The sequence below is a fragment of the Pirellulales bacterium genome (genome assembly GCA_033762255.1).
Taxonomy (GTDB): Bacteria; Planctomycetota; Planctomycetia; order Pirellulales; family JALHPA01; genus JANRLT01.
In genome coordinates, this window is the sequence record JANRLT010000039.1 from 1 (window position 1) to 57,671 (window position 57,671).

Sequence of the window (57,671 nt, forward strand, 5' to 3'; positions counted from 1 at the left end):
CAGATGCCGCCGCACGATCTCGGCTTTTTGTTGCGGATTAAAATGCCGCCGGGTCTTGCTTTCGCTCATGGATCATTCCTCCAGTTAGGGTTATATTAACCCAACCAGCGGCGTTGTCCAATTTCGGCTGAGGCAGAACAGGGGAGCTAGGTTAGAGTGGAATCGGCAAGCGTTGGCGTTGAAAGCGATTCGCGATTCACAGTTGGACCTCTGTACAAACAAGCAAGACCGTATCAAGGCTTGGAAAGAGTATATTCAAGCCATGGAAAGCACATTGGAAAGAATATTTGCATTACGAGAAGAGCAATCCAAAGGTGGAGAAGAGTATTACTACCAGAATTTCCGATACTTAGTTTTGGATGCAAAATGTCAACTACATCTGTTGGAAAATTCGTCAGATTGAGTTTCCTACAAAAACATAATTCTCTTAGTTCTGTGATGTATGGATGAATTGAGACTGGTATTGTTTCTGTGCAGTTTCATGATGGTGCATTTCGGGGTCGGGAGTCTGACGCGGTGAAAACGCATTTAGCAAAGCGACGTGTTCGCGGAAGACTCCCGACCCCCTGTGCCTCAATATTTTCCAAGGATTGGCATGGATGAAACGTGGTTCGGGCTTAAGCCCGTAACCCCAATAGTTTTACTTTAATTAGATTTCCTAGGGCGACGCTGCGCTTGCCCTAGGCTGGGATAGGTTGGGCTTTCAGCCCACAGAAGAAATAGCGATGGATACATTCCAACACGCACAATATAAATTCTTCCCCCTCCGTTTCCTCCTGTTCTATTCACGACCGTGCCTCTCTCTCTTGCGCAGGTGCCACGGGCGGGGGAGGCGGCGGCGCGACCTTGACTGCCTCCAAATCATTCCCGCCCACGGCGATCTTCACCCGGAATTGCCCTTTCGGCCAGTGGGGCATGTTCAAATAACCAAAGTGTGGATGCCAGACACGGAACGTCCATTCGCCCGGCGGGAGGCCGGTTAATTCAAAATCGCCACTAGCATCGGTGATCGCGGCCAAGGGGTGATTCCCCACATACAGATAGCTTTTCGCCCAGGGATAGACGCTGCTATTGACCAGGATGGGCAAATCCCGTTTCTCGGGTTTGAGCGGGACGACCAGCGACTTCCCGGGCAATAGCATGACATTGATATCGTTCTCTTGCCCCTGCAACCGAAAATTGGTCGCGTAACGGTCGTTATTGCGAAGGAGCAGCGTCCGGCCCACATCCGTGGCCAATAACCGAGGAGCAAAGTTGCCATTCTCATAGATGATCTCCGCCGGTGGATGGGGGAGGGTCTTATCCGTGGGGGGCGGGGTGGGAAAGTTGGCATCGTGAACCGTGATCAACACGTCCCTCAGACCACCCGTTGGGCTAACAACCACCGACTCATCCCGCAGGTTCAAGCTAGCGTAATACCGCAAGTCGGCCCGGTCGGATTGGGCCAGGTTGGCGGCGATGAGCGGCTGGGGGGGTGGCGGCGTGCCATCAAAAATCAGCCTCCCCCGTAATGTTCCCGTTTTGACAGGCTGGTCCGCGGATTCCGCTGGCGACGTGACGACGGCTGCTAGCAACGGGGGTTGCGTGGCGGGTTTGGGGGCTATGAATGGTGCACGGGGTTGCGGAGCTGGCGGGGATTGGTTTTCCGGGAGTTCGCCTCCCGGCCCAACTGTGGGGAAGGAACTCTGAAAGCAAAACATCAAAAGAACGACCAATCCTCGACAATTCATCAATCTATTTTTCATGGCAAGCATCCGAAAACAGGTCCGCGGACCGGGATCAGACGTGAATTTGTACAGAAGGAACGCTTTTGAATTTAGCCGACAAACTCAGAAATTTATTGTCACGAGTTTGTCAGTACCTATCAAAATTCCTATTAGATGAAAAAGTCAACTTTGGCCATGTTTCGGCCCAGATTCCAGTAATCCCAAAGCAATCTGTTGCCTTGGGGGCTTTAGGCAAGATGTTACACCCGTGTCGAATAAACCGTGCCAGAGCTTTTTTCTCGACCGATAATCTGTGACAGATAGGCTATGGTGTGCTGTTACAACGATGCTAGCGACGGGGAGCGCGTATTCACCTAGCATCCAACTGGGAATAACTTGTTTGCCAATTCGGCAGGTAACCGACACAGCAAACTTTGATCGCACAGAGGCAGGAACGTATGAAACGGTTATGGCGGATAGCAATTCTTTGGTCGATTGGCATCGGTGGATGTAACTTGGCAGTTGCGTTGGCTAACGAGCCAACACAGTCCGCGCATCCCCGCGAACTTCAACCCGCGCAGCAAGCCGCGCATCCCTTGGCACTTACCGCCGAGATGCCCCGTGGTCTCGATCCTGTCTTGCAGGCCACGTATTTGTTGGGCAAGCCCCAATGGAAAGCTCCGGCAGTGCGGGGACCGGTGGCCCCCCCCGCGGGATTAGCCCCCGCCAGGGATCCAGCCCCCCCGCAATCATCATCAGTATCACCAAATACCGGCCCGACAGCCAACAGCCGTGGCGAGTCTGGCGTGACTGCCCCGCTGGTTAGTGTCTTGCAAAATTCGTCCAAAGGTAATTCGTCCGCTTCCATCCCGGTTGAATTGACCGAGGCATCGCGGGATAACGGGAATTCCGGGCCTCTGTCAAACTCCCCTGACCCCCGCTTGTCTAAAATTACCATTACAGAATCAGCGTTAGCGGGCGAAGAATATACAGAACCTGCCCCGCAAGCCATCCCCTCCGATCCGCCCGCGTTGCACCCTGAAGAAACCACCACGGAATCTTATTCGACCTCCATCGCCAATGCCGAATCCACCCGCCAGACTCCCCAGCCCAGAATAGCCCTACGGGAGCAGCAATCTCCCCGGCCAGTCACTGCGCCCATGGAGAGCGACGCCACGGTGGAGGAGCCAGAACCGGAAGTTCCCGACAACACCCCAGCTCCAGAAGAAGTCATCACCGATGGGGTAATTTCCGACGCGGGAATTTCCAGTACCGAGGGGGAAGACTATCTCGCGGAGCAGGGGCCAGTCGGCACGGAAAATGGCGAATCTTTCCCGACCGAGACGATTCGGGAACGCTATCCCAATGCCATGATCAAGGTCGAACGGAATGTCACCCAGGACGCCGAGGGAAATTTTATCAATCATGGGCCGTTTGTGCAGTTTGACGAACGGGGGCGCATGACGGGTGGCGGGGAATACAATTTTGGTAAAAAGCAGGGCAAATGGACCCGTTCCTTTGCCATGAACGAAGGCCCCATGTTCAGCGGGCCGATGTTTAAGGAATTTACCGCGCCGTTTGTCAGTGAAGCCACCTTTGAAAACGATCAATTGCAGGGGACCTGGAAAATTAGCGACGCCAAAAATCGCAAAGTTTTGGAGTGGCAATTTGAAAATGGCAAATGCGCGGGAGTTAACACTTGGTACTTTCCCACGGGATTGGTCCGACGGGAAATTCCCTATAAGCATGGCGAGATTGACGGTGACGTCCTGGAATATGGTCGCGACGGGCAACTGGTCAAACGGGAAAGCTTTTTTCAAGGGCATAAACTCGCCCTGCAAACCGATTGGTACGAGCCGCATGTCAAACGGGCCGAAGGCTCCACCCTGATGTCCAAGGAAATCATTAAGCCAAATTTTGACTTTTGGAATGGCGTGGCCACCTTTACCGTGATTGGCAAAAGCGGTCAAAACCAACGGCATGGCCAATGGACCTGGTGGCACAAAAACGGCCAAAAGCAGATGGAGGGACGCTTTGAAAATGATCTCCCCTCGGGCCGTTTTACCTGGTGGTATGCCAATGGCCAAAAGCAAATCGAAGGGGACTACCTGGCGGGTAAACAACAGGGCAAATTCCAGTGGTGGCACGCCTCCGGCGGTAAAATGCTCGAGGGTGAATACCAAGCCGGCTTGCAAGTCAATCAATGGACCCGTTGGAACGAAGCGGGCAAAGTTTTGGAACTGGCCAAATACGACGAAACCGGTGAGCAAATTGACTTCAAACAATTTCCCGGAGAAGGGGGTACGGGGGCGGCGGCCAATAGCGCCCTGGCCAGCCAAGAACCCGCCAAAGTGCCCACGACAATCATTCCCCCCGGGACCGGTGTCGAACCGCAACCGCTGCCCCAGTCTGCCAACACTGCCCAGGTCAAGCCGCTAGCACCCTCCCGCGCTACCGCTAACGCCCGTGCCACGGCGCCCCCCGTCCAAAGGCGCGTGCGCCGCTAACCCCCCCGGACCACAATTGTGGACTGAGGGGAACAGGTCGCTAACAGCAAATTCTCTGGCTTTTAAAACAATTCCCCTTGTCGGAAGCGGGTTTCTGCGTCATCCTGCCATTCATGGAGCCAAATACCAGACGCACACTGGTCAATACACTATGGTTCGCCGTCTGCTGCGCGGTGGGATTAGCGGCGGATCTGGGGAGTAAAAGCTGGATTTTTGAGCGTTTGGGACACCCACCCCGCGACCGGATCGTCATTATTCCCAATTGGTTCAGCCTGACCACCGCCCTGAATGAAGGGGCTCTTTTTAGCATCGGCCAGGGATTTGCCTTGGGATTTGCTGCCCTCTCTTTTGTGGCGATGGCGGGGATTGGTTATTGGCTGTGGATTCGCGGGGGAATCGCCGATCGTCGCATGGCGATTATCCTGGGCTTTATCCTGGCGGGAATTACCGGCAATTTATATGATCGACTGGGATTGCCAGGACTTAAATGGAGTTTTCCCCCAGAACGCGCTGGCCAGCACGTTTTTGCCGTGCGCGACTGGCTGCTCTTTCGAATCGAGCACGAAGTCATCGTTTTTGAGCCAATTTTGCAGCGCGAAATACCAAAACAAGAAATTTTATTTGACTGGCCGGTTTTCAACTTGGCCGATGTGATGCTCGTCGTGGGTGCGGCCTCCCTATTTTTACTATCATTCTGGCCAGAGCCTAAAAAACCCGAGTAAATTGGACACCGAGGAATTATTTGGGGAATTTTCATCAGATCCTAACAATCTTTTTGACAAAACCGCTGATTGTGTATAGCATGGCTATTAATTGCGGTTTCACGCAGTACGTGAGTTCTTCACGTCATTGGCTTGCGTGCACACGATCGCCAACCTAGGGGGGAAAATAACTAGGTGAGGTGCGAGTGTGCGATTCAGCGCATGTAGAACATAGGACAGGGATCTGTGCTTTGTACAAGAATTTACCTTGGAACATGGCAAAAGATTTCAATGCGACTGAGATTATCAACTGGTGAACAGAAGTGGCAATCGGGGATAGTTCTACCAGTTCAGGGGATTCGTTAAAGCTTATTCGTCTTTGTCTCACCCACTCGATTTAATTCGAGAGGGGGGCTAAAGATGTATTGAGCCGGGGAAGGCGAATCGGCAACCTGCGAAATGTAAATATTTCGCATTGTGGGGGGATGCTATCGATGAAGCTTTCGCGCACGGTCAGTTATGCATTGCAGGCAACAATGCAGTTGGCAACCAGCAATAGCCAGCAACCGGTTCCTTGCAGCAAATTAGCCGCCGCGGGCAAAATGCCCGAGCGGTTTTTGCTGCAAATTTTGCGTAGTTTGGTGACTCACGGAGTGCTGCATTCAACTCGGGGCGTGGAGGGGGGCTACTCCCTCGAACGCAAACCCGAGGACATTTCGCTGCTGGATATTATTGAGGCTATTGACGGTCCGTTTCAGGCCAAAATGACCTGGGATGAGACCCTGCCCGATGAATCCCAGGTTCGCTTGCGGCGGGCGTTGTTTTCGGTGACAGAAGCCGCTCGTCGGCAACTGGAACAAGTCAAACTATCCCAGCTCATCGCCGCCGGCGGGGAGTTGGATTACTTGGCGACGCCAGTCGAAAAAGAAGAATTGATGCTGACGGCCATCTCCTAGGCTTGCGGGGTAGGGGGGCAATTTCGCAGCGCGGAGGGGGACCGGCTGTCTGGATTGCAGCATCAGTCTGTGGAATTTACTCAAATTGCGCAAGCAATCCCGCTCAACCGGAGAATCGCTTCTCCGGTTTTTTTTGCGCTAACAAATGCGCGGGTTTCGCCGTGGCTAACGTTAGTATTGTCCCTGCCAAACATCCATCTCCCGTCTCCCGCCTCCCGTCTCCCGTCTCCCGTCTCCCGCCTCCCACCTCCCACCTCCCGCCTCCCACCTCCCGCACTGGCATTTTCCATACATTTTGGCTAAGTTGGCGGACATGGACACCAACCAGCCTACTGACCCCGCGGATATTGCCTCTCGCCTCGAGTTTGCCCGCGACATCGCGCGCGAGGCCGGCGCGTTAACACTCCGCTATTTTCAAAACCCCGGCCTGGCGGTCGAGCGCAAAGCCGACGCCTCTCCCGTGACCGTCGCCGACCGCGAGGCCGAACTGCTCTTGCGCTCGCGGATCGAAGCGCAATTTCCCCGGGATGGCATCCTCGGCGAGGAATTCCCGGAACGCCCCGGCACATCCGGCTTTCGCTGGGTGCTCGATCCCATCGACGGGACCAAGTCCTTTATTCACGGCGTGCCGCTGTATGGAACCATGGTTGCCGTCGAGACCGGGGGAGCGGCCCTGCTGGGCGTGGTGTTTATCCCGGGGCTAGATGAACTGATTTACGCGGGACGGGGGCTGGGTTGCTGGCACATACGGCAGGGCCAACCCGCCACCCGCTGCCAGGTCTCGCGCGTGGCACGGCTGGCGGAGGGGTGCTTTGTCACCAGTGAAGTCAAAAGCTACAAGAAAATCAACCGCCCCGAGGTCTACGAACATTTGCAATCCGCCGCGCGGCTGGACCGAACCTGGGGGGACTGCTACGGCTATTTGTTGGTGGCGACGGGCCGGGTGGAAATGGCGATCGACCCCTTGATGAATATCTGGGACGCGGCGGCGGTGCAGCCAATCATCGAGGAAGCGGGGGGACGATTTACCGACTGGGCCGGAACGCGCAGCATATCCAGCGGCAACGCCCTCGCGACCAATGGCCTGGTGCATGACGAAGCGCTGGGGTTGATGCGGGGCTAGCTGTCATTCCCGCAGACGATTTCGCCAAAAATCCGGGTGGCGGCTATGGTGGCTGATAGCCAGAATTCGGACGTGATCCAAGCTTATACGATAATAAATTGCATACGGAAACCGGGACATGGTAAAACAACGAATATTAGCCTGGATTATTTCCCCCCGTTCCGGCCTTTCAGCAATGAGTTTCACCGTATCGTCCACGGCATTCAAAAAATCGCTTCCCAGCTTATTAACCCGTGATTCATAGAATCGGGCGGATTCAATAAGCTCGGCCTGCGCATCAGGGTGATAGACAACAATCATCACAAGGAATTTCTTGCGGCTAACATCGCTTCTGCGTGGGTCACTGGCCGCACAAGCCCAGTTTCCAATTCATGATCCCGCTGTTTTGCCAATTCTAACACAGAAGTTACATCCCCATTAGCCTCGCATTCCGGTTGAATGCTCCGCCACAATTCTTGGGCCAAGGTGATTCGATCGGAAATCGGCAACGCCAAGGCTAATGTTAAGACTTCACGGGTTTGCATGGTACGCTTGATATAGGGAGAGAAATTTCAGAAAAATCGCATAATTGAATAACCTAACAGCACTGGATAGACAATTCCATCAACTTCCTGTGCATCCACAATTGTACAACACAAAATTGTTGTGTGCTATTCCAGTTCCGTATGCTTCTCTTTATAAATCTCCGATAGGTGGCAATAAATATTTTTAAATGATACCCGGTTGTTGGAGTCAAAAAAGTTTTCCGCAGGCGCAGCCGTGCGGGACGAGCAGTATCTGTGGTCGTTGCGGTACATCGACGCGCCGATTTTTCGGCAGACCACGACGTATCCCGGCGGCGTGCCGACCACGGGCGACCGGCTCTATTACCTGACCGACCCCAAGATGAACGTCACCTGCCTGGTGAACGATGCGGGGACGGCGGTCGAGCGGTACTTATACGACCCCTACGGCCAACCGCTGTTCTTCGACGGGAGCTACGGCACGCGGACCAGTTCCGCTTACGACAACGAGGTGTTATACTCGGGGTATCGCCGCGATCCGGTCACGGGGTTGTATCATGTGCGGTTCCGGGATCTGCATCCACGATTGGGGCGGTTGATGTAACCGCTCGAAGAAAAGCTGCGGCGGATTAAACCCAAATGCCATTTCACGCTGGTGATCCGCAACTCTGGCCGGACATGCCGTGGGTTTACCGGTATTTAAACGCGGTTATCAAGAAATGGCTTCCATCCGCTTCGCGGCCCAGGAACAAGTTCCTGTGGTAGCCGTTTTGATCATGAGTGCTAATCGGGGGTACCCGGTTCGTACAACCAAGGCCTGCTGATCGTTCAAGACGTCGGAAATTTCTCTGGTGGCATTCGCGATTTTTCCAGAACTTGGTGGCAGGGCACAATGAGACTGGGTACTCCTTTTAATGACATTCGTCGGAGGAATATTGGCAGGAACGGCATGATATTCGATCCAGTGCAACACCCTATTCAAGAGTTGCTTTTGCCGGTGGAGTTGGATTTTTTGGAACTGTTGTAGGCACAGCTGCGCGGGCCTTGAGGGGATTATGAAGTTAATCGGTTTTATTGCAGCATTTCTGGGCATGGCTCTGATATTGAGCCATTATGCAATCATTTTTATCATTGAAGTTTATTTTCCACAGATTGGAAAATATTATAATAAAGAAATGGAACTTTGTGTGCATCTTCTGGCGATTTTGCTGATGGCTGCTGGCACCGCGCTGTTGGTACTCACAACTCACAACCCTTGAGCGGGTAGCCCAGGTGATTCGCAAGGGTACCCTAGAAACTTGTTCCTTGACCGCGCTGCGGCAAGAAGCAGAATTAGAATAGTTCGGCTACAACCAATTTGCTTCTAGTGCCGCGCATACTGGAACAAGTTCCAGTCCCACCCGCGAAGATTGATTCTCAACAATTCTGCAACTTTGTATTATATTCTTTCCCTGGGGGAAAACCAAGGCATTTTATAATGATGATCATTATTACTACGGCGGCATGCAGCGCTCATATCATTCCACATCCGCATACGTCTCTTCATAGATTTCCTGTAACGACCGCCCTTGGAACGTCCAGTATGGCGTGGGTTGTACGTTATAGTCTAATTGCAGCACTTGCCGCGTCGCGGCGGTTAACGACATTTCCGTCTCGCCGAGGAGGACTTTTTTTGGTCCGACGACCGTGACCGTCGCGCCATTCTCCGGGCAGACCAGAATGGAACCCTCCGGGATACCCATTTCATAGTAGTTTAAGCTGGGGCGGCGGGTGCGCAGGACTTCCGCCGCGGCCAGGGATTGCGGATCGATCCCCGTGGGTTGGGCGGCCACTTCGGCGGTGGCGTCCTCGGTATGGAGCAGCCGCAGAATGGCGATCGCTTGTTCGGGATCGATGCGAAAAAACTCCCGCCGGGGATTGATGCGCTGGGGGCCAAAGGCGGTGTGCAGGGCCAGTTCCACTTCATCGGGATTTTGCACCCGGCAGGCAAACTTTAGCTCAAAGGGAACGGGCACGCCGGTGGTGTAAAGCTGTGCCAGGCGAATGGCTGTGTCGTGCGCGGCCGTGCGGCCAATCTTGACCAGCCCCGGCATGGCGGGATTGACCAGGACATAGACGATGGCGTAATTCGCGGTCGGGTTCTCGGACATGCATTACCTAAGATAAAATAAGCATCGCCGCATCTGGATCTGAGATAAAAGTCTGTATATCGAAAATTCGCGAGGTCAAGAGTTGAACAATTTTACGCGTTGGTCCATTGCCCACTTGCAACCAGATAAATTTTGGTGGCGCCCCATTAGCCAAAGATAGACTTTGGAAATCGGAATCTTTGGAAACTATCGTCAAGTTGTGCCGCAAAGCGTATTCCCAAACAATCCGGTCCTCAGCGGTATCCAGTCCGATTAATTGAACTTGTCTTGATCCGGGAAATTCGTTTGCCAGAAGTAGTGGCAATCGACGAGAAAGATTTTGATCAAACAGCAAACTCATGCCGCTGGCCTCGCCAAGTGACTGGCGGCATAGGCAAAACAAGCTCGTACATCATCTATCGTTAATTCTGGAAAATCAGCAAGAAGTTCCTCAACACTCATCCCACCCGCGAGATATTCCAGCACATCGCGCACGGTAATTCGCATACCACGGATGCATGGCTGGCCATTACGCTTCCCGGATTCAATTGTGATAAGTTGCGTAAAGTCAATATTCATAAAAATTCCTTTGTCCATTGACTTGTATACAATGCGACTCCGCGGTGAAATTTCCGTAGCTCCCCTACGCCACAGCCCCCGTACTCGTGCGGGGCTTGTATTCGTCCTTATTCACATTTGGGCTGACGCCCTCCGGTGTGGCGTCATTGTGAATGTCGAACCATTCCTCCTTAAATTCGATGCGCGGTTTTTCGGGATTGCGGATCGCCATGTTGGTAGTGAGGGCGATGATCGCGTCGGCCATGGCCACCTTGGGATGGCAGCGGGGGCGGAGCAGTTTGGGATCGATGCTGTCGTCGTTTTGATTGCGAATGCACCAGGCCCAATGCTCCAGTTCCTCGGTATAGCCGCGACTGATGGGGCCGGCCTCGAGCGCGGCCTTGCCGACGCCGCTGCTAACCGCCGCGCCGCCGCTGGCGGTGGTGTCCAGGACGGCGTCCTTTTTGACGGAAATCGCCGTGGTCATGCTGTCATTGCCATTTGGCCAAAGGTAATAATCGGCCTCGCGCAACAGGGCCATCGTCCCCTTGGTCCCCATGACGTACTCGCCGTAGTCGCCAAAGCCGTTGCCATTGATGGAGGAATACGTCACGCCGATTTTGTTATGCGGGTCCTTGACGATTTTCTTATCGGTGGCTTTTTCTCCGGTGAAGTCATAATACTTTGGTCCGGGAAATTCATACATGCAATAGACGTGATCCTCGGTCTCGCGGTCAAAGGGATAAATGTGCCGACCGCCGACCGCCGTAACGGCGATGGGCATGGCCTTGTAGTCCTTATCCGGGTGGTTGGCCGCGGCGGTGCAAAAGATGGTGCTGGCGTCGAGTTGGTGGCTGCCAAGTTCGGCCATGAGGCCTCCCCCGGTCCGGGCAAAAATCCGCCAACGGATCAGTTCCTCGATCGCGGGGCGGTTATAGGTCTGGCCGGTCAGGGCGTCCTTGAGCACATCCGCGATGTAGCCGTGCTTTTTGGCGTCTTCCTCTCCCAGATCCAGCAGTTGTTTGCGGGTTTGCTCGATCCGCTTGACTAGGGATTCGACTTCCTTGGCCGCGCCAGGGCTTTTCTTCATTCCAGCCAGTTCTTTTTCCCATTTTTCCAGATTCTTGGCCAGCTTTTCGCTGCCGGGCAGTTCGGGCTTCCAGGTGTCATTCAACCGATGCCACTGCGCGCGGATGTGGTGCACATCGCCGACAAAGCCGTTCTTAATCACGTGCACCGCGTTGTCATACAGCACGCTATAGTGCCGTTGATGCCCCACGCCCAGCAGTTTCTTGGTTTCCTCCGAAACGCGGCCCATCTCTTTGCACTGCGCGACGGTCTGACCCATCAGTTTTTCGCAGAGCACATGCAGTCCGGCGCGCATCGCGCGAATGGCGCACTCGGCATGTAAATGCAAGGGGAGGGCGATGATGATCCCCTCTAGTCCTAGCTCATCCTTGGCGGCGATCAGATCGTTATAATCGCCATACACCTTGATATTTTGGCGGGCTTCGTCCTCGGTCTTGTACCCATACTTTTTCATGAGTCCCGGACGGACGGCAATCGTATTAGCGCTGGACCAATCGCCATGAAAACTGCGATGAATGTTATACGGGCGAATGTCAGAGATCGCCACGCACTGTAGATAGTCGGGATTGTGGGCGCCAATCAGCACGTTCCCCTCGTCCCCGGATCCCACAAAGGCCACCCGTACGGGATCGATTTTCTTGCCATAGCCAAAGTACATCGCCCCCAGCCCGGCTCCGCTGACCGCCCCCGCGGCCACCGTTCCGGCTAAAAACTCGCGGCGGTTATACACAAACTTGTCTGGATTGGTGGTGGGCTTGCCGGCGGCATCCACCGGTTTACCCGCGGAGTCCCGGGCAAGCTCGGACGAGATGGCCAGTTCAAAGTTTTGGGCGCCGACTTTCTTATGTTCATCCAACAGGTTCATGGCGGAGGCCTTTGACAATGGTGGGGGTGAAAAGCGTTGAAATATTGAGTAATGACGGAGAATTGGCAAGAAAATAAGACTACGTTTCAACTACGTCCTGGCACGCGCGGGAGCGGGTGTAGGGGGAGAACCTTGCGACTGACCCATGATTAGACCATGTAGGATATAGTCCAACCCCGCAACCCGCCCGATGAGGGTCGTGGCCAGCGTAAAGCAAGCGAGCAACTCCACCCATTCGTAATACGTGGCTTTGACGGCCAAAGGTTCCCAAAAAGGGTTAAGGAGCACGACTTGCAGCAAAAATAATCCGCAGACGGTGGCCGCCAGACGGGTAAACAGGCCCACGACGAGGCAAGCCCCCGCTATCAGTAACACCCATTTTACGACCCGGTCAATCTTAACGTAGCCTGGCTCTGGCGGCAGATAGGGATTTTTGCTGAATTGTGCCTGCTGGGCGTCGGTTAGCCGGGCAATCTGCCGGGCTGTCAACCCTTTTTCGATGGCTTCGATCTCGGCCCACCAGGCGGCGGGCTTGGCGGCCAGTTCCTTGCGCTTATCCGCAATCCGTTTGTCGTTAAATGGCACCACAGCAGTTGGCTCCGCCGCCATTTTCTCTAGCCGTGTCAATTCCGCCCGATATTCATAAATGTCCTGCTCCCAGGCTTGCATCCGTAACTTTACAAACTCCATGTAGGTCAGCAAATCCTGATGAAAGAGGTCCGCCTGGGTTAGCTTGGCCCCTTTATCGGTTGCGGAGGGAATTTTGTCGGAGGGGGGAGTTGTCGCTGGGTCGGTGGGGTTTTTCTCACTGGATTTTGTGGCAGCGGCCGCGGCATCCGCCGGGGTACTGTCGGTCTTGGTAACGGCGGCGGCCGGAGTAATAGTTGGCTGCTTGGTGGTTGATTCCCCCGCTTGAAATTTGACCAAGGTCACAGCGGCAGTGGCATCCACAGCGGCGGATTTGTCGGTGTCGGCGGGGTTGTCTTCCAATGTGTTTTTGTCGGAGTTGGTCGCTTTCTGAAATTCCACATTTTCAGGGGAAGGCTCGGTCGGCTTATCGTCTATGGAATCTTTACTCTCTGGTGCCGCTTTATTGGCGGCATCATCCCCTGATTTTGACTGATCCTGGGGCATGTCGGACGGCGGGTCGGTCTCTTTGGCCGGGGAAGTTGCGTCCGAAGGGGTGGCATCCGGGGGGGATGTGGTCTCGTTTTTGCCGCTATTCGCTGGTTTGCCAGATTCCGCAGGCTCGGAATTTTCGGTTGGTTTGGTCGCATCCGCGGGCTTGTCGCTTACCGGCGATTGAATTGCATCAGCTGGTTTATTTTCACTTGCCGCTGGAATGTTTTCCGCCGGTTTTTTATCTTTTTCCGGGGTCTTTGCACTCGCGGCAAGTTGGGCGATCTTTTCGCGGCGGGCTTTCTCGGCCTGAAGCACTTGCTCCGCCGAGATGGTCCCCGCCTGATAATGCGTGCTAACGGCATTGGTATTGGCCTTGAGATCGCGCATAATCTGCAACGCCCACCTACCGGTGATGGGGTTTTTATACAATGGATGATTTTCATCATCGAGCTTTTGATCAGGCTTCTTGGGGTCGGCCTTGTACGATTGCAGCTTTTGGTCGAGCGGCTTATTAAAATGAGCTAGCGCATCGACGTAGTAATCGCGATCCGCCACCCCGGGCCGCTTTTCCCCTTCGGCAAACGGCAAGCCCGCGGTATGGGCAAAGCGATGATGGGTGGGGAGCTGGTTTTTTACCGATTCGGCAAAGGGTCCGACACTGACGCTAAGAAAGCCTTTGCTGGACCAGTTTTTGTCCTGGACGTGATGCAACCCCTCGCTAAAAAAGTGCCAGCCAATGGCAATTCGCAAAGCGAGCAAAAAGAAAATCGTGCCGGTCGTGGTAATGGCTGTTTTCATGCGTGATGGATTATCCAGGCGGGAAAAATTCCGCAAATTTTTAGCTTTGCGGCAGCGAAACGAACAAAGATTTTAGGCGACAGTTGCCAACATGCCGCGTCACCCAAACTCCACTTCCCTCTACCCCCGTTATAGACTCAAGCACTTATTATGCAATGAATGGCGCGGGTTGCCAACTCATCAAACCGTCCCGTGGGGAAAAATCAGCCTGAAACCGCAATTCCGGGGCACATTTTACAGACTAACTGACCCCATGGCACAAAATCAAGCGCGGACGGGAAAGCGGTGAGCAAGGTTGGGGCAAAAAAAACGATATCAGGGCATAGTTAGCTATCCCCAGGCAAGTCCCGCATACGGACGGGGCGTTGTCCCGGTCCTCGCACCCGCAAGATGAGAATGCGGTCATTTTCGAGCTCAAATAATATGCGATAACGACGACCGTAAGGCGTCTTAATTAATGCTTGCTGTATTTTTCTGTTCCAGCACGGAGTGGACTCAGGTAATATAGAATAAATTGCCGGATTTATCGAGATTCGAATTATCGCCTGGGATAGCGATTCTTACCAACGCTTGGCGCCTGTGGCGGATCGACTTGCGATCCAATCAAAACATTCTTGAATATCCGTTCTGGCTTTCTCCATGATATAAATCGGTATCATGATTTATCTGATTCAATATTCTGTTTAATGCGAAAATGGCGATCAAAATCAGCGAACGGAACTGGTTGTTCGCCCTTGGCCAAATCGCGCAGGGCTTCATCGATTAATTCATAATCCGTGGGATCAACAGAAAATGTCTTCACTGAGTCGCGCCACTCGTCGAGTGCCTCTTCGGGAGATAAATGCGACTGGCCTTGACGTATCATATCTGATAAAAACGCCGTGAATTCAACAAGTTCCTGGCCGACAGGGGGCTGCATAGGTCACACGAGTGTTACTGAAAATGGATGTCCACCGAGCAATTGCACATCCTTGGTGCGATAACACTATTATTATAAAATCTTTCGCTGGCTGTTCAAGCTATTTACCGCAGCCCTCCTACCAACGCCGTCGCAAATGGGCTATTTTTGGGGGAGCGTCCCTCGTTTTTGCCGCTGCCGCGTTTATATAGCACGCCCATGCGCATCGTTTTGTGTTATCCCGTCGAATCCCGCCACGTCGCACAAATCCAGCAAATCGTTCCCAAGGCCAGCGTACTAGACGCGGGCCAAGAAGGGATCGCGCGGGAAATCATGACGGCGGACATCTTCTGCGGCCATGCCAAGGTACCCATGCCCTGGGAGGATGTGGTGCAACAGGGCCGGCTGCGCTGGATTCAATCCTCGGCGGCGGGGCTAGATCACTGCCTGGTCCCCTCTGTGATCGAATCTGACATTCCCGTCACCAGCGCGTCGGGCGTCTTATCTGACCAAGTTGCCGAGCATACGCTGATGCTGGCAACCTCCCTCACGCGTAATATGGCCACGTTTTTTCGCCAGCAGCAGGCCCACGAGTATGTCCGCCGACCGACGCGTGACCTGACCCATAGCACCGTGGGAATCGTGGGCTTTGGGGCCGTGGGGCGGCGCGTGGCGGAAGTCCTGGCCCCGTTCAAGACACGAATTCTGGCAACGGACGTGTATCCCATCGACAAACCGAGCTACGTGCAAGAACTATGGCCCGCGGAGCGCCTGGATGAACTGCTGCCGCTGGTGGATATGTTGATCCTGTGCCTGCCGCTGAATGACCAGACCCGCTGGCTGTTTAACCGCGAGAAACTACAGCGGATGAAGCGCGGCGCGCTGCTCCTTAATATGGCGCGCGGCAAGCTGGTCGTGGAGGAGGACCTGGTCGCGGCGCTCGAGTATGGGCCGCTCTCCGCCGCCGCAGCCGATGTGGCGGCCGAGGAACCACTCTCGCCGACCAGCAAGCTGTGGGACCTACCGAATATGCTGATCACGCCGCACGTGGCGGGTCAAAGCGCGCGGCGGATCGATAACATGACGAACTTTTTTTGCGAGAATCTGCGACGCTACCAGACCGGTGAGCCATTATTAAATTTGGTCGATAAGCGATTGGGTTTTCCTATCCGTCGCGCGGGAGAACAGACAACGCTAAAAACAACGCGAGAGTAAAAAATTTAGGTAACCATTTATTATTTGAAATGACGAGAATCAAACCGGACGCTATCACGTGGCGGTTGATGCTTATGCTGTGACCGTGACGGAATCAGTGACAGTGACGAAATCAACCATTGGTCGCTAGCCTACGGTTGCCGTGCCTTGCGCGCATAGAACGGGGTTCTGGCTTCGACTCGCATTCGCTCGTGTTATCCAAATACCTGTCACATCCTTTAAAAACAATCGGCCACCGCTGCGCAAATTAACGGTGAAATCATCCGGATTCTCCCGCATCAATCATAGGATGATGCGCCAGGCTGTGATACAGTTGGCTCTGTCAAGCGGCTGGCGAGAGCTGTAACACTACCGCGCGCCGTGAAGCGGTTTCTTATCTAGGGGAGCACTCATGTTGGTATTTCGATCGCTAGTGGCAGGCATGGCGCTGTTCAGTTGGCTTGGATCATTGGCCCAGGCCGATGTGCGCCTCCCGCGCATTTTTAGCGACCGGATGGTCTTGCAGCGCGAACAACCCATCCCCGTGTGGGGTTGGGCCGCGCCGGGCGAGCAGGTTCAGGTCACGTTGGGCGAAGCAACCGCAACGGCGACCGCCGCCGCAGATGGCGGCTTTCGCGTGGATTTGCCCGCGCAACAGGCCGGAGGCCCGCACGAATTGATCGTCCAGGGCAAAAACACGATCAAAATCCCCGATGTGTTGGTTGGCGAGGTCTGGCTTTGCTTTGGCCAGTCGAACATGCAGTGGAAAGTCTCTCAGTCCGCGACCGCGGGGGAGGATCTGCCAAAAGCGCACGACCCGCAACTGCGGTTGTGTAACGTGGAATTGCGGATCGCCACCAGCCCCCAAACCGACACCGGGGCCGGTTGGCAAGCCAGCGATAAAAACAGCGCAGCCGGTTTTTCCGCCGTCGCTTATTACTTTGGCAAGAAACTCCGCGAGGAATTGGGCGTACCGGTCGGCATCATCAACGCCTCGGCCGGGGCGATTCCCATCGAGTCGTTCACGCCAGCCATCGGCTGCCAGATGATCCCTTCCCAGGCCAAGATTGCCCGCCTGACCGCCAACGTCGAACGTGAATATCGGCGGATGCGCACCGCAGCCCTGGATCGCGTGACTGCCGAATGGCAGGAACAAGCCCGCGCGGCGATTGCCGCCGATGCGCCGTGGCCCGCCGGACCGACGCAACCGGCGGGTTTGGACGTGGTCGTGCAGCGGGGATGGCTGCCGTTGGGCTTATACAACGGCGCCATTCATCCCATCATTCCCTACGGCATTCGTGGCGCGGTCATGTATCAAGGCGAAGCCAACAATGGCCAGGGGATGGAATATTTTGATAAGTTAAAGGCGCTAATCGGCGGCTGGCGCAAGGCGTGGGGGCAGGGGGACTTTCCCGTCTTGATCGCGCAATTAGCCCCCTGGTCGGGCTATCCAGAAGGAAACGTCGAAGGGATTTGGGAAGCCCAGCTCGCGGCTTTGCAATTGCCCAATACCGGTCTGGCCGTCACCACGGACTTGGTCCCGAATATCGGCGATATTCATCCCAATCAAAAGCGCGAAGTGGGCCAGCGACTCGCGCTTTGGGCGTTGGCCAAAACATACGGCCGAGATCAATTGGTTTATTCCGGGCCGTTGTTTAAAAGTGCCAAAATCGAAGGGGAAAGCATTCGCGTCTCATTCGATCATGCCGAGGGCCTGACCACGCGCGACGGCAAACCTCCGACGTTCTTTCAAATCGGCACGCTCGATGGCTTTGTCGATGCCCAGGCAAAAATCGACGGCGACAGCGTCATCGTACATAGCCCGCAAGTGCCGCAACCCCTATTTGTCCGTTTTGGCTGGAAGAATACAGCCCAGCCAAATCTGGTGAATAGCGCGGGGTTGCCAGCCTCGCCCTTCCGGACCGATTGCCAGGGGGTCACGTTTAGCACCGGAAGCCGATTTACCCAGGAAAAAATGGTCGAACTGCAAAGCGTGGGCATGGCCGGTGAAATTCGCTATACCTTGGATGGATCGACGCCAACGGCCGAGTCCCCCCTCTATCGCGAACCGTTGCGGTTAACAAACACCACCACCATCCAGGCACGCCTGTTTGCTCCCGATGGCCGCAGCAGCTTGGCCAGTCAGGCAACCTATACGCAGGTGCCCCCAGTGACGGCGAACGGCAAACAATATGCCCCGGGCCTAGTCTATGATTACTACGCCGGTCGCTGGCTAGAGATTCCGGACTTTGCCACGCTCACGCCCGATTTGACCAGCACGCTGGATACCTTGCAGCCACGTGCATTTCCCGAGAGCTTCTTTTGCGCGCATCGGTTGCGGGGTTTTATCGTCATTCCGCAGGATGGCGAATATCACTTTCAAGCGGTCGAGCGCGGGCAGCGGGTGCGTCAGCCCTCCCCGCGCATCAGACTCACGGTCGCCGGACAGTTGGTCGCTGGCGGAGAACCGGGACAATCGGCAGCTTCGGCTGAAGCTGCTCCGTTGGCCGTGGGACGCACCGTGCGGGTCCGCCTGGAAGGGGAGCAAAAAATCCTCTCCCTGGCCGAAGTGCAAATTTTGGAACATGTCAGCAAGCAACCATTGCAGACCGCGGGCAAGGCCAGCCAGTCCACCACGGGTTACGGCTGCACGGCCAATCGGGCCAATGACGGCAATACCAGTTCCTCGTTTTTTAATGGGTCGCTGTCCAGCACCGATACCGAAACCAATCCCTGGTGGTCGGTCGATCTGGGGGAGGAAAAACAGATTGGACTGATCAAAGTTTTCAATCGTGGCGATTGCTGCGGCGAGCGCTTGTCGCAGGCGATTGTGGAAGTTTTGGATGGCGAGGGAAAAGTGACCTGGTCCTCGCGCATCGGCACGACAGTCAACAACAGCGTGGATGAATTCGAGGCGGAACCGGGTATCAAACTGACCGCCGGTGTCCATCCGCTGGAACTGGTTTATCTGGAACAGACGGGCACTCCTGCGCTACAGGTCCTTTACTCAGGCCCTGGCGTCGAGCGGCAAGAAATCCCCGCAGCGGTGTTATGGCAGCAGGAAAAGTAAACCAGATCGTGGCAATTGCAGCAGGATGCCAGGGTTTGGACGCAGCGGCATGGTAGTTGGATGCCACGGGTTGAGAGCAGTAGTAGGGTGCCTGGGGTTAAGCGCAGCGAACCCTCAGCGAACGTGCGATTAACCATCGGCTATGGGCTATAATCCCCGTGGGGGATTTAAGTTTCCAGAAGAATAGCACAATGAAACGTGTTCCACTGCCACTAGCAGGTAAAATTGGATTTGTAGGGACAACATCTAATGCCCCAATAGTCCTGAAATGCTATCGTAATACCCAAGTGGAATCGTCTCGTGAATTACTCACCACATCATTCGTTTGGCTCGGCATGTCTAATGCCCGCAAGGAACACCCCGATACCAATGCATTACGCCGTGGCATCAAGCGTTGCCTTGCGCATGCAGTCCCGTTTTCAGGAACGATGTGCCGAGCCGTCGCCACGAAGTATGCGAACAGAGGTGACTTGTTGACCGGCGCAGGAGCCAAAATACATGGCGGCCGCTGGAATCCACCAGGGCTATTTTGTGCAATCTATGGCACACTCGATCCTTATGCGGCACTGGCCGAAACTTTGGGCATTATGGACAATACTGCATACCTTACGAGCAGCGGTTGCCCCTAGTGTTGGTTGGAATTGAAGTCAGACTGCAACGTGTACTCAATCTAACCGATGGAAAAATTCGTCAGCATCTTGGAGTATCGGAAGAGCGGATGCTCGAAGCCGATTGGCAAACTGTTCAAGCCAAGAATGGCGAAGGACTGACTCAGGCCATTGGGCGATTGGCCTGGGAGGCGAAGATCGAGGCGTTGTTGGTTTCTTCGGCTAGATTCAAGAAGGAAAATAATTTGGTTATTTTCCCGGACCAACTGAGCAAGCGAAGTCTGTTACAAATCATAAACCGTCAAGAGCTGCCCGAACCTCGGTAAAACGTCAGGTTAGCTAGAAACGCCGGATTCCAGCTCATAGATCATCCGCCAAATGCGGTCGACCTCTCCGCGTTCGATGATCTCGATCGGCTTAAGCCCAGCAAAAGCAGCGTTGGGTGCGTTTAGCCAAGTCCCCACAAAGTCCTCGCGCATCACGCCCGCCAAGGCTTCCTGGAGGCGAGCCATTTCCCGAAAGCGTTGCGAGCAGGCTGAGCTGAGAGGTTTCTCGGACTCCCAATCGGCAATCGCCCGCTCGGAATATCCGACCACGCGCGAGAAGATTTTGCGGCTCACTCCGAGCCGCTCTCGCAAGACACGAACAGACACCAACTGTCCCATACTCGGGGCGGCGACAACTGGAGATTTTTTGATGATCCTCCGTGTCTTTGCGACTCCCCGAGAAAGTCGCGGTTGGGAGGTTTTTTTGTTGTTGGTTTTCGTGGCCATTTTGATACTCCTGCTAGATCAATTATCGGCCACAGTCCCGCCAAAGTCAAGCACTCTTTCATGCAAATCTGCATGCATTTTTCGTGAGGCACTGCATAGGCGTGATATTGCGGGTTTTCGCACGCTAGTATCCCTGCTAGAGCGTGACTACAAAACTCTGTTTAGTCCTGGCTCAGCCGGTAGCCCAGAATAAAAATCGTATATCAAAGGAACTTGCACCTGGGCAGCGCAGCGGTAAAAAGCACTTCTTGAAATATCTACGCTCCAACCTGTAGGCTTCTTGTGCTGCTCACCCCGGAACAAGTTCCGGTGGCAGCCCATTGACGATTAGCTGGGATAACCGCTCTCTGAGATTTCCGTTTACGTGGTGAGCGTCAATCGGGGGTACCCGGTAAGGAACTTGTTTCTGGGCCGAGCAGCGGCAAGAAGCAGTTTTATACGCTTATTAGCTGAATATAGCGCGCTCGCATTTTGTGAATGCGTGAAGAATTCATGCTTTTTCGCCACATGACGCAACCGCGTTGCGGTAGGATTTTTGGCTTGCGATATTCCCAGGGTAACCGCTGCGCGGCAACCCTGGGCTGAGTTACGTTACCGCGTTGCGGTAGATTCCCTTACCCAGGCCCTCTCCCAGTGGGAGAGGGGGTACCGCGAAGCGGTTCTGGAGCATAGCCCACGGGTTGGAGCGCAGCGAAAAACCCTGGGAAAAATGGCAAAAATAAGGGCCCCGTACTCCAACGGAGTTCCGCAAACTCTGGGTATATTGGGTATAATCCGCGCTAATTTTGCTTGCGATTGGTATTAGAATATTTTTGCTACAACTGATAGGCTTCTTGTGCTGCGCACACCGGCACAAGTTCCGGTGGTATCCAATTGGCAATTAGCTGGGGTACCCGCTATCCAGCGAAAGACCTGCACTTTCTGCTCAAAATATAACACAAATAAAATAGACTGCCGATCACGTGCAGCGCTTGGTTAGTCTGCAACGGTATCGAAGCCACCCTGCTCCACAAGATGTAATCAAGGCAACTGCCATAAGACAAGAAGGCTCAGGTATCGGCGTGGTCGCGAAACTTATTTGATTGATTGTAAAATCGCCGATGCTTAATGGAGCTTCTGTCAATCCAAACTCAATTCTGGCGATATTGGCTTCGGAGTTGGAGATACCAATAAATATAGCCGACCCGTCCTGAGCGCCGTTATACTCACCGTCTTCAGTGAATGTTCCCAGTATCTGCCCAGCCGTATTATATGCGGTGATACTAGCCACAAAATTTCCGGAGGATGGCGTTCTATAATTAGGCACGATCTGCGTACCCACCCCGTACACTGGGAAGTCGAATATCACACTTATTGGCCCTAGGTTTTGGGCTCCGTAAACGTTACCAGTGTAATAAAGGCGGTCATTTAAAGTGAAGTTGCCTACAAACCCGGTAATCGTGTTTTGGTCGATTCGCGTGCCTGTGCCAGACAGTTGACTGACAGTTGCTTCAACGCCCCCGATAGACATAACCATGACCGGGTTTGGAAAATTCGTGCTTTGCGGGCCTAGTTGACCCCAATCGATAGTGTCGGATGCACCCAATGCTTCTCGGGAGGTGATCAGCTGCGGTTGAGCTAGAGCTTGGGACGTAAGCGATTCAACCATGCTGAACAACAATGCGCATAACAATAAACGAAATTTCATGAGCTAATTCTCGATTGAAAAAGGAAAGTAGGTCAAAAAAGTTGCGAATTTCAATACTTTACACTAGAAAATCGTTCGGGTAAATAGAGCGGGTAGCTCCGGTCATTCAACCGGTACCCAAGGAACTTATTCCTTGGCAGCGCAGCGGTAAAAAACACTTTTTGACATATCTGAACTCCATCCTGTAGGCTTCTTGTGCTGCGCACCCCGGCACAAGTTCCGGTGGCAGCCAGTTGGCGTTAGAGTTGGATAACCGCTTCCTAAGGTTTCCGTTTAGTGGTGAGTGCTAATCGGTGGTACCTGATCGGGCTAGCCTGCCGTTTGGCATTACATGTCCTTTGCGGCGGTGGGATTTGGGTCTTTGAGCAATTCGAGGAATTCAGTTTTACTGATTCCCCCGGCTCGCCATCGCAAAGCATTACCCTGTGAATCGGTAATAATCGTGACCGGGGGCCCGCCGACATTGTAACGCGCTAGCACCTCAGTATCGTCTGGGTTATCGAAATCAATTGCCACGGGGATGAATTGCGTGTTGACCAGTCCCTTGACCTCTTCGTCAGCCCACACTCTGCGTTTCATCACTCGGCAGGGAACACACCACGTACCGGTAAAGTACAGGATCATCGGTTTACCAGAGTCGGCTGCTTGTTGCAGAGCAGAAGTGTAGTTGTCAGCCCAAGCGATGCTATTGGGAGGTACGTAGAAGCTGTACCAAGCGTACACCAGCGAGACGACGAGGAATGTCAGCCAAAAGCAGCGCCAGAAATGAAAACGATTCCTTCGGTCCGGAAGTGGCTCGGCGCTGCCGGTCGCTGCTGGTTGGGATGATGATTCATTCATATGTGTGCGCTCATATTCCGTGTGTGACGAAGGTATGAAATCAAGCGGTTGCGGCCAATGACTTTGATTGGAGGAAACGCCCGATCGGCGACTCGGGTGCATTTTGTAGTTATGCAGGTTGTTTATCGTGTCATTGCTCACTGTTCACATCAGACAAAGCGATAGTCTGCTTAACACGAATCGGCAGTTTTTCGATGGGGAGCCGTATTTGTTGGATAACTAGCATCGGAAGTGAGCAGCAAGCGATCGAGAAACCGACCGCCAGTGCCGTTCCGGCGAGCTTCCAGTTACCAAATGCGACCAACATTCCCGCAGCAGGTATCAGACTGCATGCGGCAAGCAGTCCGACGAACAGTACGAATAAGCCAAGCCAATTTAAGTGGGCTTTGCCTTGAACGTTTTCGACAACTCTGATTGCCATGATGACTTCTGCTCGTGAAAGGATTGAAATTCGTTAAACTATATTTCGCTCTAACCATGTAAATCTTGGTCGATCTTGGTTCTTCCAGCATAACGCCACCGATAAACCAGCGGCAGGCAAAAAAGTGTTGATTTCAGGAAACGCCCGATCCACCGCTTCGTGTCTTCGGATTGTTTGTTGGGTTTTCGGCGGCACCTCGAAATGTTTCCATTCGCAAGAATACAGGTGTCATTAGTCATAGTCGAATAACGGATAGCCCATCTTTAAAAGCGGCTTCCCCAGGAAATTGTTCCGGTGGTGGCCCCAGGGACTCTCGGCCACCATGTGTCAAGAAATCTCCGCCACCGCATTATGGCACGCGGAAAAGTAAGCCAAATCCTAGCAATTGCCCGTTTCATCCGTGAATTTGCGGAATTCCAGGGGCAGTCCCAAAGATAAGCTTGACAACAGGTTACGGCACATTTAAGGTCAAATTACGGTCTACGACAAAATGCGTTGCGAGACCTCCTTGGCCAGCGGGGGAACCCCTTTGCGATTTACCCCGGATGGTCATCCCCGCCGATTGGTTTTACCCGCCTGAATCAAGCGTTATTTTTGAGGGGTCGGCTTACTGGGTGACGGCGAATGCTCCTACTACGGGTGGTTTTTTGGATGAGTCGTAGGTGGCTGACCCAAGAAGACAAAATAAACCGTGGGCTAGCGCCCGACGGCTGATTTATGCAGCGCACCACAAGTTTCATCACACCCAAATTCCGTAATTCCCACCATTACACTGGTATAATGCCCGTCACTCACGATTGTTTCCCGGACGGGGGAGCGAACGCCCAACGACGACGAATCCCAACCGACGAATCCCACCCTCGAGGATTTTCCCATCATGAGCCATCGCACGCCATCGCTGACAGGCTGGATTCTTTTGCAAAGCCTGTGCTGTCTGCTGCTCTGTGGCGACAGTCAGGCCCAGGCGGAAGATTCAGCCACGCCCCCGGCCGCGGCCGTTTCTAATGTCCCGGCCACTCCACCGGCCGCAGTAGCCGCTGGAAATGCTTCGCAGGCGATTAGTTATTATCGCCAGATTCGGCCGATTTTTCAGGCTCATTGCCAGGGTTGTCACCAGCCAGCCAAAGCCGGCGGCAAATATGTCATGACGGAGTTCTCCCAACTGCTGGCCGGGGGGGAGTCAGGCTCGGCGGCGATTGTGGCGGGCCAACCCGACCAAAGCGCGCTGCTCGAACAAATCACCCCCGTCGAGGGCAAAGCCGCGATGCCCAAGGATCGTCCGGTGCTGAGCGCGAGTGACATCGAGCTGATCCGCATCTGGATCGCCCAAGGGGCGCAGGATGACTCGGCGGCTTATGTCGGGCCGCGCTATGATGCCGAACATCCGCCGGTTTATTATCGCCCCGCGCCGATTACCACGCTCGATTTTTCGCCCGATGGCAGCCTCTTGGCCGTGGCTGGCCTGTACGAAGTGTTGTTGATTGACACGGCCAGTCACAACGTCGTGGCCCGCTTGGTGGGGAAGTCCGAAAGGATCGAATCGGTGCGATTTTCGCCTGATGGCCAGCGATTGGCGGTGGCGGGGGGAATTCCCGCCGAAGCGGGGGAACTGCAAATTTGGAACGTCCCCGAACGGAAGCAACTCTTGTCGATTCCGGCGGGTTTTAATGTCATTTATGGCGTCTGCTGGTCGCCGGATGGGCAAAAAGTCAGTTATGGCTGTGGCACGGCGGACGACAACTCGCTGCGCGCGGTTGACGCCAATACCGGCAAGGAAATTCTCTTTCAAGGGGCGCATAACGACTGGATTCGCGACACCGCGTTTTCGACGGACGGTTCGCACCTGGTCTCGGTCTCGCGCGACATGAGCGTCAAACTGACCGAGGTCGCCACGCAGCGCTTTGTGGATAATGTCACCTCCATTACCCCCGGCGCGCTCAAAGGGGGGAATCAGGCGGTCGCGCGGCATCCCCGACAGGATCATATTGTGGTGGCGGGGGCCGATGGCACGCCCAAGGTGTATCGTCTATACCGCGAGACGGCGCGCATGATTGGCGACGACGCGAATCTGGTTTTTGAATTGTTTCCCATGTTGGGGCGGGTTTTTTCGACCCGTTTCAGCCCCGATGGACGACGGATTGTCTGCGGCAGCGGCCTGGATGGCCGGGGCGAGGTGGCCGTCATGACGTATGAATACGATGGCGATGTCCCCGCCAATATCAAGCAGATCATGGGGAAGGTTCCGGGCGGTCGCAACGATCCTGAACGCCAGGCGCTAAAAGAATACAAAGACCAGGGGGCCAAGCTGCTCTGGCAGCAAAAGATCGACGAGGCGCCCGTTTACAGCGTTGCCTGGCATGTCGGAAATCAAATCGTGGCCGCTGGCTGCGGCGATGGCACGGTAAGATTGCTCGATGCCAACACCGGCTCGCCTATCAAACAATTCGTCCCCGTCGCCGCATTTATCAATCCCAACGCCACGGCGGTCAAACGTCCGGCGGTGGCAAAACGTCCTGAAGAACCTGTCACCCCACGCCCGCTACCCGACAATGCCCAGGTGGCCCGCGTGGTCGTGCATCCCGCCAGCATCCAGTTTGCGGACCGGTTGGACTATGCCCAGTTGCTGGTGACGGCGGAATTAGCCACTGGGGAGCAACTTGACATCACGCGGTTGGTCACGCCCGTATTGACCGGCAACGTGGCCGTCGTTTCGCCCGGTGGTCTGGTGCAGCCCGTGACGAATGGCGCGGGTGAACTCCAACTTAACTGGCAGGGTCAAAGTGTCAGCGTGCCGATCCAGGTTAGCGGCATGGACCAGCATCATCCGCGCGAGTTTGTGCGCGACGTAGCGCCTGTGTTGTCACGCATGGGCTGTAACGCCGGGACGTGTCACGGTTCTGCCCAGGGGCGGATCGGCTTTAAGCTTAGTCTGCGCGGGTACGATCCGATTTTTGATGTGCGGGCGTTAACAGACGATTTGGCGGGTCGACGGGCAAATCCCGCGGCGCCCGAGCGCAGCCTGTTCTTATTAAAGGCCACCGCGGGCGTGCCGCATGCCGGGGGACAACTGACGCGCGAGGATGAAAGCTACCACGAAGTGCTGCTCGATTGGATTCGGGATGGGGCAAAATTTGATCCCGCCGCACCGCGCGTGACGAAACTAGAACTCCTTCCACAAAATCCGGTGATCTCCCGCCTGGGCGATCAACAACAAATGGTGGTGCTGGCCACGTATTCCGACGGCCGCGTGCGCGATGTCACACGCGAGGCATTTTTGGAAAGCGCCAATACCGAGGTCGGGACCGTTTCGCGCATGGGCCTGGTAACCGCCGAACGCCGCGGCGAGGCCGCGCTGCTGGCCCGCTTTGAAGGAGCCTACGCCGCCACCACCGCTACCGTCATGGGGGACCGCGAGGGATTTGTCTGGGTGGAACCCCCAACCTGGGGCAAGATTGATGAATTGGTAGCGAGGAAGTGGCAACGAATGAAGATTCTACCCTCGGATTTGGCCGGTGACGCCGAGTTTTTGCGCCGCGTCTATCTCGACTTGACGGGACTTCCCCCCACGGCCGCGCAAGTGCGCGAGTTTTTGGCGGATACCCGCGACACGCGGGTTAAACGTGACGAAGTGGTCGACCGCCTGGTTGGCAGTCCGGCATATGTCGAGTATTGGACCAACAAATGGGCGGATCTGCTGCAAGTCAATCGCAAATTTTTAGGCCCCGAGGGAGCCAAATCATACCGCCGCTGGATTTATGAACAACTGGAAAAGAACACCCCGTATGACCAGTTTGTGCGCTCCATCCTGACCGCCAGCGGCTCAAATCGCGAACATCCCGCCGCATCCTATTATAAGATTTTGCGGGAACCGACAGCCATCATGGAAAACACCACGCACTTATTCTTAGGCGTGCGGTTTAATTGCAATAAGTGCCACGATCATCCGTTTGAACGCTGGACCCAGGACCAGTACTTTCAAACCGCGGCTTATTTCGCCCAGGTGGGGCTGGACGCCGATCCCGCCAGCAAAGACCAGCGCATTGGCGGCAGCGATGTCGAAGGGGCCAAGCCCCTCTACGAGATTATCCTCGACCGTCCACAAGGGGATCTTAAGCATGATCGGACCGGCCAGACCGCCGCGCCGCAATTTCCGTATGCTTGCCAGCATCCCGCCCCCTCGTCAGACACCCGCCGCGAGCAGCTCTCGGCCTGGATGACGTCCCCCGACAACCAGTATTTTGCCCGCAGTTATGTTAATCGGCTCTGGGGCTATCAATTTGGCGCGGGGATCATGGAACCGATCGACGACTTGCGCGCCGGCAATCCCCCCAGCAATCCCGAGTTGCTGGATTACCTGACCCAAGAATTCATCGCCAGCGGCTTTGACGTGCGGCACATGCACAAGCTGATTTCCAAGTCGCGGACTTATCAATTGTCGTTTGCCGCCAATCAATGGAACGAGGATGACAAGCTCAATTACTCGCACGCCACCCCCCGCCGTTTGCCCGCCGAAGTCCTGTTTGACACGGTTTATAGCGCCCTGGGGACCAAATCCAACTTTCCCGGCGCCGAGCCGGGGATTCGCGCCGCCGCGCTGCCGGATTCGGGGATAGAGCTGCCCGGTGGATTCTTGTCGACGTTTGGCCGGCCGGTGCGCGAAAGCGCCTGCGAGTGCGAGCGTTCCAGCGGGTTGCAGCTGGGGCCGGTGATCGCGCTGATCAGCGGGCCGACAATTGCGGAGGCCGTCGGTGCCATCGATAACGACATGGCCAGCTTTGTAAAGGCAGAGCCCGATAATCGCAAGCTTGTGGATGAGTTGTTTGTCCGGCTATTAAACCGTCCCGCCACCGAGTCCGAGATTGCCGCCAGTCTGGGACTCTTGGATCAAATTCCCGCCGAGCATGAAAAGCTGCTGGCCCAACTGGCCGCCAAGGAGGCGGAAATCGCCCCGATCCGCGCCCAACAAGAAGCGGCTCGTGCCGCCGAAATTGCCGCCGCCAAGCAGGAATTATCCGCCCACGAGGCGGAGATCGCCCCGCGCGTGGCCCAGCAAGAACAAGAGCGCGCCACGCTCATTGCCACCAACGAGGCCGCCCTCAAGCAGTATAATGATTCCTTACCCGCCCAACAGGCCGCCTGGGAACAAGGGCAACTGACCGGTCCCGAGTGGTTCACGCTGCTGCCAGCCAAGGTTACTCCCCCCGGTGGTTACACTTCGGTCGTGTTGGCGGACCGCTCTGTCCTGTCTAAGGGGGCCGGCAAGGGAGTGACCACCGTCGAACTGGCGACCGATTTAACGGGGATAACCGGCTTGCGGCTGGAAGCGCTCTCCGACGAAAGTTTGCCCCATAAAGGTCCTGGCCTGGCGGCGGATGGAAATTTTGTCGTTAATGAGCTCGAACTATTTCTGGTTGGCCCGGATGGCGCCACCTCCACCAAGGTGCCGCTGCACAACGCCCAGGCGGACTTTAGCCAGAATGGTTTTGAAGTCGCCAAAGCGATTGACGGCGACCAAAACGAAGGGAACGGCTGGGCCGTGCATCCGCAAATTGGCCGCACGCATTGGGCGGTGTTTGCGCTCAAAGAACCCTTGGCCGGCGCTGGCACCAAAAAACTCACGCTAAAAATCACACATAACTACAGCACCAATTTTCTCTTAGGCAGGTTCCGTATTTCGGCCACGACCGCGGCGGGCACGCTTCCCCTGGGCCTATCCGAGGAACTCTCCGCGGCCCTGCGCACGGAACCGGCCCAACGCGGTCCCCTGGGCGAACAACTTACGGCCATGTTTCGCGCCCTTGATCCAGAATTTCAAAAACTGCAACAGGCATTAACCGCCAGCCAGCAACCGCTGCCGGTCGATCCCAAATTGGCCGAATTGCGCAAAAAAGTCGAATCCCTAGAGAGCCGGCAAATCCCGCTGGACGGGCGGCTCAAGCAACTGCGCGAAGACGCGGCCATGAGCACCGCGCAACTGGCCAACGCCCGACTGGCCTGGGCACAGGATATCGCCTGGGCGTTGATCAACAGTCCGGCGTTTTTGTTCAATCATTAACGGACCCGCGATCGAAACGAATTTCCCCATTTAAACCCCGCGCGACCGACGCCGCGCTTTCCGTTCTCCCCTTTTTTACCTAATAAGGATCCCAACCATGCTGGTCATTCCCGGACAACCTGGCAAAGATGTGTGCGATCGCGAGGTGGGACTGAGCCGCCGCGCTCTGCTACGCGTGGGGGGCTCGGCCATGTTGGGACTAAGCCTGGGACGGGCGTTTGAGTTGCAGGCCTTGGCCGCGACCGCTGCAACCGCCGATGGCAAAGCCCAACCCGGTTGGGGCAAGGCCAAAAGCATTATCATGGTCTATCTGCAAGGGGGGCCGAGCCACCTCGATTTATGGGATCCCAAGGAAAACGTTCCCGATAACGTCAAGAGCGCGTTCACGTCGATCCCGACCAAGCTGACCGGCGTGCACTTTACCGAAATCCTGCCCAAGCTGGCCGAACTGAACGATAAGTTCACCACGATCCGCTCGATGAGTTACACTCCCAATGGGCTGTTCAACCACACGGCCGCCATCTATCAAATGATGACCGGCTATACAACCGACCGAGTCAGTCCGTCGGGCCAGTTGGAGCCTCCCAGCCCCAAGGACTTTCCGAACTTTGGTTCGCAGATCATCCGCCTGCAGCCGGTCAAGGAACCGATGCTGCCTTTTGTGATGCTCCCCCGTCCACTGCAGGAAAGCAACGTCATCGGCAAGGGGGGGACCGCCGGATTTCTGGGCCGCGCGTACGACCCGTACACGCTGTATCCGGACGGCGACGACATGGACCTGAACAAGATGGACAAAATCAACATTGACGACCTCAAGCTGCGGCCCGACGTATACGCCAGCCGCCTGGAACGCCGTGCCAAGCTACGCGACGCCATCAACGCCGGCATGCCGGAAATCGACAAGGCGGTCAAGGATTATAAGCTAAATTCCTACTACTCCCGGGCGCTCGATCTGGTCATTTCCGGCAATGCCCGCGAGGCGTTCCGCCTGGATGCCGAAACCGACGCCACGCGCGATTCCTACGGCCGCAACACCTTTGGCCAAAGCTGTCTATTGGCCCGGCGATTGGTCGAGGCTGGCACCCGCGTGGTCGAGGTCGTGTGGCCCAAGGTGGCCAATTCGGACAATCACTCGTGGGACCATCACGTCGATTTGACCAAGCGGATGAAGACGCAATCCGGGCCGATGCTGGACCAGGGTTTGTCGGGCCTCTTCGCCGATTTGGATCAGCGCGGCATGCTGGAGGAGACGCTAGTCGTGGTGGTGGGGGAATTTGGCCGCAGTCCGCAGCGCGGCGTCAGCACCTCGGGCAATGGCAACAGCGCCGACGGGCGCGACCATTGGCCCTATTGCTATACGGCGCTGGTGGCCGGGGCGGGGACCAAGCGGGGCTACGTCCATGGCAAAAGCGACAAGACCGCTTCGGCCCCGGTGGAGGATCGCGTGCATCCGGGCGAACTGCTGGCGACGATTTACCACGCCTTTGGGATCGACCCGCACACCATTGTCTATAATCACTTGAACCAACCGCGCGAACTGGTCCCTGCCGCGGCGGTAACGGCGCTGTTTGCGTAGGTGCCTGTGGATAAACTCGCTGCACGTCGCAGGTTGCCTGGGGTTAAGCCTAGCGAGCTCCCAGCGGGTGAAAATCAGAATGATGAATGATAAGTGCAGAAGGATGAAAGAAAATCTAAAATTTGAAATCGGTGATTTCAAATTTGAAGAGGTGGCTAAGGCTGAATGCAGTGCAATAGGCACCTGACCTTGTTCCTGTATGCGCAGCAATAGCAGCCCACAATGTGGCGCGTAAATCTTTGCAGAATTGCTTTTTTGCCGCTGCTCAGCCAAGGAAAAAATTTCTTGGGCCACCCGCGGGTATGTTAGCTGTGGCGGTTTTGTTTGTTACTGATACTGGTTCAAGGAACAAATTCTTTGGGTAGCCGATGAAAAATCTGGACTAATTGCTAAAAAATTTTAGTTATAGAGGCTTATCTGACTTGCCTAAATTGCACGCCTCGCAAAGGGTCCACAAGTTATCATCTAAGTTTGAACCGCCCACTGCAAGTGCTTGTTTGTGGTCAATATGAAGAACTACGCCAGATGCCTGAGTTGCACCGCAAATCTGGCAACGGAATCCATCCCGTTTCATCAAATCGTATCTGCGGGATTTTGAAATTCCGTCTCTTGGTGTTGACTCTGGCAGTATCATTTCGTCTGCTTCCGTTTCTGGTCCCAGATAGCCAGTAGGAACTTCAGCCATACTCAAGCTCTGGATGATTGCACCGCTTCGCATTTTTATAACTGGTTTCAATCTTCCTTCTCCTGTCCAAAACAAGCAAAAATGCGGGTTTCGCCAATGAGGTGATTTGTCCTTTTCGAATTGCATTTTTTTCCCAATGTCAAAACCCCTTCCCATGCGTCGTGAAGCACGGTCTTCAAGCCATCTTTTAACTTCCTCTTCTTCAGTTTGATCATACTTTGCTTGATCCTTTGACAGGACAATCGGCGTGACAAGATCCTCACCGCGCGCTAATAACGATACGAATAAAACTAGCCTCATCATTAGTGCTTTTGCAGCTTCAAGTTCAAAAGTTGCGTTAGATTTCTCATCCCATTGATCAACCCTTGGCTTTATTTTCGAGGATTTCTCGATAAAGCTTTCTGCCGACTCTTCCAGTTCATAGGAGCCGCAAAAAAAAAAGTGTTTTTCAGTATCTGCAAGCCAGCAATCAACAATCATAATTTTAAGCTCCTCGTCAATTTGCACAAGTGCTGTCCCTACTGTATATGGTTCGTGGCCTTTCGGAAAGCGAAGTAACACCGTGGCGAAGGGTAGTTCAATTGACTTCATCGCAAGGTCGAGTCGAACAGTCTTCGCAAGCGAAATAGCAACAGGCCAAAAATTGTAGTACGGTCGATTTTCGTCAACCCATTCCTGCTCGGCGCTCGCAAAATGATAGGAAAGATCAAAATTATCAGAAAGTATTTTCTGACCCTTTTCCATTGCGTTAACAAAGTTGTTTATTATTTTTTCACGAAACTCTGCCGACTTAATGCCAGTCAGGTGAATTCGATTACCATTGCCTCCCTTATTTTGGCGCAAGTATCTATTCTTGACAGTTATGTACTGGTGAAATTGCATATAAGTATCCGATCTTCAAATGCCTTAAACCGGAATTCAATTGCTAAATTCAAAATACACTTAATATTCCGACTATGCCATCATTAGCTCTGAAAAACAGTGGACCGTGAGCAGCCATTAACCATTACTGCTAGCGGGTAGCTCAGCTAAATCGCCAACTAGCTAGCACCGCAACTTATTCCAGTGTGCGCAGCATAAGCGGCCCACAAAGCGGTATGTAAACCCTTTGCAGAACTGCTTTTTTGCCGCTACGAGGCCCAGGAAAAAATTTCCTGAGCCACCTGCAGAATAGATAGTGCCGGAACTTTTGGTATTCAATTCTGCATTTTTCATTCATCATTCTGCATTCAATTGGGTGTCTGGGGGCGAGCCTCAGCCACCCATTGCTAATTTGTAATTTGTATTTGACTCCCTACTTTCCCACGCCCGGGACCACGGCGGAGACCCCCTCGCGGATCGTAATGTCGTGGCTTAGCACCTGCTGCTGGCCGACAAAGTAATTATGGTCGTCCTCCACGACTAGATTGAACGTCTTGACTGGCTTTTCGACCAGTTCCACGCTGCGGATCGGCTCGGTCACCTTGAGGCCATGCAGGACCATCCCGGGTTGCAGCTCGCGGGCCTTGACCCAGCCGGTACCAACCACCCAAAACGGATGCCCGCCGGTCGCGCGGATGGTCTCCGCACCGCACAGGATGTGAAACAGCGGCTGCGGATCGCGCGTGGTCGTTTTCAGCACCGGTCGCCAGCCCAGTGCGCCGGTCGCTGTATCTTGGGCTAAGACCAAGTCCCCGGCTTTGATCCGGTCGATGGCCACTAGCCCCGTGGAAGTGGTAATGGGCGTGCCAGCGGGAAGGCAGGAACAAGAAGTGCTTACACCAAATACTGCTAACATTGCAGGCGTAGAAAGTTGGCCGTCAACGTAGTAATTTACACCATCTGAGTAAAATGACCTACCGTAATAGTAAAAATTGCTTCCAGCAGTTCTGCTAAGTACAGGATAGCCAAAACTATCAACGGAAGTATTCCCTGAAACGTCGACAAAACCGCTCTCTTTTATTCGTTTTTCACGAATTTTCTCCATATCGCGCTTCCATTGCTCTTGTTCAAGTTTCAATTTTTCAGCCTCGGCTTGCTTACGTTGATGTTCCTTCTTTGCTTTTAGATCTTTTTCCAATTCTGTCACATATTCAGTAATCTCCGGAGGCGCAATCACCACCGCGCTCTTGGTCGCCTTGTAACTTGTGTACAGCGACTTCTCTCCAGTCGTGTAAACCTCATTCACGTCGTTCCACCAGCGCCACCAATCTTGCGGCGAATCGAGTCCCGTTGACTCGGTAATCATGGCCAGCATTTGCATCACCCGCCGGTTATGCTCGTCAATGGACTGATTCCGCGCTTGCCGCACCTGATCCCGCGCGGCGGAGGCGGCGCGGGCTTGGCGGCCAGCCTCGTCCAGGGCCAGATTTTCCTCACCATCGCAATAAAAGGTATGGTCAAAGACAGCCAGTTGTTGTTTGTTCTGACCGTCGGCAAAATAGCTTTGGCGATAGATCAGCTTGCCGCCGCGGGCGACGGTCAGTTCCATGCTTGCCAATACCGGCCCCTTCAGCTCCGCCAAGAGCGCCGGGATAAAGGTGTGCCAGTCCCGTCCCTTGAGCGCGTTCACCGCCGCGGATTCTAGCTCCGGCGTGTTGGCAAACAGCGCGTGCCGCACCAGCGACTGGCTGGACTCCGCCCAGGGCGTTTTGGCCAGGGCCGCGATGACCACCCCCGCCCCCTCCGGCGAAGCGGTCGAAAAGATCAGTTCCCATGTCGGCACAATCGCCGGATCGGTGATGGTCAACAGTTCCGCCACCGTTTGCTCATGCGACAGCTTGCCATTCTGGAACTTGGCATACACTGTTTCCAACTGCGCGTGATGCCGCTGATACGCGGCGGCGACAGCCTTCGCATCCGCTCGCGCGGCGGCCAATTCTTCGGGGGTAAACCATTGCCCATCCACCCCAGGCTGGCCCACCATGACATGCCCCAGCCGCTGGTGCGCGGCGGCATGTTCAGGCTCTAGTTCCAAGACCCGCGTTAAATGCACCCGTTCTTGGTCCGGCAGCCCATGTTTAGCACAAAAATCGGCCAACGCCAGCTGCCCCGCTGGCGTGGCCGCGGTCTGATCCCTCAGTCGCTGATATTCCGCCAGCGTCGCTGGAGGCTTGGTCGTGCGCAAGTAATCTTCCACCGTGATCCACTTTTGCTTCATGCGCAAATATCCTAGTTGACTGCGCAAAAGTGGGTCATTGGGGGTTTTGGCCAGGGCTTCGTTCAGGATTTTGGTTCGCTTGCTAAACTCACCCGCTTGCGCGGCGGCCAACGCAGCCTGAATTGTTTGATTTGTGTTAGAAGTGTTGGATATTACTTCGGCGGCATGACTGCCGGGGACGGTACCATGACTCACCATCATCACCACCCAGCCAATTACCGGCCCAGCCGCAAAGCAAGAACGCGCGAACATGGGATTTCTCCTGTTTTTTTAGATGAGCGGGGGGGAACGGAGCGATGACGGCGCCCAATCAAGCAGCCGCTGCCCCAGCATTCCCAATCAAAAGCGATATAAAATTAACGCAACCCCTCTGAGTTTGACTCTTAGTTTGTCAGAGAGTTGCCTGTTCCGTAAATAGCGGACCTGCCGGAGAGAACAGGACACTATTCAAAATACACCTAGCGAGAGCCGCGGCCAACACCGGACAAAAAAATTAAAGTTTTTGTCCAGGATTGAACAGGGGCAGGGGCAAAAGTGGCACAAAGAGAAATAAACCGGACGCTAGCGCGTGGCGGCTGATGGCTTATCCAATCACGGTGACAAAATCAGCCGCCGGGCGCTAGCCCACGGTTACTGTAAACGGCTAAACAGTGACGCTAAATCAACTTGCCCCGGGGTCGGGAGTCTGACGCGGTGGTAACGTATTTGGCGGGTGGGCTTATTCGCAGAAGACTCCTGACCCCCTTTGCTTTGTCTAGGGGAAAGGGAGCGTCTGGCGCGCGACAGTGGATGAATCGGGCCGTTGGCCCTACAATTGTGTATTACTCTTAACCTAGGGCGACGCTGCGCTTGCCCTAGGCTGGGATAGGTTGGGCCTTTGGCCCACAAAAAATTGAACGCCTTTGGCCCGTACTTACTTGGGCAACAAAATTTTTCGCACACTGCGAAGAATAAAACGGTTAATAGTACGGATTCCTTTTGCGAATCTACCCAAATCTGCTACAAAAAAGAGAGAGCGCGTCAGGCTCAATTAAGGGCAGAAAACTTTTCTTTTTGCGGCACGGGGTAACGATGCAAATGCCAACCCTTCTTTTGTCTCCCGCGGCTTGCGCCCGTTCAGCCAGACGTTTGGCCGTACGAACATGCCTGCTCGACAAGCTTTTCCCCATCTTGACTTTGACCGCTGTTCTCATGCTATTGTCGGGAGAGCTTTCGCTCTGGGCCCAACCACCAAACAAGCCCGTGTTGCCCGTTCCCGCCAACCGGGCCGTGCCGCAACAGTTGCCGCGTAGCACGCAGTTTGTCGGCTCACTTGTGGTCAATACCCCGCAGGGCAAACGGACGGGGACGGCGTTTGTTGTCTCACCCACGGGCCAGATCGCCACGAGTTTTTCGTTAGTGGAAGGGGGGACAAAGGCTCAATTTGTGTTACCCTCCGCAAAGAAGCCGTTTGATGTCACAGGAGTCTGGGTGGCTAGTCAAAAAACGGATTTAGCGATCCTGGCCATTGCCGAACCGGGTCAAAACTGGGAAGGCCTGCCGCTGGAAACAAAAAATTGGCCCGCGATAGGCGAAGCACTAATTCCACAACTTGGCCCGCGCTCTCCCGCGATCGATCAGCAGTTTCCCCTCTTAGACCCGCGCCCGGGCCAACAAAAATTCTATTTCCCCCGCTTGCACCGTCAGTTATCTGGCCGCGAGTTTTGGGCGGGATGGGAAAAACTGCCCGACACAGCCATCGGACGGGATCCATTTTTACATTGGTACGCCCTGGATGTTGGCATTGATCCCAGCGGCGCGGGGGCTCCCGTGTGGAACAGGACCACCGGGCAAGTCGTGGGGATCCTTTCCGGCGTGACGGCCAATCCGCGCGAATTACGCTGGGTGACGCGGGCGAGTCACTTGGTCGAGCTATTGGCGGAAATTCCCGCGCAGCCCAGCCCGTTGGCCACGCTCAAAACCTGGCGTGATCCCCTGGCCCCGCTGATGGACTTACCCGAGAAAAATCCCGCGGCGCCGAATGTCGCCGCGCAACCAGATGCCCCCGCGCCGAATGCCGCGGTGGTAGGAGATATCTTTGCGCAAATTCGTGCCATTGCCGATCCCGCGCTGCTCAAGCGCGATGGTTACTTGGCCGAGCGGTACGCGGCCAACGCGCGGCGAATTGCGGAGCTAGAATCGCAAATCAGCGCGGTCGAGCAACTGTTGCCGCGCTTGCGGGATGAAAATGTGGAGGCCCGTGCCAAGCAAGACCAGGTGCTGACCCGCATCAACACGATGCAGCCGGAGCAGCCATATCAATCGACCAGGGTGGTCAACGTTCAAGACGAAACGGGCCGAATTCAGCCACGCCAGCAACAGGTGACGTTGTATCGCTTTTCGGCCCGACAAAATGCGGAGATAGCGCGGCTGCGGGACGAGGGCTTTGCCCAACAGGGAGCGGTGACCACCAGCGAACTGCTGACGCATGTCGCGCGCAATGGGGACTTGCCCTTTTTACGCGCTAGTCTGGCCCATGAGCAGCGCGAAACCTTTTTTCTGACGGATCCATTGGAACTGCGCGAAAATGAGGAAAGCCGCCGGCTACTTACCGCGCTGGACGCGATTATCGACGAAGGAGGCGCCCCCGCGGCGGTACTGATCGACCGGGCCATGTGTCATTTGCATCTGCGCGACTTTGCCGCGGCGGAGGCCGATCTGCAAGCGGCGATAGGCGTTGATACCACCATCACCCACGTGGCGAACGCCGCGCGGGCCAGAATATTGCTGTTAACGGCCTTAGCCAATGATGCCGCCAAACCCTCGCAGATCCAAGCCGCGACAGAGCAACTACAACGCGCGTACAAACTGTCGGCCAAGGACCCGCGGGTGCTTGCCATCGCCGCGCGCATGGATCTGGACCAAGAGCAATATGCGCCGGCGGGAAGAAAACTTTTGCAATTGCATCACCAGGGCCAGAGAACGTTGGAGACACGCTTGGCGTTGGGTTGGCTGCTGCTAGCGGCCTCCTCAAGCGATGTGAATAATCCCGAATTAGCCGAGCATTTGGCAAGAGAATCTTGCTTTGGCACCGCGGCGCGCGATTGGGCGGGACTGGCGCTCTTGGCGGCGGTCCATGTTAAGCAGCAAGAACATGACGAAGCGGAACGTTTGTTAGACGCCGCGCTCTTAATCGCTCCCGAGTCGGGCACAGCACAGGGGGAACACTGGCGATTTCAACTGACGCGAAAGCAACCTCTGGAGCGGTTTTGGAAGTGAGTGTTATGTAGGGCGGAACTGGTTCCGCCTTCCGTGAAATGTTCATTTGGCGGATCACGATCCGCCATACGTCAACCACTTGGTGAAAGTCAGAATTAAAAATGATAAATGCAGAATAGCCGCATTCAATTCGTAATTCGTAAATTGTAATTCGTAATTACATCAGCGCTTGGCCTTGGTAGGGGGCTTCTTTGCATCCTTTTTGGGCTTCTTGTTTTTCTTATCATTCTTTTGGCTGTTGTTACCTTTTCCCATGATCGTGCTCCTGTGTAAAAAGGGGGGAATGAATCGTGGCTATGCGGGGTGGCCCGCACCTGCCCACATATCTAACCAAAATTGTAGCAAATCCACCCATTTCAGGAACACCAAATGGGCGGGTAGCGTGCAGAGTCGCGGAATGTGGCACCAGAGGCGGAGGAGGTAGGCCTTTTTCGCACAGACCATTGGACCTTTGCTCGGATACGGTGGGACTGCGCAGTGGCCCATCAAGCAAACAGGAGGAAGCTTGGATGCTTGTCGCCACCATGTCATCCCATTACGGATTGATTGCCCACGGCACCGGATTGATTGCCCACGGCACCGGGACGGTGCCTGCTACTTTGTTGCCACGTAGGCAACCTCCAATGCTTTACGGATTGGCTTTTTTCCTCTATATTTTTGGGCTTGTTGCGAATTTTTTTGCCCTACGCTTTTTTCCACAGCAGGCCCCATGCGCACTTATTGCTTCACTTGTGGTTTTCTCTTGGCGTGTGTTTTTGCGGGCTCATTTTCTGGCTGGTATGGAAGCCGCCTGTGGAACGACGCCCAGGCCCAGAATGCGGCAGCGTCAGCCCCGGCTGGCCGGCAACTTCCGCAGCCCGACCCAACGTTTCAAGGCAAAATTGCCGAAACTGTTCCCAATTCAACTGCCAGCTTTCCCCTGCCCCTGCGGGCCAAGCCAGGCTCCCCCAATGTGCTGATTATCCTGCTCGATGATGTGGGTTTTGGGATGTGTTCGACATTTGGCGGACCGGTGCCAACGCCTAACATGGATAAATTGGCCGCAAATGGCCTAAAATACACGCGGTTTCACACGACCGCGCTTTGCAGTCCGACCCGCGGCGCGCTCTTGGCCGGGCGAAATCATCATAGCATCGGCACGGGGGTAATCATCGAGATGGGGACCGGCTTTCCGGGTTACACGGGGATCATTCCCCGCAGCACCGCGCTGGTCTCGCAAATCTTGCGCGATAATGGCTACGCCACCAGCATGTTCGGCAAATGGCATAACACGCCCGAACCAGACATCAGCCCCGCCGGACCATTCGACCGCTGGCCTACGGGATTGGGCTTTGAATACTTTTACGGATTTAACCAAGGCGAAACCCACCAATACTATCCCACCCTGTATCGCAACACCGTGCCGGTGCCCCAACCCAAATCGCCAGAACAGGGGTATCACTTTACTGCCGACATGACAGACGAAGCGATTGCCTGGACCCGCAATGTTCGTGCGGCTGACCGCAGCAAACCGTGGTTCTGCTACTTTAGCACGGGTGCCGCCCACGCTCCGCATCACGCGCCGCCAGAGTGGCGGGAAAAATTCAAAGGAAAATTCGACCACGGTTGGGACAAACAGCGCGAACTGACTCACGCCCAGCAATTAAAACTGGGGATCATCCCCTCCGGGACACAACTAACCCCCCGCCCACGGGAAATTCCTTCTTGGGAAAGCCAATCCCCCGAGGCTCAGACCGTTTATCTGCGCCTGATGGAAAATTACGCGGGTTTCATGGCCCATACCGACCATCACGTGGGCCGGTTGATCGACAGCCTGGAAGCGTCGGGTGAACTAGAGAATACGCTGGTTTTTTATATGGTGGGGGATAATGGCCCGAGTGCCGAAGGAGGACTCGAAGGGACATTTAGCGAACTCGCGAGCCTGCTGGGGATTCAACTGGGTCTGCAAAGCACGATCCAGCGGTTGGATGAAATTGGCGGTCCGAAAAGCGAGCCGCATGTCCCTGTCGGTTGGGCCTGGGCCATGGCTAGTCCGTTTCAATGGACCAAGCAAGTCGCCAGCCATTTTGGAGGGACACGGAATCCGCTGATTGTGCATTGGCCCAAGGGGATAAAAGCCAAAGGGGAAACGCGCACCCAATTTCATCATGTGATTGACGTGGTGCCAACGATCCTGGAAGCCTGCCAGATTGTCGAGCCAAAAACAGTCAATGGCATTCCCCAAAAGCCCATCGAGGGAATCTCGATGCTGTACAGCTTTGACGGGGCAAAAGAAAAAGACCGCCGCACAACGCAATATTTTGAAATGTTTACCAACCGCGCGATCTATCACGAAGGCTGGGTGGCCTGCAGCCGGTTTGGCGTTCCTTGGGTAACCGCTGGCCGTGACGGGGATTTTTTAAACGTTCCTTGGGAACTATATCACGTTGATCAGGATTTTAGCCAGGCCAATAACCTGGCCGCCCAGGAACCCGCGCGGCTAAAGGAGTTGCAGGCGGTTTTTGTGGCGGAAGCGATGAAATACGATGTTTTCCCCTTAGATGCGCGGAAGTCTGAACGCTTGGACCCCAAATTACGCATCGCGGGAACTCCGCCGACGGAATGGACCTACTTTGGCAATAATGTCTGGCTGCCAGAACCGATCGGCCCGCAAATTTTCCCCCGGCCGCATACGATCACGGCCAAGCTTATCATTCCAGAAGGGGGCGCCGAAGGAGTCGTCGCGTGCGCCGGAGCGTTTTCCGCCGGATGGTCGCTGTATGTCAAGGATGGTCGGCCCCACTTTCGCTATACGCTGTTTGAACTGGCCGACTTGACGATTAGCGGAGAAAAGGAACTTTCGCCAGGACCAGTGACGCTACGCACCGAGTTCATACCCGCAGGCGCTCCCACCGGCGGCGGCAAACTCCGGTTATTTGTCAACGAGCATCCCGTTGGCGAAGGCGTGCTAAAACGGACGTCGTTTCGACATGGGCTGGAACCTTTTGAACTGGGCCGGGATTCAATCACATCGGTCGATCCCGCTTACGCGGACCGGGGCAAATTTGAATTCACCGGAACCATTGAGGAAGTGAAATTTGAATTGAAAAAGTAGACATGCGGGCGTAATAGATTTTTAGTATGTCAAATAGTACCAGCCGGGCAGGTGGCTGGGGGACGAGAGTGGGTGGCGGGGGACGAGCCTAATCAAGCCCAAATCCAGGAAACGACAACCAGCTTGAATCATGCATGCAGGAGATATCTGGTCGCGACCCTAAAAAAGTAAATTCGTTGGCTTCGGGAATAATCCCAGCCGGCCTTCGTTATTACTCCCAGTCGTCCGGCAATCGTTGTCGGACACGCAAATACGGCGATTTTGCGGCGTTTCTTTGCCGGAAATTGCCGAAAAACTCATTATTCCGGGGAGTATTCTGATGAAGACGTCATTGATTGGTAGCGGCATTTTAGGGTTGATTTTGGGCCTGGGACAATTCTCTAACGCCTCGGCCTGCGACCGGGTGGTTTACACAACTTATCGTCCGGTGGTGGTGCAAAAAGTCGTCACACAACCGGTTGTTGTGGTCCCCACGGTCAAAGTCGCCCGGGTGGAAGTGGAACCCGTCACAATCACCAAGGTTGTCTCGGTGGCTGCTCCGATTCGCTTGCCTTCCATGGAAGCGGGGGGCACCTATCGAGCGCGCGTCGATTTTCCCGGCAGCGATGCGGGATTTGTTGTGCTGGTGGTCGGAAATGTCAAGCAACACTGCGAAATCCAAGGCTGGGCCAGCCAGCAAGTGACCTTCACCCTGCCTGCATTGGGTGTCAATGGGGACACCACGGCCCACTTGGAAATTATCAAGTCAAACGGGGACTTGGCCCGGCGGATTGCCATCAATCTGACACAGCCCGCGGACCTCGTGGAAGTATCCGCCGGGGACGCCATGGTCAATAAGCCATTAAAACCGGCCCAGCGCAATGGGCGGGTAAGCCTGGACGGGCTGCCTAATGCAGTTGCTCCCAGCGTGCCGGTCGAGGCTCCCGTGGCCCCCAGTGAAGGGGCATAATGCCCGCATAGACCTTATAAAAAGTGTTTCGCTAGGCGGCGGTAAGCATTTGCTACCCGCCGCTTTTTTTATTAGTCAAAAACAGGTTGCTGTTTTTTTTAGATTCTTAGTAATTCTGGCTTAGGGAATACCCCCAGGGATGGAACTTCGCTAAAATGTGGCTCAGGGACATTTATAACACCCATTTCAAAAAAGGGAGCGTGCCATGCAAGTGCGAGTGTTGGGTTTACTGGTGCTAGTCGGCCTGGTTGTGGCGGGAATCGGTGCGGCAAATACGTTGCAGGCCCAAAGAAACGCTCCCGCCGCCAAGGGTGTGGCAGGCAAAGCAGCCAAGGCAGCCACAGAAGTTGCTGACGCGGCCAAGTCCGCCGCCGCCACTGCCGCCGCCCCAGCCACGGACTTTTTAGCAAATCTGGATGCCGCCGTGGTGGAAGAAGTCCGCAAAGGCATGGCCCAAACCGAAGCCGCATTCAATGCCGGAAATGTGGATGCGCTGATCAGCGGTTTTATTCCTGAAGGGGAATATATTGACGAGAACGGCACGGTCTATCAAGGAGCGGCGGAAATCAAAGCCCTACTCACCTCGTTTTTTGCAAAGTATCCCGGCTCAAAACTAAGCGTCAACCTGGAATCACTCCGTTTTGTGGGTCCCGTGGCAATCGAAGAGGGGGTCCGCACGATCACCAGCAAAGACGATTCCACCAGCACCCAACTTCGTTTTATCGCGGTGCGGTATAAAACTCCCCAGGGCTGGCAATTGGTTTCCTTGCGTGATTTTAGCGATGACATTCCCACGCCCCATGATTATTTGCAGCCATTAGCCTGGCTGGTGGGCGATTGGGTCAACGAAGGTTCCGATGCTCGAGTCAAAATCAATTATCGCTGGTCGGCGGACGGCAATTTTTTACTCGGTGAATATGACGTGCAGCGGGATGGCGTGGCGGTGATGAATAGCACGCATCGAATCGGTTGGGATCCCGTGGCGGGCAAGATCCGCTCGTGGCTGTTTGATTCGGACGGCGGCTTTGGCGAAGGTCACTGGACCCAAGTCGGCGAGGAATGGGTTGTTAAATCGACAGCCACCCTGCCGGATGGTCAAACAGGGTCCGCAACCCTGGAATTTGTCCCGCTAGAACCAACCCGTTTTGTAATACGGGGGACGGATCGCCTGGCCGGCAACGAACGCCAGCCCGATTTTGAATTTGCTATTGTCAAACAAGCTCCCCAACCCCAATCGGGCAAGTAACCCTCCTGCTTATTCTTGCGATATTGAACATAATTCCTGTGGAGAAGCATATCATGAAACTTCGTTATTTTGGGATGTGGGCCACTTCCGTGGCGCTCTGCTGCGGCATGGTGGCAAGCGGGGGTTTGACAGCGCAGGCTCGTCCATCGATCGGTGGCGGGGGTGGCGCTAGAATGGGTGGCGGAGGAGGAATGGCCCGCCCTAGCATGGGTGGGGGGGGTATGGCCCGGCCTAACATGGGTGGCGGAGGGATGTCGCGGCCAAATATGGGTGGCGCAGGTGGCGGTGGAATGGCGCGGCCAAATATTTCGCGTCCCGCGCCAAACGTCAATCGGCCCTCGATGGGGAATGTCAATCGTCCCAGTACTCCAAACATTAATCGGCCAAACATCAGCAATCCCGGGATCAACCGCCCGTCGCTCGATCGGCCTTCGCTGGGGGGTATTCCCAATCGTCCCACGACCCGGCCGAATCTGCCGAACATCAATAATCCCGGGGCAAACCGCCCTAATTTACCTAACATCAACAACCCCAATATCGCCCGGCCAAATCTGCCTAATACGCGGCCGAACCTGCCCAATACCCGACCAACACTACCAAATCGGCCAGAGTTGCCAAATGTCAACCGTCCTTCGGTCCGGCCACCCAATCTTGTCGGTCCCACGCGGCCTGGTGGGGGTGCGACCACGCTACCCAGCTTGCCAGGGAATAACCGGCCCGGGGTCAATCGGCCAAATATTGATCGGCCTAGCCTGGGGAATATCAATCGCCCCGGCGTGGGGAATCGCCCGGATTTGCCCACCACATTGCCGGAGCTACCAAACAGGCCAAATCGACCAAATTTGCCTGATCTAGGCTTAAACCGACCTGGCACAAAGCCGGGGCTGCCTAACCGCCCGAATCTGCCTGATCTGGGCACAAATCTCCCAAATCGACCAAACCTGCCAAACCTGCCAAACCGCCCGGGGCTGCCCAACCGGCCTGAAGTGCCCATTGCCCGCCCCGAGCTGCCCATCATTGGTGGAAATCGTCCGGGAGGCAATTGGAATCGTCCTGATTGGAACCGCCCGGATCGTCCCAATATCAATATTGGCGATAACATCAACAATAATTGGAACATCAATAACAACTGGAACAATATCAACATTGCCAACCGGCCTAATTGGGATCGTCCAGGTTGGAATAACCCCGGTTGGGGGTGGGGTGGTGGCGGTAACTGGCATGACAATTGGTACAACAACTGCGTTAATGATCGGTGGCACGGCTGGTATAACGGCTGCTGGCACGGTTACTGGAATAGCAGTTGGTACCGACCGCTGCCGTGGGTAGCCACGGGCTGGGGTCTGGGCGCATGGACGAGCGGTTGGGGTTATAGCACCAGCTATTACAATCCCTATATCGTCTCCGTTCCCCAGACGGTGGTTGTGCCTTATGATTATTCCCAACCGGTCGTGGTTAATAATATCCAGCCCGCCGCTGATAGCGACGGATCGGCCGCCCCTCCCCCCACGGAGGATAGTGCTAACGAGCAAGCGGTGGCGTTCTTTAACGATGGTCTTGCTAAATTTCGCGCGGCGGATTACGCCGGCGCGCTGACGCAGTTTGACGCCGCGTTAAAGAAACTTCCCAACGACCCGGTGGTGCACGAAGTACGGGCTTTGGCGCTCTTTGCCCTGGGTGACTTCAATTCCGCGGCGGCAGCGCTCAATTCTCTGTTATCTTCCGCTCCGGGAATGGATTGGACCACAATGAGCGGCCTGTATGGAAATGTTGATGACTATACCAAACAACTTCGCGCGCTCGAGTCCCACCTCAAGTCCAATCCCAAGGATGCCGCGGCCGCGTTTGTGTTGGCGTATCATTATTTGGTGCTAGGCTCCAAGGACGCCGCTATCAACACGCTCAAAGCGGTCGTGGAATTACAGCCAAAGGACACCACAGCGCGGCGAATGCTCAACGCCCTGGTGCCGCCCGCCGCTCCGGCCCCCGTGGCGGAGGATCCGCCCGCGGACCCCAATGCTCCCGAAACTAATCTCGTCGGTACATGGCGGGCCGAGGCTGGTGACACGGCAATCGAATTGACGGTCACGCAGGATTCAAAATTTTCTTGGATGGCCACGCCCAAAGGCGAAGCCCCCGTCAAACTCGAAGGGGACCTCTCTTCCAGCCGCGACGGCCTAGTGCTACAAACCGCCGAACAAGGCTCCATGGCGGGTAAAGTGACAGCCCTGGGTGGTGACAAATGGCGATTTAACCTGGCGGGAGCTCCCGCCAATGATCCCGGCTTGATCTTTCAGCGCAAAGAGTAATCCGCCTGTTCATTAGGGCAAAAAACCCGCCACGTCAGCTTGGGGCTGTTATAACCCCCTGCCTACGTGGCGGGTTTGTTTTATGTGGGAAGTGATTTTTTAACACAAGTCGACGCGGATGACGATTTGGTATTTTTAACCTTGAACGAGATAAGTCCGCTTTACCATGGCTTTAACTTCCAGCCTAAAATAAATCCCACACCCAGGCACCACAAGGCGGCGGTACCGGGATTTTCCTTGGCGTAATCATGCATATATTGCAGCAAATCCTCGGTCATCTTTTTGCCCTGATCGATCATCTGATCAGCGCTCAGTTCCTTGTTGTGATTGTTTTTTTCCGCCTTGACTGCTTGGGCAACCATGGGTAAAGACTCCTAAAATGAGGTGCAAAATAGTAGCAGGTAAAAAATTGGATCAACTCTCCCGCGGGGAAGTAGCCTCGTGAGAGTTGATCCCGGAAATTAGCATCAATTGATCTCGGATGCATTCGAGGTTGATTTTTAACTCTTGAAATGGCATCGCAAACCGTTTGACTCCGGACTGAATCAAGGTCCAGGCCATAAGGCCGGCCAACACGCCCATGATTAATACAGTCACGGTAATGATGCCCAAAGACTGCAAAAGCGAGAAGTCGGCTTGAAGCAAGGCCACGACACCGCACGCCGCCGCCAAAAACAAAACTAATAGCATGAGGACCACAGCGACCACCATCAATCCCGCGCCAAGGGCCAAGCCGCTTTTAGCGGCGGCAAATTCAGCAATGAAATGCCGAATTTGCAATTTCCACAATTCACCGGACTTTTGTAAAGTATGGCCAATTTGTTGCCTTACGGGGACAGTGTCCATGATCAAAGCTCCCAGGGGAATTATTTAGTAAAGTTATCGCACCATGCGTTTCATAAAAATTCCTAGTAATAAACCGGCGTTCAACGCGGCTAAAAGCCATGGAAATGCTTGCTCGCGCCGCAGCATGGGGGGCTCCGGCTGGACTTTGGTTCCATCGCGGCTGTACCTTAACTGGCCCGCGGCAGTGGTGTAGGTATTAGGCATGGTGTTTTCTCACAAATGGTTCGGAAGCATGATTGTCCTGGACCGCAGGGCGCGATGGTTGTTCGCTCTTTTCGTCTCCCCGCTGGGAAAAGTGCTTATTAGCAAAGTCCATTCCCTGCCGCATCAAGATGCCCGTGCCATATTGGGCCGCCAGTTCCATGGCCCGTGACATGAGGGATTGCCAAAGGCTTGATTTTGCCGGGTGCCTGGAACTACTTTCCATTTGCTCCAGCTTTCTTGCCAACCGTTGCAGCAAGTCACGCTCGCTTTTAACGGCGGACTTGGCCGGAATTAACCAATATCCGATTGCCAGGGCCACGCCCCCCCAGATCCAGGGGGAATGTCGTATATATTCCCGCCAATCCAACGCTTGCTTGACTTCTCTTTGCAATTGCTGAATTTCCTGGCTGGTGGTGCGGCTATGGGATCCCAGGTCTTGCCTCACAAGTCGCATTTGTTCTCGCAAGTGATCGGCGTTTTGCGCGGGATCCTTCATGATGACTCACATAGTTTATGAAAGATGACATTAAAATAGCGACAGGCTCTGGTGTCAAAACAAAGCTAATATCTAATTTTGCTTTAACGCCCAGAGCCTGTTTCCCACACGCGGAAATTTCAAGGGGAAAAAATTAATTACGCACATGTCGCGCTAAATTTTCCGGCAGGATGGAGGCGAGCGAGTCCATCAATTGACGGCTCATGTTGTCATAAGCCCGGTAAGGGGTGCAAGTGTTCATTCGCTGCGACACCAAAAGCGCCACGCCCGCACCCGCTGCCATCCCCACGCCAAAAGCAATTAACAAGGATTGGGTGGGGCGGTGTTGGACAAATTCTTCCACCTGATGTTGCCCTTCCTCCAGGGTTTCGGCTGCAGCCTGATATCCATTTTTCAGCGTTTCGGCGGTTTGCTCATAACCTTTTTGCACCGTCTCCGCGACACTCCCCATCATGCCCTCCTGGCTCCCTTCGGCGGATTTACCCATTCCCCTGGCCGATTTATCAAGGAATTGCTCAATCTCATCGCGGGCCACGCCGGTACGCTGTTGAATTTTGCCAACCACTTGATCCACATTCCCACCGTAAATTTGCAAATCGTCATCCGTCAGCTTGCCCCAACGCTCCTTGACTTTACCCCGAATTTCATTCCATTTGCCTTGAATCATTTCTGAGTTAATCATGACTCTCTCCCATCCATTTAAAAGTAACAAGTGAGTTGTTCAGGCGTGCGGGATTGCACGGTATTGAAAAAAATAAATTTGCAAAGGTCGTGCCAAAGGTAAAAGCCGGGCGGCAAATTATGATATTAGCGGTTTCACTGATAATTTTCCCCAGTCTCTGATTACCGATACACCAGTCTGGTTTTGTGGCAATCAGCCGCAGCGCGCGCGCCAGGTGTTTTATCAACCTCTTAGGCGGCTTTTGCGCCACGCGGAGAAAACCGATTAAGGGCAACATCGTTTTCGGTGGCATGTCGTTCTATCTCTAATTTTATTCCACGCCCGCGACCTCTTACGGGTTAATCCGCTCGTCATTAATTCCATTTTCCCGCAGTTACCCCTTTTGAAATCAAGTTCCCTGGTTCGGAGGCGGACTCCCCGCAGTGACCTTTGGCGCTGTGATCTGATCTAAATGATGAACACTTGATGAACCTGGAAAGAAATGCGGTATAAAATTTGCAAAAATATAAATTAGACGTAGGGGTGGCCATTATTGATGCGCATTGCGCAGAAAGGCTCTATCATGTCGCGCTGTTACCTGGGTCCGGTCGTGCTTTTTTTATGGATGAGTCATTTAACGGCGGTCGCGGAGCCATCCACTTCCCCTCCGGAACCAGTGGGAGAGTTGAATGAACCGCGGGTATGTCCGGTTTCATTTGCCAAGGATTGGATTGGCAAAAGAGTCAAAACCGTTGCTGGAGACACGGTCGGCGCAATCGAAGACGTTGCGATTGATATTGGCAAAGGGGAAGTGCAGTCGGTCTTTTTGCAACCCCCCCCTCCCGCCAAGAAACCGCGGGAAATTCTGGCCATACCCGGCAAGTCCCTGGCCTTTAATACTGAACAGAATGAGTTGGCACGCGCGGAATTTTATATCGATAAATTACCACCCCCCCAGACCGAGATCGAATCTCGACCAAACTCACCGGGCAATCTGATATTACTAGCAAAGATCGAGCCGATCGCGGTGCTCGATAAGAATGGTGTGGAATTGGGAAAAATCAGCGATTTTGCCCTGGCGGCGGATCGTCTAACCGTGGCTTATGCGGTGTTTTTACCCGCCAACCCCACGAAGGAATTAGCCAAACATGAATTTTATCCCATTCCCTTGTCCGCATTCTTGTTTGATAGCAAGAAAAACCGCTGGATTTTAGACCTGGCTCCCCAAGTATTGCTTAACACTGCGGTTGCCAACACCCAACATCCACCCGCCAAGGTTGATTCCTTGTGGACGGAATTTGTGCATGTCCGTTATGGCCGGACGATCTTGGGGGGTGTGCAAGATAGCACTCAACAAGAACAAAAATCTCCGTAGTCACTAATGGTTAATCATTAATTGGTGGTGCCAGACAACAGGTTATTAGTGCCGCAGGGAATGGCCCCCACAATCGTTTGCAAGCCCTGTAGCGAAATAGGCTTGGTCACATACTGATGAAACCCCGCTTCTAGTGCCTGTTGACGCGCTCCATCCTGGCCGTATCCAGTAATCGCCACCAAATAAATATCGCTGGTTTCAGGAGACTTGCCTAAGAAACGGGCCACATCATATCCAGACATCCCCTCCGGCAGGCCAATATCGCAAAGCACCAGATCGGGACGCTTTTCCTGACACAAATCAATTCCCGCCTGTCCACTCTGGGCCACGTACACGGTATGGCCCATGAGTTCCAGCATTCGCCGCAACGGAAAAGCGGCGTCCCGGCGATCATCGATGATAACTACGGTGCATTGGCGTTGGGACTGGCGGCGGTCGGCGGCAACGGCAGGCAAGCGCGCGGGTTTTTCGATTCGCGGCAACCAAATTTGAAATTTAGAGCCTAGCCCCATGCCGGGACTGGAGGCGGCTATTTTTCCCCCGTGCAAATCGATCAATCCCCGGGCCAATGCCAATCCCAGCCCCAATCCCCCCCGTTTATAAACCGTGCCTCCCGGGCCTTGGGCAAACGGGTCAAAAATTAGCCGCAGGGTGGCCTCGTCCATGCCCTCTCCTTGATCCCGGATTTCAATCAAGGCGGAATCCGCTTGCGAACAAGTCAAAGCAATGGTTACCTCCTGGCCCCGGCGGGAAAATTTTATCGCGTTATGCAACAGATTGCCAAACACTTGGAGCAGCCGCGCGCTGTCGGCTTCCACCCAAACATCTTCCGCCGGCATATCACATACTAAATTAACGCCATACTCTCGATCTGCTTTGTTAGTATCCGAAACCGCCCGCTCCAACAGCGCCTTCAAATCCAACGGTGCTTTTGTAACTTGCAATTTGTTATGCGAAATGCGCGAAGCGTCCAACAAGTCATCCGCCAAACGTATGATGACATCGGTTTGTCGCTCCATGATGTGCTTTAGCTCCATTAATTCGGGGGGGAGTTCTTCCTGCAATTCCAAAACATCGATGGAATTCCGAATCGTAGCCAGGGGATTGCGCAATTCATGCCCCAACATAGCTAAAAAATTATTCTTAGCTTGATCCTGCTGTTGGAGATATTGGGCGAATTTATTCCGGATCTGATTGTCGCGGTATAAATAATAAAATCCTAAAAAAACCAACCCCACGCCAATGACCACAGCCGCCACATACAGCCGCCAGGCCCACGCCTTACTAAGGGCTATCTCCCCTTCCAACGCATGTTGGCGTTGTTTTTCGCGGGTTTCCAGCTTCGCCAACAGCAATCGGATGGCATCCATTTCCGCTTTACCCCGATTGTTGGAAATATAGTTATGGGCGGCGGCTTTGCCATGCTGTTCGTAGATTTCGATCGAGTGGGCCATCTCGACGAACTTTTGATTTACATGAATGGCGACCTGCTGAAGCGTCTCCAGAAATTCGACATCAGCCGCGCCGATTCGGCGCAAATGATTTATATGATCGTCTTTTTCTCGAATCGCCTGTAAGTAAGGGGCCAGGTATGTCTCGTTTCCCGTGATTTGATATCCCCGATGGCCCGTCTCGGCGTCTTGGACGGTGGATAATAATTTGATCAGTTGGCGGGATACGCCAATGGAATGGGCATGCCGCTCCTGCATGGTGGATAACTTTACAATACTTTGATAATTCATCCACGTAAAGCTTACGATAAAAACAAGCATCATGACCGCTACCAAAATAGCGGCGTTTAGCGAACGAGTGCCGATATAAGTTCCACGGAAAGGCATTGGTGTAAAAAAAATTACTATAAATTCGCCACTGACGTCCAATTTGCCCCGTGTTTAACGCACAAGGGGTTTTATTACCTCCAACTAATTTGGTATACTGCGATCATGAATTATTGAGGATTGTCTGAATATTTTACAAGACGTACCGTAATATCTTTTTACTCCCCCCTAGCGGCTATGCGCTTTTCCGCACTTATAGCCCCCATTTTCCATGCCCAAGATTCTCGTCATTGATGATGACCGCACCGTCAGGTATTTGGCAAAGCAAGCTTTGCTGGGGTTGAATTGTGAATTGCTGGAAGCTGATAATGCCGAGACCGGATTGCGGCTTTTACGCAAGGAACAGCCGGATGTCATATTATTAGACATTATTTTGCCGGATTTGTCGGGGCTGGAAGCCTATCACAAATTTCACGCCCTGGATTCAAAGCTGCCGGTCATTTTTATGACCTCCATGGAGAGCAGCGAGATCGCCATCCAAGCGATGAGCCTGGGAGCGTATGACTTTGTCATGAAGCCGCTGGATGTGAAATTATTGCTCCCGTTGGTTCAACAGGCGTTGGAAATTCGCCGCCTCATGCACGTGCCGGTAGCTCTTCCGGGGGGGAGCGGACTCCCCGAAAGTGCGGATCGGATTGTCGGCCGCAGCGCGGTGATGCAATCCGTTTATAAAGCCATTGGCAGGGTCGCGCAGCAAAATGTCACGGTGCTCATCCGCGGCGAAAGCGGCACGGGCAAGGAATTGGTGGCCCGGGCGATTTATCAGCATAGCAACCGGTCGGACGGTCCTTTTTTAGCCGTAAATTGCGCGGCTATCCCCGACGCCCTTTTGGAAAGCGAATTATTTGGCCATGAAAAAGGCTCATTTACGGGGGCGGATCAGCGCCGGATTGGCAAATTTGAACAATGCCACGGCGGTACGCTATTTTTAGACGAAATTGGCGATATGTCGCTGCTGCTCCAGGCTAAAATGCTGCGCGTGCTGCAACAACAGCAATTTGAGCGGATTGGCGGCAATCATACCATCACCACCGATGTGCGAATTATCACGGCCACAAATCGCGATCTTGAGCAAATGGTGGAGGCCCGCGAATTCCGGGCTGATTTGTATTATCGCCTGAGCGGATTTACCATTCACCTTCCCCCGTTACGCGAACGTCCAGCCGATGTCCCGCTATTATTGGAGCATTTTTTACGAATTTATTCATCCACGCTCAATAAAGACGTCAGCGGATTCTCTCAAGAGGTCCGCGATCTGCTCCAAAACTATTCCTGGCCGGGTAATATCCGCGAATTGCAAAATGTGGTGCGCCAAGCGTTGCTCAGCACGATTGGGCCAGTGCTATTGCCCGAATTTTTGCCCTCCAGCTTAACCCGTCCGGTAAAAAACCCCGAACCGTCGACCACCTCTGGCATAAACCCATTTAAGCCCGCCGGCTCACCGGTCTTCCACGCGCAACACGCCACCGAGGAAAAACCGGCCGCAAACGTGGATCAATTAGGCTCGGAAATCGCCCACCTCTTAATTCAAAACCAAGAAAATGTTTACGAAAAAGCACTGCTGGCGATGGAGCGTTTTTTGCTAACCCGCGTCTTGGAACAGACACAGGGCAATTTGTCGCATACGGCTAGAATTTTAGGCATTACCCGCGGGAGCCTACGCAATAAAATTAAGTCCGCCAGTATTCAAATAGATAAGCACGTGAAAATTGATGATCTCGAAAGCGAAAACACATTGGAAGAAAATTAAACTTTTCTCCCCAATTCCCCCTCTTGGGGGTGATGCTCCACCAGGGCCGCCGCCAAATGCGAAACTTCCTGTTCCACATCATTTAAAATCTTAGTCAAGAATTCAGGATCGGGCGAGGCGATTTGTGACTGAAGTTCCATTTCTTGCAAAACCGACTGGCAGCGTTCCGCCCCAAAATTTGCCACCAGCCCCTTAAGACTGTGGGCCGCGCGATGCGCGCGTACCCAATCATGACGTCGCACCGCGCCTCGCATTTCGTCCAGCAATCCTGGAAAATCCTCGTAAAAGAACGTGATTAAATTACCCAGCAACTGCTGGTCCCCACCCAAACGGTCCAAGCTCGCGGGAATATTGATAATAGGTAGCTGGGGCGTGGTCATAGCTGCATCCTCGTGTAAACCTTCTGCCGAATGGGCTGGGGATGGGGTAGGGGACGCTTTCAAAATGTTCCCGATCAATTCCAAAAGAGATTGTACCGCAAAAGGTTTTTCAATAAAGGCATCCGCCCCCACCGCCACAAACCGTTCATAATCGTATTTTTGCCGCCGCGCGGTCGTGGCGATAATCGGCACGTGCTTATCACCTTCTAAAACACGCAGGATGGATGTCGTCTGCAAGCCATCCAACAATGGCATTTGCAGATCGATAATGATCACATGGGGCACCTGCTCCTTTACTTCGCGAATAGCCCTAATTCCGTTGGAAGCTATCCGCACGCGATACCCCGCGCCGCTCAATATTTGAAACAAATACTTTTGCGTGGCCGGGGTATCCTCTACCACAAGCACATCAACAGGCTGGGCGGGCGGCGTAGCGCCTTCCAAATAGGGGGGGATCGAAGGCATTGCCCAGGTAGTTTGTAAGTCAGTTGACATAAGTGGCCCGTGGCAAAACTCACCCACTCAGGCAGCTTTTCCGTAGTTTAATAATAGAGGTCGCAAATGTCATACCATTACAATTACACCAATATATGCGTAACTAATTTCTTGATTTGTTTGGGCGTTAGGGCATAAATTGCGGAATAATGCATAATTTTATTGTCCAATATATTATTCCCTGGAGCCGGATCGCCCACGATGATTTTTTACTGGGCATCTTTATTAACCAGTAATCCGCTAGCACAACTGGGCAAAATGTCTTTTGTCGGAGGAATTGCATATTTTTGGCATTAATTTTGCTCTATTAATAAATTATTTCAAAAATTTCTACTTTAGGATCATCAAATACACCATGGTTAAGGAAATACATGATGTTCCCTTTTCGGGGGGGATCAAGCAATCTGCGGGGTTACTAGGGAGCGAAGAGCGGGAACTGCGATTACAGGCGGAGTTCATCCGCCAGCTATCAATCGTTTTTCCGGTTTTAGCACGCGCGTTGTACGTCCAGGTGGATAGCCAGCGGCAGGAATTGACTTTGGCCGGTCGGCTACCCACCTTCTACATAAAGCAACTTCTTTATCGCTTTTGTAGCCGACAATTGCCAGAATATCGATTGATTGACCGATTACAGGTCGATCAACATTCCAACTGGCCACTGAGTTAACCCCAGGCTACACAAAGAACTGTTTTGGCCGTCCGGGGAATTCCTCTTCTAACATTCGACATTTCGTCAAAAATAAATGGCCGAGGTCAAACCCGCGTTTAACCCCGGCCATCTTATAAAATAAATTTACTTTTCCGCCCTGGTGACTCGTGCTGTGTCAACATTGAGTATTGACTACTCCGAAAAGCTGTAGTCCACTGCCTTCATGTCCAAAACGTGGGCGAGCACTCAGGGGCTAATTCGTCCGACTTGCGACTTTAGCACCGACACCACGCTCACCCATGCCTAACTCGTCAACCAATAAATGAGTAACAGCAAAGGAAGTGGAATTCCGATCACCCACAGCATGGCAAACAAAAATTTCTTTCCCATGGTCCACCTAAAAGTAAACAAATCTCCGGTTGCTACGCGGGGTTTCGATTAACCTTCCGCTTCCTCGGTCAAGGCCTCGACATTGATAATCGACTCCGCCAATTCGGTGAGCAGCTTATCCGTGGCTCCCTCTTCCTGCAGGCTTTCATCCAATAAACTGGCCACATTTTCATGACCCAACAAAGTGGCAAAAGTGCGGGCCACGCCGTACGCGGCGATTTCATAGTGTTCCACCCGTTGGGCGGCGGAAATCAGGGCGGCATCCAGCAAATCCGGTTCAACATCCATTTTCATCAGTTCCGCCCCCTCTTCCAACAATCCTTGCATTCCCACGCAAGTGTGCCCCGACAACCTTAATTCCAATTCGCTAGCAATTTGGTCCAAACGTTCCACTTGGCCTTGTGTTTCCTCCAAATGGTGGGCAAAGGCTTCGCGCAATTTTTCATTGTCCGCCGCCTTGGCCATTTTGGGCAGGGCTTTTAACAGTTGCTTTTCGGCACTATAAATGTCCTTCAGTTCGTGTAAAAACAAGTCGTCAAAGGTGTTTAACTTTTTCATCGATCGTGCTCCATGATTAAGGGGTGAGGACCCGGGAAATGCCAGGTGATGACTTACGGATTTTGATTGGGGACGGCGTTGGCCGCTTCGGCCTTTTCTTTTTGGATTTTTTCGGCTTCGGCGCGTTGTGCTTCTTGCAATTCTTGTTGCTTGTCAACGATTTTTTCATTGGCATTTTGCTGCGCTTGCCGTACATCCGTCGTGGCATCTTCCTTGGCATTTTGCAGCTCATTTTGTTTGTCAAGCATTTTCTTCTTGGCGTCCACTTCGGCTTGACGCACATCTTGCTTTTCCGACTGGGGGTCTTTCGCGCATCCCGCCAGACCGAACACGCATAAGCCGATCGCCGTTAAATTCAAACAACGTAACATGGATTAATCCTCGCAAAAAAACGGTGTTATCAACCGCCCATGATTGTTGCGCTACAAAACTGCAACGGCGGTACTTTAACCAAAAGCAAGTTGCATGCCAGAAGTGGTTTGGCGCTTAAATGAAGTTGCGTTGCTCTGCTCTATTCCAGAACAATGGATGTATTGTCAGTTGTTTGATTTTCGGTCTAGTGAAACTGGGTGTTTTTGTTTAAGCAAACGGCAAGAATGACTACTTTTGCCTTGAGTTTCTAAGGGAATGTTTTAGCCTTGTTTCAAGGCTTTTGGTTGAAATTTGATCAGTTTGGTAGCTTGTATATCAGACTTGACAGCAACTTTTATGTAAAACTCGTGGTTGAGCTAAGCACAATCTCCCACGGGGTTAAATGGGACTACGGAAATGAGCTGGATTGGCAATGGCATGTTATTTGCCTTTACTAACTGTAGAAGGAATTTGCAGTTAGACTATCCTTCCGAAAGGAAAGTACCATGAAATGGGATACGATTCAGGCCAATTGGACCGAATTAAAGGGTAGAGTGGTGGAGTTTTGGGGACGGATCACAGAGGACGACCTAAGCATCATTCAAGGCAAACGCGACCAGCTCATCGCATTACTCCGACGATATTATGGTTTGAGTCAGGATGAAGCTGAGCATGAAGTCTGCAAATTTCAAAAGCAATGCGATGTCGAATTAATCTAATGGCATAATTTTTCCCCGCCTCTTAAAAGAAGCAAAATAGTCCAATGGCCAGATTAGGAAAAGTGGACCGGGCACTGCTGCGCACCAGTTATGTGATTACTGCATTTCTTTTAATCGCGGCGCTCTATCTCGGCCAGGATGTGTTTTTACCGCTCACCCTGGCCATTTTATTGACATTTCTACTGAGTGGAGCGGTTTCCCGCCTGGAACGCTGGGGCATGTCACGCATCCCCGCGACAATTTTGGCCTGTGGTATCGTAGCCGCTGGCACGGCTGTGGTTTCCATGATTGTGGTTGGCCAAGCGGTCTCCCTGGCCGAAAATCTCCCCAGTTATCGGCAAAATATTGTCACCAAAATACAGGCGATTCAAGGCTCTTCCGGTTCTTGGGTCAAGCGCACCTTGGGGTTTGTGGAACAAATCCAAGAGGAAGTCGCTGCTCCGCAAGACTCAAACGTGGAGGATAAAAATCCTGGATCAGGGACGAAAAATACGGGCCAGGATCCTTCTCAGCTATCCACAAATACCACGGATGCAAACACCCAAAAATCGCCGCTGGCTACCCCGGCACGCCCCGTCCCCGTCCAGCTGATGAGCCGCGAAAATGGCCTTTGGGCCTATTTTCGTACGATTTCCGGTCCTTTGTGGGAACCGGTGGCGCTTATCGGATTAGTTAGCCTGTTTACTATTTTCATGCTCATCGACCGGGACGATTTGCGTAATCGGTTGGTGATCTTGCTGGGGAATCAACGGCTGTATGGCACCACCCAAATGCTGGACGAAGCCGCGCAGAAAGTGGGAAGATATTTGCGAATGCAACTGCTCATTAACACCCTGTATGGAGCGGCCGTGGCGGTGGGGTTGGCGGTGGTGGGCCTGCCTAATGCGCTGTTATGGGGGTTTTTGGCAATGATTTTGCGCTTTATTCCCTACCTGGGTCCCCTGATTGCCATGGCGTTCCCTATTATGCTTTCCTTGGCGGTTTTTGAAGGCTGGATTCAACCGCTGATCATTGGCGGTTTATTTGTAACCCTTGAATTAATATCCAATAACATCCTGGAACCGTGGTTATATGGCAGTAGCACCGGATTAACGGCCATG

45 protein-coding genes and 1 pseudogene (1 of these 46 running past the window's edge) are annotated in these 57,671 nt (G+C 54.0%); 22 read left to right on the forward strand and 24 right to left on the reverse strand.

Annotated features, from left to right (window positions below; all coding sequences use genetic code 11):
- Positions 1–785: 785 nt before the first annotated feature.
- Positions 786–1,574: a carboxypeptidase-like regulatory domain-containing protein gene (locus SFX18_10845; GenBank protein MDX1963642.1), complete on the reverse strand. Its 789-nt coding sequence runs from the start codon at positions 1,572–1,574 to the stop codon at positions 786–788.
- A gap of 590 nt (positions 1,575–2,164) precedes the next feature.
- Here SFX18_10845 and SFX18_10850 point away from each other — a divergent pair.
- The 4 genes from SFX18_10850 (at position 2,165) to hisN (ending at position 6,993) form a co-directional block, all read left to right on the forward strand.
- Positions 2,165–4,213: a hypothetical protein gene (locus SFX18_10850; GenBank protein ID MDX1963643.1), complete on the forward strand. Its 2,049-nt coding sequence runs from the start codon at positions 2,165–2,167 to the stop codon at positions 4,211–4,213.
- A gap of 77 nt (positions 4,214–4,290) precedes the next feature.
- Positions 4,291–4,935 (forward strand): signal peptidase II, encoded by a 645-nt coding sequence (locus tag SFX18_10855; GenBank protein ID MDX1963644.1) that lies wholly within the window; start codon positions 4,291–4,293, stop codon positions 4,933–4,935.
- Between the two features lie 473 nt (positions 4,936–5,408).
- Positions 5,409–5,870: an Rrf2 family transcriptional regulator gene (locus SFX18_10860; protein ID MDX1963645.1), complete on the forward strand. Its 462-nt coding sequence runs from the start codon at positions 5,409–5,411 to the stop codon at positions 5,868–5,870.
- A gap of 295 nt (positions 5,871–6,165) precedes the next feature.
- The gene (hisN, locus tag SFX18_10865) at positions 6,166–6,993 is read left to right on the forward strand and encodes a histidinol-phosphatase (GenBank protein ID MDX1963646.1); all 828 of its coding nucleotides are present in this window, start codon (positions 6,166–6,168) and stop codon (positions 6,991–6,993) included.
- A gap of 3 nt (positions 6,994–6,996) precedes the next feature.
- On the opposite strand, the gene SFX18_10870 is transcribed toward hisN, so the two are convergent.
- Positions 6,997–7,293 carry a type II toxin-antitoxin system RelE/ParE family toxin gene (locus tag SFX18_10870; GenBank protein MDX1963647.1) on the reverse strand — a complete coding sequence of 99 codons (297 nt, stop codon included), beginning with the start codon at positions 7,291–7,293 and terminating at the stop codon, positions 6,997–6,999.
- A 459-nt stretch (positions 7,294–7,752) separates the two neighbouring features.
- On the opposite strand from SFX18_10870, the gene SFX18_10875 reads away from it, so the two are divergent.
- Positions 7,753–8,100, forward strand: coding sequence for a hypothetical protein (locus SFX18_10875; GenBank protein ID MDX1963648.1), 348 nt, complete (start codon positions 7,753–7,755; stop codon positions 8,098–8,100).
- Positions 8,101–8,551: 451 nt separating this feature from the next.
- Positions 8,552–8,755 (forward strand): hypothetical protein, encoded by a 204-nt coding sequence (locus SFX18_10880; protein ID MDX1963649.1) that lies wholly within the window; start codon positions 8,552–8,554, stop codon positions 8,753–8,755.
- 258 nt (positions 8,756–9,013) lie between these two features.
- Here the strand turns inward: SFX18_10880 and SFX18_10885 are convergent, their stop codons facing one another.
- The 6 genes from SFX18_10885 to SFX18_10910 all read right to left on the reverse strand — a co-directional run bounded on the left by SFX18_10885 (position 9,014) and on the right by SFX18_10910 (position 14,976).
- Positions 9,014–9,646, reverse strand: a complete 633-nt coding sequence (locus SFX18_10885) for a GIY-YIG nuclease family protein (GenBank protein ID MDX1963650.1) — start codon at positions 9,644–9,646, stop codon at positions 9,014–9,016.
- A 7-nt stretch (positions 9,647–9,653) separates the two neighbouring features.
- Positions 9,654–9,986, reverse strand: a complete 333-nt coding sequence (locus SFX18_10890; GenBank protein MDX1963651.1) for a DUF5615 family PIN-like protein — start codon at positions 9,984–9,986, stop codon at positions 9,654–9,656.
- Entirely contained in the window at positions 9,983–10,204 is a 222-nt protein-coding gene (locus SFX18_10895; GenBank protein ID MDX1963652.1) for a DUF433 domain-containing protein, read from the reverse strand. The genes SFX18_10890 and SFX18_10895 overlap by 4 nt, the downstream gene beginning before the upstream one ends.
- Before the next feature lie 64 nt (positions 10,205–10,268).
- On the reverse strand, positions 10,269–12,137 hold the full coding sequence (locus SFX18_10900; protein ID MDX1963653.1) for a Gfo/Idh/MocA family oxidoreductase: 1,869 nt from the start codon (positions 12,135–12,137) through the stop codon (positions 10,269–10,271).
- A 90-nt stretch (positions 12,138–12,227) separates the two neighbouring features.
- Positions 12,228–14,057, reverse strand: coding sequence for a hypothetical protein (locus SFX18_10905; protein ID MDX1963654.1), 1,830 nt, complete (start codon positions 14,055–14,057; stop codon positions 12,228–12,230).
- A gap of 655 nt (positions 14,058–14,712) precedes the next feature.
- Complete coding sequence (locus tag SFX18_10910) at positions 14,713–14,976, reverse strand: hypothetical protein (GenBank protein MDX1963655.1); 264 nt, start codon at positions 14,974–14,976, stop codon at positions 14,713–14,715.
- Positions 14,977–15,174: 198 nt separating this feature from the next.
- Here SFX18_10910 and SFX18_10915 point away from each other — a divergent pair, with 198 nt between their 5' ends.
- From SFX18_10915 to SFX18_10930, 4 genes are all read left to right on the forward strand, one after another.
- Positions 15,175–16,170 carry a D-2-hydroxyacid dehydrogenase gene (locus SFX18_10915; protein MDX1963656.1) on the forward strand — a complete coding sequence of 332 codons (996 nt, stop codon included), beginning with the start codon at positions 15,175–15,177 and terminating at the stop codon, positions 16,168–16,170.
- 391 nt (positions 16,171–16,561) lie between these two features.
- Complete coding sequence (locus SFX18_10920; GenBank protein MDX1963657.1) at positions 16,562–19,219, forward strand: chitobiase/beta-hexosaminidase C-terminal domain-containing protein; 2,658 nt, start codon at positions 16,562–16,564, stop codon at positions 19,217–19,219.
- Positions 19,220–19,410: 191 nt separating this feature from the next.
- The gene (locus SFX18_10925) at positions 19,411–19,848 is read left to right on the forward strand and encodes an RES domain-containing protein (GenBank protein ID MDX1963658.1); all 438 of its coding nucleotides are present in this window, start codon (positions 19,411–19,413) and stop codon (positions 19,846–19,848) included.
- On the forward strand, positions 19,848–20,153 hold the full coding sequence (locus SFX18_10930) for an RES family NAD+ phosphorylase (protein ID MDX1963659.1): 306 nt from the start codon (positions 19,848–19,850) through the stop codon (positions 20,151–20,153). The genes SFX18_10925 and SFX18_10930 overlap by 1 nt, the downstream gene beginning before the upstream one ends.
- A gap of 9 nt (positions 20,154–20,162) precedes the next feature.
- Here the strand turns inward: SFX18_10930 and SFX18_10935 are convergent, their stop codons facing one another.
- The 4 genes from SFX18_10935 to SFX18_10950 all read right to left on the reverse strand — a co-directional run bounded on the left by SFX18_10935 (position 20,163) and on the right by SFX18_10950 (position 23,548).
- Positions 20,163–20,600: a hypothetical protein gene (locus SFX18_10935; GenBank protein ID MDX1963660.1), complete on the reverse strand. Its 438-nt coding sequence runs from the start codon at positions 20,598–20,600 to the stop codon at positions 20,163–20,165.
- A 958-nt stretch (positions 20,601–21,558) separates the two neighbouring features.
- Positions 21,559–22,287: a hypothetical protein gene (locus tag SFX18_10940; GenBank protein ID MDX1963661.1), complete on the reverse strand. Its 729-nt coding sequence runs from the start codon at positions 22,285–22,287 to the stop codon at positions 21,559–21,561.
- Positions 22,288–22,614: 327 nt separating this feature from the next.
- Positions 22,615–23,268, reverse strand: coding sequence for a thioredoxin family protein (locus tag SFX18_10945; protein ID MDX1963662.1), 654 nt, complete (start codon positions 23,266–23,268; stop codon positions 22,615–22,617).
- Positions 23,258–23,548 carry a hypothetical protein gene (locus tag SFX18_10950; GenBank protein ID MDX1963663.1) on the reverse strand — a complete coding sequence of 97 codons (291 nt, stop codon included), beginning with the start codon at positions 23,546–23,548 and terminating at the stop codon, positions 23,258–23,260. Before SFX18_10950 ends, SFX18_10945 begins: the two co-directional genes overlap by 11 nt.
- Positions 23,549–24,425: 877 nt before the next feature.
- Here SFX18_10950 and SFX18_10955 point away from each other — a divergent pair.
- On the forward strand, positions 24,426–29,603 hold the full coding sequence (locus SFX18_10955; GenBank protein ID MDX1963664.1) for a DUF1549 domain-containing protein: 5,178 nt from the start codon (positions 24,426–24,428) through the stop codon (positions 29,601–29,603).
- 97 nt (positions 29,604–29,700) lie between these two features.
- Positions 29,701–31,179: a DUF1501 domain-containing protein gene (locus SFX18_10960; protein MDX1963665.1), complete on the forward strand. Its 1,479-nt coding sequence runs from the start codon at positions 29,701–29,703 to the stop codon at positions 31,177–31,179.
- Between the two features lie 403 nt (positions 31,180–31,582).
- Here SFX18_10960 and SFX18_10965 read toward each other — a convergent pair whose 3' ends face one another.
- Entirely contained in the window at positions 31,583–32,746 is a 1,164-nt protein-coding gene (locus SFX18_10965; protein MDX1963666.1) for an HNH endonuclease, read from the reverse strand.
- Positions 32,747–33,158: 412 nt separating this feature from the next.
- Positions 33,159–35,255 carry a polymorphic toxin-type HINT domain-containing protein gene (locus SFX18_10970; protein MDX1963667.1) on the reverse strand — a complete coding sequence of 699 codons (2,097 nt, stop codon included), beginning with the start codon at positions 35,253–35,255 and terminating at the stop codon, positions 33,159–33,161.
- A gap of 924 nt (positions 35,256–36,179) precedes the next feature.
- Here SFX18_10970 and SFX18_10975 point away from each other — a divergent pair.
- From SFX18_10975 to SFX18_10995, 5 genes are all read left to right on the forward strand, one after another.
- Positions 36,180–38,261 carry a serine protease gene (locus SFX18_10975; GenBank protein MDX1963668.1) on the forward strand — a complete coding sequence of 694 codons (2,082 nt, stop codon included), beginning with the start codon at positions 36,180–36,182 and terminating at the stop codon, positions 38,259–38,261.
- A 709-nt stretch (positions 38,262–38,970) separates the two neighbouring features.
- A complete protein-coding gene (locus tag SFX18_10980) occupies positions 38,971–41,355 on the forward strand; it encodes an arylsulfatase (protein MDX1963669.1) in 2,385 nt (794 codons plus the stop codon).
- A gap of 319 nt (positions 41,356–41,674) precedes the next feature.
- Entirely contained in the window at positions 41,675–42,304 is a 630-nt protein-coding gene (locus SFX18_10985; protein ID MDX1963670.1) for a hypothetical protein, read from the forward strand.
- 205 nt (positions 42,305–42,509) lie between these two features.
- A complete protein-coding gene (locus tag SFX18_10990; protein ID MDX1963671.1) occupies positions 42,510–43,550 on the forward strand; it encodes an SgcJ/EcaC family oxidoreductase in 1,041 nt (346 codons plus the stop codon).
- Between the two features lie 53 nt (positions 43,551–43,603).
- Positions 43,604–45,859: a tetratricopeptide repeat protein gene (locus SFX18_10995; protein ID MDX1963672.1), complete on the forward strand. Its 2,256-nt coding sequence runs from the start codon at positions 43,604–43,606 to the stop codon at positions 45,857–45,859.
- 161 nt (positions 45,860–46,020) lie between these two features.
- Here SFX18_10995 and SFX18_11000 read toward each other — a convergent pair whose 3' ends face one another.
- The 6 genes and pseudogenes from SFX18_11000 to SFX18_11025 form a co-directional block, all read right to left on the reverse strand.
- On the reverse strand, positions 46,021–46,221 hold the full coding sequence (locus tag SFX18_11000) for a hypothetical protein (GenBank protein MDX1963673.1): 201 nt from the start codon (positions 46,219–46,221) through the stop codon (positions 46,021–46,023).
- A 52-nt stretch (positions 46,222–46,273) separates the two neighbouring features.
- Positions 46,274–46,705 carry a phage holin family protein gene (locus SFX18_11005; protein MDX1963674.1) on the reverse strand — a complete coding sequence of 144 codons (432 nt, stop codon included), beginning with the start codon at positions 46,703–46,705 and terminating at the stop codon, positions 46,274–46,276.
- A 33-nt stretch (positions 46,706–46,738) separates the two neighbouring features.
- Positions 46,739–46,909 carry a hypothetical protein gene (locus SFX18_11010; protein ID MDX1963675.1) on the reverse strand — a complete coding sequence of 57 codons (171 nt, stop codon included), beginning with the start codon at positions 46,907–46,909 and terminating at the stop codon, positions 46,739–46,741.
- Positions 46,902–47,405, reverse strand: a complete 504-nt coding sequence (locus tag SFX18_11015; GenBank protein ID MDX1963676.1) for a hypothetical protein — start codon at positions 47,403–47,405, stop codon at positions 46,902–46,904. The genes SFX18_11010 and SFX18_11015 overlap by 8 nt, the downstream gene beginning before the upstream one ends.
- Positions 47,406–47,919: 514 nt before the next feature.
- Positions 47,920–48,084: pseudogene (locus tag SFX18_11020) on the reverse strand (CsbD family protein).
- Positions 48,080–48,379 carry a hypothetical protein gene (locus SFX18_11025; protein MDX1963677.1) on the reverse strand — a complete coding sequence of 100 codons (300 nt, stop codon included), beginning with the start codon at positions 48,377–48,379 and terminating at the stop codon, positions 48,080–48,082. Before SFX18_11025 ends, SFX18_11020 begins: the two are co-directional and overlap by 5 nt.
- A 270-nt stretch (positions 48,380–48,649) precedes the next feature.
- On the opposite strand from SFX18_11025, the gene SFX18_11030 reads away from it, so the two are divergent.
- Positions 48,650–49,441, forward strand: coding sequence for a PRC-barrel domain-containing protein (locus SFX18_11030; GenBank protein ID MDX1963678.1), 792 nt, complete (start codon positions 48,650–48,652; stop codon positions 49,439–49,441).
- A 17-nt stretch (positions 49,442–49,458) separates the two neighbouring features.
- Here SFX18_11030 and SFX18_11035 read toward each other — a convergent pair whose 3' ends face one another.
- Entirely contained in the window at positions 49,459–51,279 is a 1,821-nt protein-coding gene (locus tag SFX18_11035) for a CHASE3 domain-containing protein (GenBank protein ID MDX1963679.1), read from the reverse strand.
- Positions 51,280–51,490: 211 nt separating this feature from the next.
- On the opposite strand from SFX18_11035, the gene SFX18_11040 reads away from it, so the two are divergent.
- Positions 51,491–53,029, forward strand: coding sequence for a sigma-54 dependent transcriptional regulator (locus SFX18_11040; GenBank protein MDX1963680.1), 1,539 nt, complete (start codon positions 51,491–51,493; stop codon positions 53,027–53,029).
- Here SFX18_11040 and SFX18_11045 read toward each other — a convergent pair.
- Positions 53,026–53,904 (reverse strand): response regulator, encoded by an 879-nt coding sequence (locus SFX18_11045; GenBank protein ID MDX1963681.1) that lies wholly within the window; start codon positions 53,902–53,904, stop codon positions 53,026–53,028. The genes SFX18_11040 and SFX18_11045 overlap by 4 nt on opposite strands.
- A gap of 355 nt (positions 53,905–54,259) precedes the next feature.
- Here SFX18_11045 and SFX18_11050 point away from each other — a divergent pair, with 355 nt between their 5' ends.
- Positions 54,260–54,571, forward strand: coding sequence for a hypothetical protein (locus SFX18_11050; protein MDX1963682.1), 312 nt, complete (start codon positions 54,260–54,262; stop codon positions 54,569–54,571).
- A gap of 420 nt (positions 54,572–54,991) precedes the next feature.
- On the opposite strand, the gene SFX18_11055 is transcribed toward SFX18_11050, so the two are convergent.
- Together SFX18_11055 and SFX18_11060 are read right to left on the reverse strand one after the other, a co-directional pair.
- Positions 54,992–55,501: a ferritin-like domain-containing protein gene (locus SFX18_11055; protein MDX1963683.1), complete on the reverse strand. Its 510-nt coding sequence runs from the start codon at positions 55,499–55,501 to the stop codon at positions 54,992–54,994.
- Positions 55,502–55,554: 53 nt separating this feature from the next.
- On the reverse strand, positions 55,555–55,872 hold the full coding sequence (locus tag SFX18_11060; protein ID MDX1963684.1) for a hypothetical protein: 318 nt from the start codon (positions 55,870–55,872) through the stop codon (positions 55,555–55,557).
- A gap of 486 nt (positions 55,873–56,358) precedes the next feature.
- Here SFX18_11060 and SFX18_11065 point away from each other — a divergent pair, with 486 nt between their 5' ends.
- Both SFX18_11065 and SFX18_11070 read left to right on the forward strand, forming a co-directional pair.
- Positions 56,359–56,571 carry a CsbD family protein gene (locus SFX18_11065; protein MDX1963685.1) on the forward strand — a complete coding sequence of 71 codons (213 nt, stop codon included), beginning with the start codon at positions 56,359–56,361 and terminating at the stop codon, positions 56,569–56,571.
- 44 nt (positions 56,572–56,615) lie between these two features.
- Positions 56,616–57,671 carry the 5' portion of an AI-2E family transporter gene (locus SFX18_11070; GenBank protein MDX1963686.1) on the forward strand. 978 nt of this gene lie beyond the right edge of the window, so only the first 1,056 of its 2,034 coding nucleotides appear in the window; it begins with the start codon at positions 56,616–56,618; its stop codon lies beyond the right edge, outside the window.

Excerpts from the sequence above, each read along its gene's own strand:
- SFX18_10950 (MDX1963663.1), bottom strand. The coding sequence starts at position 23,548 with ATGGCAATCAGAGTTGTCGAAAACGTTCAAGGCAAAGCCCACTTAAAT.
- SFX18_11025 (MDX1963677.1), bottom strand. The coding sequence starts at position 48,379 with ATGCCACCGAAAACGATGTTGCCCTTAATCGGTTTTCTCCGCGTGGCG.
- SFX18_10925 (MDX1963658.1), top strand. The coding sequence starts at position 19,411 with ATGAAACGTGTTCCACTGCCACTAGCAGGTAAAATTGGATTTGTAGGG.
- SFX18_10910 (MDX1963655.1), bottom strand. The coding sequence starts at position 14,976 with ATGCAGCCCCCTGTCGGCCAGGAACTTGTTGAATTCACGGCGTTTTTA.
- SFX18_11065 (MDX1963685.1), top strand. The coding sequence starts at position 56,359 with ATGAAATGGGATACGATTCAGGCCAATTGGACCGAATTAAAGGGTAGA.
- SFX18_11060 (MDX1963684.1), bottom strand. The coding sequence starts at position 55,872 with ATGTTACGTTGTTTGAATTTAACGGCGATCGGCTTATGCGTGTTCGGT.
- SFX18_11005 (MDX1963674.1), bottom strand. The coding sequence starts at position 46,705 with ATGGACACTGTCCCCGTAAGGCAACAAATTGGCCATACTTTACAAAAG.
- SFX18_10995 (MDX1963672.1), top strand. The coding sequence starts at position 43,604 with ATGAAACTTCGTTATTTTGGGATGTGGGCCACTTCCGTGGCGCTCTGC.
- SFX18_10880 (MDX1963649.1), top strand. The coding sequence starts at position 8,552 with ATGAAGTTAATCGGTTTTATTGCAGCATTTCTGGGCATGGCTCTGATA.
- SFX18_11035 (MDX1963679.1), bottom strand. The coding sequence starts at position 51,279 with ATGCCTTTCCGTGGAACTTATATCGGCACTCGTTCGCTAAACGCCGCT.
- SFX18_10990 (MDX1963671.1), top strand. The coding sequence starts at position 42,510 with ATGCAAGTGCGAGTGTTGGGTTTACTGGTGCTAGTCGGCCTGGTTGTG.
- SFX18_10940 (MDX1963661.1), bottom strand. The coding sequence starts at position 22,287 with ATGAAATTTCGTTTATTGTTATGCGCATTGTTGTTCAGCATGGTTGAA.
- SFX18_11040 (MDX1963680.1), top strand. The coding sequence starts at position 51,491 with ATGCCCAAGATTCTCGTCATTGATGATGACCGCACCGTCAGGTATTTG.
- SFX18_10970 (MDX1963667.1), bottom strand. The coding sequence starts at position 35,255 with ATGTTCGCGCGTTCTTGCTTTGCGGCTGGGCCGGTAATTGGCTGGGTG.
- SFX18_10885 (MDX1963650.1), bottom strand. The coding sequence starts at position 9,646 with ATGTCCGAGAACCCGACCGCGAATTACGCCATCGTCTATGTCCTGGTC.
- SFX18_10890 (MDX1963651.1), bottom strand. The coding sequence starts at position 9,986 with ATGAGTTTGCTGTTTGATCAAAATCTTTCTCGTCGATTGCCACTACTT.
- SFX18_11045 (MDX1963681.1), bottom strand. The coding sequence starts at position 53,904 with ATGTCAACTGACTTACAAACTACCTGGGCAATGCCTTCGATCCCCCCC.
- SFX18_10985 (MDX1963670.1), top strand. The coding sequence starts at position 41,675 with ATGAAGACGTCATTGATTGGTAGCGGCATTTTAGGGTTGATTTTGGGC.
- SFX18_10860 (MDX1963645.1), top strand. The coding sequence starts at position 5,409 with ATGAAGCTTTCGCGCACGGTCAGTTATGCATTGCAGGCAACAATGCAG.
- SFX18_10915 (MDX1963656.1), top strand. The coding sequence starts at position 15,175 with ATGCGCATCGTTTTGTGTTATCCCGTCGAATCCCGCCACGTCGCACAA.
- SFX18_11000 (MDX1963673.1), bottom strand. The coding sequence starts at position 46,221 with ATGGTTGCCCAAGCAGTCAAGGCGGAAAAAAACAATCACAACAAGGAA.
- SFX18_11050 (MDX1963682.1), top strand. The coding sequence starts at position 54,260 with ATGGTTAAGGAAATACATGATGTTCCCTTTTCGGGGGGGATCAAGCAA.
- SFX18_11015 (MDX1963676.1), bottom strand. The coding sequence starts at position 47,405 with ATGAAGGATCCCGCGCAAAACGCCGATCACTTGCGAGAACAAATGCGA.
- SFX18_10965 (MDX1963666.1), bottom strand. The coding sequence starts at position 32,746 with ATGCAATTTCACCAGTACATAACTGTCAAGAATAGATACTTGCGCCAA.
- SFX18_10955 (MDX1963664.1), top strand. The coding sequence starts at position 24,426 with ATGAGCCATCGCACGCCATCGCTGACAGGCTGGATTCTTTTGCAAAGC.
- SFX18_10900 (MDX1963653.1), bottom strand. The coding sequence starts at position 12,137 with ATGAACCTGTTGGATGAACATAAGAAAGTCGGCGCCCAAAACTTTGAA.
- SFX18_10960 (MDX1963665.1), top strand. The coding sequence starts at position 29,701 with ATGCTGGTCATTCCCGGACAACCTGGCAAAGATGTGTGCGATCGCGAG.
- SFX18_10850 (MDX1963643.1), top strand. The coding sequence starts at position 2,165 with ATGAAACGGTTATGGCGGATAGCAATTCTTTGGTCGATTGGCATCGGT.
- SFX18_10905 (MDX1963654.1), bottom strand. The coding sequence starts at position 14,057 with ATGAAAACAGCCATTACCACGACCGGCACGATTTTCTTTTTGCTCGCT.
- SFX18_11055 (MDX1963683.1), bottom strand. The coding sequence starts at position 55,501 with ATGAAAAAGTTAAACACCTTTGACGACTTGTTTTTACACGAACTGAAG.
- SFX18_10935 (MDX1963660.1), bottom strand. The coding sequence starts at position 20,600 with ATGGCCACGAAAACCAACAACAAAAAAACCTCCCAACCGCGACTTTCT.
- SFX18_10895 (MDX1963652.1), bottom strand. The coding sequence starts at position 10,204 with ATGAATATTGACTTTACGCAACTTATCACAATTGAATCCGGGAAGCGT.
- SFX18_11030 (MDX1963678.1), top strand. The coding sequence starts at position 48,650 with ATGTCGCGCTGTTACCTGGGTCCGGTCGTGCTTTTTTTATGGATGAGT.
- SFX18_10870 (MDX1963647.1), bottom strand. The coding sequence starts at position 7,293 with ATGATTGTTGTCTATCACCCTGATGCGCAGGCCGAGCTTATTGAATCC.
- SFX18_10920 (MDX1963657.1), top strand. The coding sequence starts at position 16,562 with ATGTTGGTATTTCGATCGCTAGTGGCAGGCATGGCGCTGTTCAGTTGG.
- SFX18_11010 (MDX1963675.1), bottom strand. The coding sequence starts at position 46,909 with ATGCCTAATACCTACACCACTGCCGCGGGCCAGTTAAGGTACAGCCGC.
- SFX18_10980 (MDX1963669.1), top strand. The coding sequence starts at position 38,971 with ATGCGCACTTATTGCTTCACTTGTGGTTTTCTCTTGGCGTGTGTTTTT.